Genomic DNA, 57,671 nt, shown 5'->3' with positions numbered 1-57,671 from the left:
CCAGTGCCTGGCATGAGACGCAATACAGCCGACTATTCCGGTCGTAAGCGTTGCATTTCGCGATATCGCTCGAGATTTTCCTCTGCCGAACTTGCATCAGCCGGAGGGACGGGCACCAATGCCTTGAAAGCATACTGACCGATCAGCATGACCCAAGTGACGAGGACGAATGTCGAAGTCAGCACCGGCATTCCAATCGGTTTCAGGAAGATGGCTACCGAAGCCCAAAGCCATGTGGCCACGACAGCGCCGAAGATCGCGTAAAGAAAACTGCTCCAGCTGAAAACAAGGAAGAAGCCGCCAAGCGCAATTGCCGTTAACGCGGCATTGTAACCGAAAAGCCCATCGCGAATGGCCCCTTCCGGTCCGCCGAATGCGGCGGCGACCAAAGCTCCGGTTATCGCTCCCAAAAGGCCCATCAGCGCGCTTATCCGGGAATGGATCGCGATACCAGCAAGGATAATGTAGCCTGTGATCCAGTTATCCTGAAAGAATATCTGTCCGATGGCGGTGCCGATCCCCATATACCAGGTTGGGAGTACATAAGGGACAGCGTAGGAAAACTGTTCCGGTGACACCGGTTTCGCCATTGGCCCCGCATCGATGGCATCAAATTTGAGAATTGCGAACAGAAACAGCCAACCGACAAGCACGAATGGCATTGTCAGAGGCGCAACCTTGTGCGGGCCCAGAAGCGCTCCGATACTCGCGAAAGCCATTGTGGAAAAAGCTGCGCCAAAGATGAGATAGATCGTCATGGCCGGTGACGGCAGCGCGCCGCTGCGAAAATCGGCACTGGTAAATGCGATCAGCGCAAGCGCGACCAAAGCTCCATTGAATCCGAACAGGCCATCACGAATAAGCCCCTTGTCGGCCTTCAGTATGATTGCCGTCAGTGTGCTGGCGACCACACCCACCACACAAATAAGGGCATAAATCCAGGAATTGACCAGAATGGCGAACAAAATGACCAGCCCGGAAAGCGGGTTGTTCTGGAACACCACTTGTCCAATACCGCGCAGCGTACAATCGATAAACCCCAGAGAAGGATGATCCCGCATCGCATTGAACTGCATGAATTTTGTTCCTTCATGTACCGGTAAACATCCCCGTTTCTAAAGAATGAGGAAATTCTCTATCGCTTTGGTTCCGCTAACGCCCCGTCCGTCGCTTAAAACAGGAAATAGCGTTGCGCCATCGGCAGAACATCGGCTGGTTCACAGGTGATCAATTCGCCATCCACCCGCACCTGATAGGTTTGCGGATCGACCTCCAATTTGGGCGTAAGACCATTGTGGATCATGTCCTTCTTGCGGATCGTTCTAATCCCTTTGACCGCAACCAATTGCTTGCTGAGTTTCAGCTTTTCGCCGATACCATCATCAAGCGCTGATTTGGAAACAAAGGTGACGCCTGTGGAGCCAAGCGCCCGCCCTAACACACCATACATTGGACGGTAATGGACTGGCTGGGGCGTCGAGATCGATGCGTTGGGATCGCCCATCGGCGCAATCGCAATCATACCGCCGATCATCACAAGGCTTGGCTTCACGCCGAAGAATTCCGGCTTCCACAATACAAGATCAGCCCGCTTTCCAACTTCGATTGATCCAATCTCATGAGCGAATCCATGCGTAATCGCCGGGTTAATCGTATACTTGGCGACGTACCGCTTGGCACGAAAATTATCGTTCCGGCCGCTATCCTGACTCAGGGGGCCGCGCTGCACCTTCATTTTATGGGCGGTTTGCCAACAGCGAAGCGTTGTCTCTCCAATGCGACCCATGGCTTGAGAATCCGATGACATCATCGAAAACACACCCAGATCATGGAGTATGTCTTCTGCTGCAATCGTTTCGCGCCGAATGCGGGATTCCGCAAATGCCACATCCTCCGGAATTTTCGGGCTGAGATGGTGGCAGACCATCAGCATATCGAGGTGCTCATCGACCGTATTGATGGTGTAGGGACGGGTCGGATTGGTGGAGGACGGCAGGATATTTTCTTCGCCCGCCGCCGTAATGATGTCGGGAGCATGCCCGCCGCCGGCACCTTCCGTATGGAAACTGTGAATGGTCCTGCCCTTCATGGCAGCAAAAGTATCCTTGACGAACCCGCTCTCGTTCAGCGTGTCTGTATGAATGGCCACCTGAATATCTTCTTCGTCGGCGACGTTAAGACAATTATCGATGGCGGCCGGGGTGGTTCCCCAATCCTCGTGCAGCTTCAGGCCAACAGCACCGGCCCTGATCTGTTCACGCAGAGGTTCAGGCTTGCTTGCATTGCCTTTGCCCAATAAACCCACATTGATCGGAAGCGCTTCCACAGCCTCCAGCATACGATGGATAGCCCATGGACCAGGCGTAACCGTGGTTGCAAGCGTGCCAACCGTTGGTCCCGTTCCACCGCCAACCAAAGTGGTGGTGCCGCTGGCCAGCGCTTCTTCCGCCTGCTGTGGCGCAATGAAGTGAATATGTGTATCGATGCCGCCTGCGGTGAGAATCTTGCCCTCGCCCGCAATTACGTCGGTTGCAGGTCCAACGATGATGTTGACACCGGGTTGGATATCGGGATTACCTGCCTTACCGATCCCCGAGATATGACCATTCTTGATACCTACATCGGCTTTGATGATGCCCCAATAGTCGAGAATAATGACAGTGGTGATCACCAAATCGGCGGTTTCGGCTGAAGGCCGCTGGCCCTGCCCCATGCCATCGCGAATGACCTTGCCGCCGCCGAAGGTTACTTCCTCGCCATAGATACAACGGTCTTCCTCAACCTCGATGATGAGTTCGGTATCTGCCAGACGCACACGGTCGCCCTTTGTCGGGCCATAGAGTTCGGCATAGGCCTGCCTTGATATCCTCCCCATCTGTCCCTCCTAAAGTTTCCCGTTGATTTTTGCGTTGAAGCCATAGACTTCACGGTCGCCATCAAGCGCAACCAGTTCGACTTCACGATCCTGTCCCGGCTCAAACCGCACGGCAGTCCCGGCGGGAATATTGAGCCTGAAACCTCTCGTTCGCTCCCTATCAAAGACGAGCGCCTCATTGGTCTCATAGAAATGATAATGCGAGCCAACCTGTATCGGCCTGTCGCCGGTGTTCTCGACAGCAATGGTGCAGGTTTCGCGACCGTCGTTGAGGTCGATCGACCCGTCTTCGATGAAATATTCACCCGGTATCATGATCGTCTCCTGAAGCGCGTACCGAAAAGCGCCAAGCGTTTTCGGTACAAGATGCGGGCAGAACCAAAAGCAAGAGCAATTTCGGTCATTCAGAAACGCACTAAGGAATCGGGTTGTGAACGGTCACAAGTTTGGTGCCGTCTGGAAAAGTGGCTTCCACCTGAATGTCGTGGATCATTTCAGGCACGCCCTCCATCACCTCATCCCGGCTGAGAAGCGTGGCCCCGTAGGACATGAGTTCCGCGACCGTTTTACCGTCGCGGGCACCCTCCAGAATTTCAGCGGAGATGTAAGCCACAACCTCTGGATAGTTCAGTTTCAACCCTCTGGCTCGGCGTCGCTCCGCAACCAATGCTGCAGTGAAAATCAGAAGTTTGTCCTTTTCACGTGGCAATAGTTCCATCGGTAGACCCTCTCCAAAGTCAGTTATGTTGCCCAGATGCGCGGTGCAGTGGCCGGTTTTCCTAATCCCATTTCGCGTAGAACCTCCCACGCCTTGCGAAATAGCGCCTTGGCTTCCGACATCCGCCCGCCGAGATAGCGGCAGACAATCACCCTTTCGAGCCGCGACGCCGAAAACAGATTTCTGGCTGTTTCACCCACCGCTTCGCGAATGGCCTGAAGTGCGTTTTCCGCAGCCGGACCGGCATAAACCATCGTGGCAACAATTGGTTTGGCGCAAAATGCATAGGCCGCATTCACCGCTGGTGCGGCACCACGAAGGCGAAATTGTTCGAACCAGATTGGCTTTCCGTCCCTGAATATTTCGACCCGTTGCCGGACTTCGCCCCTGTCGAAGCTTTCCTGACAGGCAGGACGCCCCAGACTGAAAATGTCCCACCCCAGATAGACTGCATCACCGCTCAGGGAGACATGCGTGCTTATGGATGCTCTGGCGCCGTCAAAAACGATTGTTTCCTGCGGGAGATACTCGCATATGCCACCTTCACTCACATCGATCCTTGTCCTCTGTGCGCTCTGGCCTCGCTCACTGCGATAGAATTTCGTGGCGCCCGGTGTTGTCAGAACAGCTCTGGCCTTGCGACCCAAAAAGCACGTAATATCGAGAACATCATCCCCTGCAACGCCACCCGGCGGATGAAGGAGATAGACATGCGCGCTGCCGTCTTTCTCAGGATAAAAAGGCTGTTGAACCGCAAGGGGACCCACATGGCGCCGCCGCATCAGCCGCGTCACTTCACGATTATGCTCAAACCGAAGTTCAAGCTCTGCATGCCAACCCTTGTTCATCTACAAAAGCCACCTCTGTGCTATTGGAGAACTTAATTGCGCTGTTGACGCTTGAGGTAAAAACTGGGCAAGGCAGTAAAGTATGTCGATAATAACAAGGCGCCATGACTGCTACAAGTTTAAAGTTATCGACACTCATGGCGACCGCCAATTTAAATATCAGTGTGTGAAAATTGAGTTCGCAGCTGCAATTCATTTTAATTTCAAGAGCGTATAAAAGCTCTGGCGGCGTCCCTCGAAATTCTTCTATCGATTGGCGAGGCGCTTGATCATCCTGGCTGGCAGATAAAGCACCAGCGAAGCTTGTTCCAGTGTGCCCTGCCCCGCCACGGCAAATGCATCGTCCATACTTGCATATTCATCAGTCAAGAACTGACGCAAGAAGTTACCCGATCCCAGAAGCTTGATCAGTGTGTCAGAACTGGCGAACAGGGTGTGCCCGCCACGATCCACCTGCGAGACATCAAGAACCTGAATGTCCTTGTTTTGCAGGAACGCTATATCAGCGCCGCTCCCAACACGAGGCTCGCCTCCAGTCAATCGGCGCGAAATATCGAGGGCGCGGTCCCGACGCGAAACAACGATAGTGAAAGGTCGCGGCAAATGACTAATATCATTCACCTGGCTCCTGAAGAGATCAGGGTCGAGGTCTGGCGCAGCAAGAAGCACCCCCTTGATCCGCTGAAGCACCTTTCTCTGATCCCGGATGGAAAGGGTTCTCAGCGCTTCCATCACGACAACCGCCCCCATTGAATGACCGACGACAATGATCCCGGTCGCCTTTGAGCGCGCCACAAGTTGAAGCGTCTCAGCCAGTCCATCTCTGGCAATGAGCGCGCTGTCACGATCATACAGATAACGTGTCAGTGCACCGGCTGAAGCCCATGAAAAATGAACGGGCAAAGACCCAACGTCATAGTCATGCACGATCTGGGCGTTGCGAAAAAGCCCCTCTGCGAAATTGTTATTATAGCCGTGAACGAAGATAAACACTTCGCGCTGCGATGCAGGCCGCTCGGATAATCGCCGGTTGATTTCACGAACCATGGCCTCTCCATTTGAAAGGCTCAAATAGTTGGTTGCGCTGAACTGCCGTCGGGGATCTGGCCTGGACGCAGACGTTTCCACCGATCCGGGCCGGTGATTGTGTGGAATGCGAACATCTATGGTGGAGAACTTCAGCGCATCCGAACGCGCGCGTGTATAGGCGATTTCTGGGTCGTCTGAACGATCCCGAACCGTAGCAACCATGAGAGGAACCACATCGCCTGACCGCGAATAAGACTGCTCAGCCGTACCCAATCCAGTGACAGCGCGAGGCCCGGCACATCCCACAACCACCGAAAATACCAGTACAACTGCGCGAAACGGCCTCATAAAACTCCCCCGCAACGCTGCATTCAATGATGAAGTAAAAGCTTTTCAATAGTTTAGTCCGCTGGCACATTTGATAAATGCTTTTCAGCGTTTGGCTTAGGCGTTCCTACTCATCTAACAAAGAAGTTTTTCAGAACGCGGCTGGCTCACTCGATAGTAACTTACGAAAGGGATTTAACAAAGCCAGCTTATTCCACGATACCATCATCGTCCGCCAGCGGATTAAATTGTCATCAATTCCGCAACAGCCAAATGAACAGAGCGATGTTTCGGGCCGCATCATCGCGCCAAAACCTTCTTTCAATCAGTGTATGTTCTGATTGCGGCTACGCTCCTGCGTCAGTTCAGCGGTGGTCTGGCCTAGCCGCTTCGCCAATTCCCGCATGATCGTGATGGCCATTTCCGGATAGTCACCGAGGATTTTCGTAAAATGCTCCTTGCTGATGCGCAAGGTCTCCAAAGGCGTCGCTGCTCTCACCGTCGCGGTGCGCCCCATATCGCACAAAATGCCAATTTCTCCGACGATGGAATTGGGCTGTGCATCGGCAACCTTAATGGGGCCGCCCGGTGAATCGACCAGAATATCCGCACCACCCAGAAGGATCACATAGGCGGCATCGGATATGTCGCCCTGATGGAACAGCGTCTCACCGGGCTTGAAAGTCACGCGCTCAGAGGTGAAGGCGAGAAGCTTTAGCTTCGCCGGTTCTATACCAGCAAAGAACGGCATGCGCCGCAGCATTTCGACTTCATCCTTCAACAACATCGATCTTCCCTTTCATCCCGCCTTACGACAGCAAATCCTTAAGCGGTCCATCCTCCTGCATCAGCGCCTCATAGGTGCCATCCTGAACCACCCGTCCATGATCAAACACGATAACGCGGTCGAAATCTCTGGCGAGAGAAAAATTACTCAACGCCCATATTATCGCGGGTTTATGACCTTCTTTATGCAGCGTATGCATAATATTTCCCGCGATCTGAAACTGTATACGCTGATCCAATGATGGCAGCGGCCGGTTGAACACGACATAATCAGCATGTTTAAGCAGCGCTCGCGCCATATTGATTTTCTGGCGCTGCACACTGGTCAGTCGCTTGCCGCCCGAGCCGACATCAAAATCAAGCCCGATGATCAGGATTGTGCGCTGCTGGCCCGTTTCCTCGAAGAGATCGATGAGGATCGACCGGATTTTGTCCGACGCATTCATCTGTCCATAGCTGATCTTGCCAAACAGCAGATTGTCGAGCAGCGTGGCGTGCTTGATGAAGCGGTCCGGTTCGTAAGGCTCGATCATGGCGCGCAGGTCGTCCGGCGTATCGCGCAGAAAGCGTGTTCTTGCCTTGAGAATCTTGGCCTTCAACGCGTCGGTCAGAAGGCCGAAACGATGCCGTGGCTCAATATAGGAGAAGCTGAGACGTACGATGTTGACGCGGTCTTCGTCCGAAACCGCATCAACACTGAGCCCCTTCACCCGCTGCAAAAGCGTCTCATATTCGGGAATGTCTTCCGGACGCATGAATGTCAGTTGCTGGAAGAACGGGTGGTCGGGCGGCAGATCGCGGAAAAGCTCGATAGCGTTTTCAGCGATTTCGAGGCTCATGGCGTAAAGATCGGCGAGAAGATCGTCCTCGCCGATTACCTCGCGGAAAAACGGATGCGCCGCCAGTTGCCGGATGGTCATGGAGGAGCGGTCGAGCACGCCGAACAGCAGATTTTCACCCACCGTCGCCTGCGCGTTATAGACATCCGGCTCAAAGGGAATGACCAACGCCGCCATATCACCGCCGTCAAGCCGCTTACGTAACGCCTGCCGGAGTTCCACGATGCGGGAGATGAATTCCGGATGCGCAACCGTATCGACCTTCGACAGAAGCGCTATATCGAAAATGTCATGGGTGACCATCACTGCGTCGAGGATGGGGCGCACGACGGCGTAGAGCCCGTCCCGTCCCGAAATGCCCATCGCCGCGTAATCCACCCAGTCGCTATTAAGATCAAAATCGGGATTTCGCGCCCGGCGCGACTCTGCGATTTGCCAGCGCCGTTTTGCCGCTTCGTCGCCTTCATAGGCGACCTCGGTCAGCGGCGCATGTTTCAGCCCGTAGAGCAGATTGTCACGTAAAGAACCGCTGAAGAAATAGCCGTCGCCCGATGCATAGGCAATGCGCCGTCCGGTGACCGATTCAGGCAGTTCGAGAAGATCATGACCGTCGATGGCGACCCGCCCGGTTGCAGGCCAGACAAGTCGGCCCAACAGTTCGGCAAATACATCGCTGCCACTGCCCGCAGGTCCGATCAGCGCGACGGTTTCGGTCGGCTTCAGCTCCAGACTGACATGCTCCAAAATCGGCGCGCCACTGTCGTCTTGCACTGTGACATTGCTGATGACGACCGGCTGGTCGAGCGCAGGAACAGTGTCATAGCGGACCGATTGCACCTTCGGGGCGATGAGATTATCGACGCTGAACTGCTCGACCACTTGTGCATATTTCACCTGGACATCCTGGCGGTTCTGGTCCCAGTCGATCAGTTCCTTGAGCGGACCCGGCAGGTCCTTATAGGCGTTGATGACGGCGACGAGCTGGCCGATATCGAGCCGACCCTGAAGCGCCAGAATACCGCCGATCATATAGAACAGGAATGGTGTGACCTGAGCCAGAAAATTGTTGATGAACTTGACCAGAAATTTCCACTGATAAAGATCATAGCGGATAGAGAAGATGTGTCCCAGCCGGTTGGCGATATCGGCCCGCTCGAAATTCGACGTATCGTTGCTGTGAATGGCGCTGATGCCGTCAACGATCTCGCCGACGCGGCCCGAAAGTTCCCGCGCCGACAATTGACGCTGGCGCCCCAGTTCCAGAAGCCGCTTTCGCATCCGGGGAATGATAATGCCCTGCGCGGCAACAATGATCGCCGCGATCATGCCGAGCCAGAAATTCTGCATCAGAATGAAGACGAGCGCCGTCAGGGCCTGCCCGCCGAGAAGCGCCGGCTGCACAAAGGCGTCGCCGGTAAAGCCTCCAAGCGGCTCCACTTCGTCCTTGATCATGGTGGCGATTTCCGCCGAGCGGACGCGTTTGAAATGGAATGGCGGGAAACGCAGCACCCGGTCCACCAGCTCGAAACGGATGCGGCGTAGCATCCGCTCGCCAAGCCTGCCCTTATAAGTATTGATATAGAGCTTGAAGAGCCCGTTGATCACGACCAGCAGCAGGAAAACCATGCTGAGGCCGATCAGCATCTGGATGCGGGTAAGCTGCAGCCCGTTGAAGAACACCACCTCGCCCAGGATCGGGAAATCGTAGGTGATGCGCATGAAAGTCTGTGTGGCGCCCGGCTTCTCGAACCCTATGCCCTGAATGGGGCCGTTGATGATCTGCTTGGGCAGATCGAACGAGAGAAAATAGGGGATCATCGAGACGGCGACGACAAAGAGAATCCAGGCTTGCTGGGCGCGTGTCGTGGACCAGATATAGCGAGCGAGGTTCTTTTCCATGAAGTCCCGTTTTGAGATCGATGGCCCGCCGGGCCGTGCTGCTATCGCGCCAACGCGGTCAATCGCTCTGTCTATATCTATGCATTCGCGAAACCTCCTCCGCTTTTGCCAGTATATTTGTAGTGCGTTTGCAGCAAAATGGAAGTATCTCGCCTCACTTAAAAGCGGGATAACAATGGTTGAGAGAACTTAGTGCCGCAAACTGCACAGCTTTAATGTGGCTAATGACGGCGATAAAGAAAATAGCGGTTCGCGGCGACGCTGTGCGGCAGAGGCATGGGCGTCAATTCAGGATGTTCGAGCGGCAATCCGCAGGCGGCTATGCCGCCACGTTTCAGGAGCGAGGCCACAGCGTCGGGGAGCCATGTTAGGGTCAGCGCATCCAGATTTTGATGACCAGTGCCGATATCGGCATGCACGAGCGCTGCCTCGATGCCGAGATAATCGCCAATCGTGTCCTTGATCTCACCGACGACCAGATTGTCGCCCTGAGGTGTCGAACTTTCGAAAGAACGGGCCACGCGATCGAAAGCGATTATCCGGCGATCCGGAAACAGCTCCCTGATATGATCATATGTGCGGCCGTTACCGAGACCAAGCTCCATGATCGTTCCGGGAATTGCGCGGACATCGTCTGCAATGCTGTTCAGGATATCACGCTGGGCGCAAAGACGGCGGATAAAACTGTCGAGACGACTCATGATCTGTTCTTCAATCTGCAAATGTCCGAGACGTCCGCTTATACAACGGCGGACATAAAGTCGACCGCGACCGATGATGCACGGCTGCGACCCGACCTGAGGGTGACTATGCCTTGACGATATTATCGCCGCTGATGGCGCGGCGTCCGAACGCATTTCTGGTATCAACGATCAACGGCGCCCATTTGGCCAGCGCCTGATAGTCGATCTGATCGTGATCGGTGGCGATCAGCACAGCGTCAAAATTTCTGACAACCTCTTCCGTCAGCTCGACCGAGGCGCGACCGTGAAGTTCGATATAGTCGCGCGTGGGCGGGATCGTTGAGACGAAGGGATCGTGATAATCGGTCGTTCCGCCACGGGCCTCAATCAGTTCGATCAGTTTAAGCGACGGGCTTTCGCGGATATCGGGAACATTTTTCTTGTAGGCGAGGCCGATTATCAACACGCTCGAGCGGCTGACGGCTTTTCCGTGGCGGCGATCAAGCGCTTCGGCAAGACGGTCGACGACATGACGCGGCATAGCCGAATTGATCTCACCGGCAAGTTCGATGAAACGCGTCGGCAATTCATATTCGCGCGATTTCCAGGTCAGGTAGAACGGATCGATGGGAATGCAATGACCGCCAAGTCCCGGCCCCGGATAAAACGGCATGTAGCCAAACGGCTTAGTCTTTGCGGCTTCGATCACTTCCCAAATATCGATGCCCATGGCCTCGTAGACGACCTTCAATTCGTTGACGAGAGCGATATTGACTGCCCGGAAGATATTTTCCGTCAGCTTTACCGCCTCGGCGGTGGCATTGGATGAGACCGGAACGACAGTCTTGACCGCAGCTCCGTAAAAGGCGGTCATAAGTTGCGAGGCCTCTGGGCCATCACCGGCGACAATCTTCGGGATACTTGAGGTCTCGAAATCGCGGTTGCCGGGATCCTCGCGTTCTGGCGAAAAGCCGAGGAAGAAATCCACGCCGGAACGCAGGCCCGTGTTTTCCAGAACAGGCCGTACCACCTCATTGGTGGTGCCGGGATAGGTGGTGGATTCCAGCACGATCAGCTGACCGGCTTTCAACGTTCTGGCAATCGCGTCACAGGTTTTGACGACGAATGACAGATCGGGGTCCCGCTGTTTGGTCAGCGGCGTCGGAACACAAATGATGATGACATTGCAATCGCCGAGACTTGAAAAGTCAGTCGTCGCACTGAAACGGCCTTCACCAACATGACGCCCCAGCACCGTATCGGACACGGCTTCGATATAGGATTTGCCATCGTCTATCATGACGATCTTGCCGGGGTCGATATCGAACCCTATGACGCTGAAACCGCTATTGGCGATGGTCATCGCCAGAGGCAAGCCGACATAGCCGAGGCCGATAACCCCCACGCGCGCCGAGCGATTGGCGATAGCTGAAAACAGGTTCCCATGAAGCGGGGCAGAGTCGGTCAAGATCATAGCTCTCCGGCAATTGATATCCTTCAGTGGCGGATTTACGGGCCAGCTGTCAAGGATGCCGCCGATGGGTAACTATATGTTCACCGGAAACCGAGCGATTTTACTTTAGTGAAACTGGCTTTGCCGCGATTACACGCTATATTGGTCGCAATGATTTGCTGACGACCGGCCATGACGTGGCTGACGGCTAGAAAGAATAACAAGCGATGGATGTCCCCCGGATTCCTATTTCCGAAACATTGCTCAGCCCGGTTTTACACTGGCTACAACAATCTGCGCTCAATGGCGCGAGCCTCGAAACTCTGGCCGAGGGATTTTGTGAAAGGCTGGCGGCGGCTGGCGTGCCGCTGATGCGCGTCCATTTAAGTTTTTCGATGTTGCATCCGCTTTACGACGCGCTCGGCTTCACCTGGATACGCGGCAAGGGCATGGAAATCGAGGGTTTTCGTGCTTCCACCAGCGAGAAGGATGCAGAGCGGTTTCTCACGAGCCCCTATTTCCATCTGCTTAGCAACAACCTGCAATATCTGCGTCGTCAGATCGACCCATCTGCGCCATCGGAGTTCCCGGTTTTCGATGAATTGAAGGAAATCGGAGCCACCGATTATCTCGCCTTCGTGCAATCCTTCGGCGATGGCAACAGTCAGGGTATGGTCGGCTCTTGGACCACAGATATCCCCGGCGGCTTCGGTGACGACGTGGTGGAGACATTGCTGAATATCCAGAACAGCCTGGCAATCGCCGCAAAGATGGCGGTGCTCGGCAAGCTCGCAGACAATATGGTCACCACCTATCTTGGCGGCAATGCTGGCAAGCGCGTGTTATCCGGCCAGATTCGTCGCGGGGATGGAGAGACCATTCGCGCTGTGCTCGTCATGGGCGACATGCGACAATCGACGGACCTTGCCGAAAAGGCGGGCAGGCAGGTCTATATCGACACGCTCAACGAGTTTTTCGATGCAATCGCCGCGCCGTTCAACAAGAATGGCGGCGAGATTACGAGTTTTGTCGGAGACGGGTTCCTCGCAGTCTATCCCTGTGGTCGTCACCGGGAGCCGTCGCAGATCGCGGCGCGCGCGGCAATGGCGGCGGTAAGGCAGGCAACGGCAGCCATGGCCGACATGAACAACGAGCGGAAGAAGAAGGGCCTCGACGAGGTCCGCTATGGAATGGGCCTACATGTCGGCAACGTGATGTTCGGCAATGTCGGCCTCAAGGACCGACTGACGTTCTCCACATTCGGCAGCGCCGTCAATGAAGTGTCGCGCTTGCAGGGGCTGACAAGGCTCTATCCCGACCATCCGATTATCGCCAGCGAGGCGTTCACCAACTATTGCGGTGGTGACTGGGTGACGCTGGGTGCGAAGAAACTGCGCGGCGTACAGGACAAGGTGACGATATTGGCGCCGGGTGGGGAAAACCTGAAGATGAGCAGTATTGAGGCAACCGGAAGGAACAAGCCGGATGCAGGCTCCGAAGCCGAGCAAGTGATGCTGCTTTTCCGCAACTCCCGCGACCGGAAGCCCCCGAAGCTTGAGGGGAACCTTCTTCAATGATCAAGACATGTGCTGTGGCACTGCTTCTATCCACCTTGTTTGTCCAAGTCTCAGCGATTGCCGATCCATTGAACACACCCCTTTTCGATACTTTCGATGGTGAAGATTTTTCACCCACCGGCGGGCTTTATTACCGCGATAATGATGAACAGAAAGCGGGAACGGTCGAGTTCCAGAGTGCGGTCACCCGCACCGGACCGCGCGCCTTGAAACTGAGCGTGCGATCCGGTTGCAAGGCAACAACGGAAAACTGCAGCGAAAGGGCGGAAATCTGGGAAAAAACCGAGCTTCGTGTTCCTTACGACCAAGCCGTCTGGTATGGTTTTGCAGTCAAGTTTGCCGAACCCATCCCACAAGACGACCATCGCTATGTGATTGCGCAGTGGAAGCGTGAGATCGGCCCCGGAACAAAAGGCGACTTCAGCCCGTTTCTGGCGGTGCGGCTCAACAAGGGCAAGCTCTTCATCACTGTGGAAACGAATTATCACCCGCCAGTCTCCGCCGGGACCAAGGGCACAGCCGTGACATGCGATAAAGGGTCAACCCCGGTTTGGTTGCGGCCAGAAACCAACCAGATGCGGGCGCTTGTCGCGACCGACGACAACTGGGTCGCGGAAGATGGCGGCCTCTTCTCGGCATGCACCGACAAAATCACTATCACGACCCGCGGCAACAGCCTCCCCTCTCCCGACTCCGGGTGGATCGACTTTGCGATCATGACGAAACCCGGCCCGGACGGAACCGGCCATATCGAGATTTTCGCCAACGGCCTCTGGATCTCGACAATCAAAGGCTATATCGGCCACAACGATCCCGGATTGGGCAAGAACCAGTACTTCAAATTCGGGCCATATCGTGCGGCTGGAACCGGCGAATGGTCGCTGTTTTATGATGATTTCCGCAGGTCAGCCAACTGCAAGGACGTTCTTCGCGACAGCAACGCATGTGACCTCATCAAGTAATCCTTCCGAGCTGAAAGCATTGTCCCGCGCGTATCTTCGCGCAGGGGCGTGACAACTGCTGGATGCGTGAAATCTAGTCATGGACTCATAGGCATTCGTGCGCTAGCGTTCAGGTCGGGGGTGCCCGCACCGGGGACACGCAACAGTGAAGGCCTGCAAGCATGATCTCAGGGACAGATCTCTTGAGGATCGAAAATCTGAGCATTTCCTTCACCTTGCTTGGTGGGAAGATCATGGCCGTGAAAAAAGCCGATCTCCGTGTCCTGCCAGGCAAAGTCACCGCCCTCGTCGGCGAATCTGGTTCTGGAAAGTCTGTTATAAGTCAATCGGTTATGGGAATTCTGCCGCGCACTGCATCCGCGAGTGGCAAAATCCTTTTCCAAGACCCCGACATGCCCGGCCAGCCGCCTATCGACATTGTCAGCCTGCCTACTGACGGTCCGGAGATACGGGCGCTCCGTGGCAATCGCATCGGCAAGATTTTTCAGGAGCCGCTCACATCGCTGTCGCCGCTCCACACGATCGGCAACCAGATTTCGGAAGTACTGTCGATCCATACCAGGGATACAAAAGCCGAGCGGCGTGAGCAGACAGAGGAGATGCTTGGCCTCGTCGGCTTCAAGAACCCGACCCAGGCCTATGACAAGTATCCGTTCGAACTGTCCGGTGGTATGCGCCAACGCGCCATGATCGCCATGGCGCTCATATGCAAGCCATCCCTGCTGATCGCCGACGAACCGACCACGGCGCTTGATGTAACCATTCAGGCGCAAATTCTCGAACTGCTCGGCGAGCTTCGAGCCAAGCTCAACATGGCAATGCTGCTCATCACGCACGATCTGGGCGTTGTCGCCAATGTCGCCGACGAGGTGGTCGTTATCTATCACGGCGAGATCATGGAATCGGGACCAGTTGAAACGATCTTCCGCAAACCAGCCCATCCCTATCTCAAGGGTTTGATGGCCGCCGTGCCGCATTTCGACATGAAGCCGGGCGAACGTCTGAAATCCTTACGCGACGTGCCAGTCGATGTCGCCAAGTTGATGGGCAAGAGCAAAGCCGTCCATACGGATCGCAACAATGTGCTGCTCTCCGTGCGCTATATCTCCAAGACCTTCGCAGCCCGCAAAACCCTTTTCGCAAAAGATGGCGGGCCGCCGACGCGGGCGGTCAATGACGTCAGTTTCGACGTATTGCGCGGCGAATGTTTCGGCCTAGTCGGCGAGAGCGGCTGCGGCAAGACCACACTGAGCAAAATCCTGATGCGCGCCGTCACGCCGGACGCAGGCTCCGTAATTTTCAACGGCGACACAGGCCCGATTGACATCCTAGACGCCAGCGGCAACGACCTGCAGGCGTTACGCACCAAAATCCAGATGGTGTTTCAGGACCCGGTATCGTCGCTGTCGCCGCGCATGACCATCCAGAATATTCTCAGCGAACCGCTGGAAATTCACGGGCGCGGAAACGCAAAATCCCGGCTGGACAAGGTTGCCGACCTGATGGACGTGGTCGGCCTGAACCGCCGCTATCTCAATCGCTACCCGCACGGTCTCTCGGGCGGTCAGCGCCAGCGCGTCGGCATCGCGCGGTCTCTGGCGCTCGGTCCAGAACTCATCTTGTGCGATGAACCCGTATCGGCGCTCGATGTATCCGTACAGGCGCAAATCCTCAACCTTCTCAAAGATTTGCAGAAGGAACTCGGGCTTACTTACATCTTCATTTCGCACAATCTGGCGGTGGTGGATTATATGGCCGACCGGATCGCCGTGATGTGTGGCGGGCGGATTGTCGAAATCGCTCCACGTCGCACCCTGATGCGGGCGCCCGTCCATCCCTATACGAAATCGCTGCTTGCCGCCGTTCCATTTCCCGATCTCGACCGTCCACTTGACTTCGGCAAGCTCAGTGCCAGCGGTGCATCCGACAAACGCAACTGGGGTATTCAGTTCCGCAACGACGGACCGGACGACATGCTGACGCCAATGGATCTGGGCGACGGGCACCTTGTGCTTGCGCGCAAGACCGCAGACATGCGGGAGTTGAAGCCTTGATCAATCGGCGAACGACACTGGGCATGCTTGCTTCCTGCTTTCTACCTGGTGTTTCGCGGGCGGATCCGCCTTTGCCGAACTATTCACTGCCGCAGCCGGGCGCGCTGCCCGATCTGGCCGACCGTCTTCCCAAAACACCAAGGATCGTCAACATGGCGGCGCTTGGTCGCAAACCCGGCGTCAACGGAGGTGTCATCCGCACCCTGATCGGCAACCAGAAAGACATCCGGTTGATGACGCTCTACGGCTATTCCCGTCTGGTTGGCTATGACGAAAAGCTCAACATGCATGCGGATATTCTCGAAAGCTTCGAGACAGTCGAGGACAGGGCTTTTACCTTCAAAATCCGCCCGGGGCACCGCTGGTCGGATGGTTCCTATCTGACATCGGAGGATTTCCGCTATTGCTGGGAAGACGTGATGCTCAACACGGAGCTGAAGCGAGGCGGTCCGCCGAGGGTCTTGCTGGTCAATGGAAGGCCGCCGCGTTTCGAAGTCATTGACGAGTTGACGGTCAGATATAGCTGGGACGCGCCTAATCCGGATTTCCTGCCACAACTGGCGGCGCCGCAGGCGCTAACGATTGTTCTGCCGTCACAGTATTTGAAACAATTTCACAAGACCTATCAGGACAATTTCCGGCTCTCGGCCCTGATGAAGCAATACCGCGTCAAGAAATGGACTGACCTTCATTTCAATATGGCGCGCAGCTATCGGCCCGAAAACCCGGAACTGCCGACCCTCGATCCATGGCGAAACACAACCGCGTCGCCTGCCGAGCAGTTTGTTTTCGAGCGCAACCCGTATTTCCACCGCGTCGATGAAAACGGGGTGCAATTGCCCTATGTCGACAAAGTGATCCTGAATATCAGCTCCCCGACAATCATTGCCGCCAAGACCGGCGCTGGTGAAAGCGATCTGCAGGCACACGGCATCGACTTTTCCGACTACGCCTTTCTGAAGGATTCCGAAAAGCGTTTTCCGGTCAGGGTCAGCTTGTGGAAGCGGACGGAAGGTGCGAGGGTGAGCCTGATGCCCAACCTCAATGCTGGGGACGCCATTTGGCGGGCGCTCTTCTGGGATGTGCGCGTGCGCCGCGCCCTATCGCTCGCAATCGACCGGACCGAAATCAACAAGGCGGTGTTCTACGGTCTTGCCGTTGACAGCGCCAACTCCATCCTGCCCGAAAGCCCGCTCTACAAACCAGGATATAAAACGGCGTGGAGCGCCCATGATCCTGAACAAGCGAACGTCCTGCTGGACGCGGCTGGCCTGCAACGGCGGGACGAGAACGGGATTCGCCTGCTGCCAGACGGTCGCTCCGCAAAGATCGTGGTGGAAACCGCGGGCGAAAGCACGTTGGAGACAGATATCCTCGAGCTTGTCACAGATCACTGGGCAAAGGTCGGCATCTCGCTGTTCATCCGGACATCCCAGCGTGACGTTTTCCGTAGCCGGGCCATGGGTGGCGAAATCATGATGTCCATGTGGTCGGGGCTCGATAACGGCATACCGACCGCCGATATGAACCCGGGCGAGCTCGCCCCAACCTCGGACGACCAATTGCAATGGCCGGTCTGGGGCATGTATTACATGTCGAACGGAATGAAGGGCCATCCTCCGGAAATTCCCGAAGTAAAGCAGCTGATCGAGCTTCTCAGCCAATGGCGGGACTCCAGCGACATAGCCGAGCGGGCCACTATCTGGACGCAGATGCTGGATATCTATTCGCAGCAGGTGTTTTCCATCGGTATCGTCAACAGCACCCCCCAGCCCGTCTTGCGCGCGGCCAGCCTCCAGAATGTACCGGAGAAAGGGCTCTACGGCTTCGACCCGACCAGCTTTCTCGGCGTTTTTATGCCGGATGCGTTCTGGTATGGAAAGGACGCCTGACCATGCTGCGATATATTCTCTGGCGCATCGCAGCAATGATCCCCACGCTCATCATCATTTCCGCTCTGGTTTTCACCATCATCGAACTACCGCCGGGCGACTATTTCGAAAGCTATGTGTCGGAGCTTCGCGCACAGGGCGAAGCGGTGGACATGCAGGAAATCGAGGAGCTACGCGTCCAGTACGGCTTCGATAAGCCGCCGGTTCTGCGCTATTTTCACTGGGTTGCTGGGATGTTGCAGGGGGATTTCGGCTATTCGTTCGAGTATCAGCTGCCCGTCAGTGACGTTGTGGGCGACCGGCTTTGGCTGACAGTGATGGTATCGTTCTTCACGATCATCTTCACATGGCTGATTGCTTTCCCGATCGGCATCTATTCGGCGACGCATCAATATAGCTGGGCGGATTATGGGCTGACGCTGATCGGCCTGCTTGGCATTGCGATCCCGAACTTCATGTTCGCGCTGATCCTGATGTATGTTGCCAATATCTGGTTCGGCACCTCGATTGGACATCTCATGGACCAGAAATATCTGGCCGAACCAATGAGCTGGGCCAAGGCGTCCTCTATCCTGTCCCATCTTTGGATACCCGTGCTGATCGTCGGCACCGCAGGCACTGCCGGGATGATCCGGCGTTTGCGCGCCAATCTTCTCGACGAGTTGCAAAAGCAGTATGTGGTAACGGCGCGCGCCAAGGGTCTGCATCCTTTTCGCACGCTGGTAAAATATCCCCTGCGCATGGCGCTTAATTTTTTCATCTCGGATATCGGTTCGATCCTGCCCGCGATCATTTCCGGTGCTGAAATCACCGCAATCGTTCTTTCGCTGGAAACGACAGGGCCAATGCTCATAAAGGCCTTGCAGAGTCAGGATATGTATCTTGCAGGGTCGTTCCTGATGTTTCTCGCAACGCTGACGGTCATAGGCGTGTTGATCTCCGATATTGCGCTCGCCTTTCTTGATCCGCGTATCAGATTGCAGGGTGGGAGCACAAAGTGACATCATCACCCCTCCCCGAACCGGGCGCACGCCTGCCTCACTTTGTTTCGACGGAGCCTTTTGATCCGCATTCGGTCGATGTCATGACCGAAGAGCAGAGCCGCTTTTATCGGGCGTCTCAGCTCCAGTTGATGTGGTGGAAATTCAAAAAGCATAAGCTGGCGCTTGCCTCCGCCATCTTCCTCGGCGCGCTTTATGTAATGATCGCCTTCGTTGAATTCCTCGCGCCTTATAATCTTCATACACGCAATGTCGATTTCATCTATGCACCGCCGCAGGCGGTCCGCCTTTTTGACAACGGCAATTTCATCGGGCCGTTCGTCTATGGCCGCAAGATGACGCTCGATATGGACACGCTGCGACGGGTCTATGTGGATCAGACAGACCAGATCGAACCGCTGCGTTTTTTCTGCTCGGGCGATCCCTATAAATTCTGGGGCATATTCTCGACTGATTTACATCTGGTCTGCCCTGCAAAGGGCGGCGAGCTGTTTCTTCTCGGGACAGACCGACTCGGACGAGACGTGCTATCCCGCATCCTCTATGGCGCTCGAATCTCGCTGACAATCGGGCTTATCGGCATTGTCATCAGCTTTACTCTCGGAATTGTTATCGGTGGCCTTGCCGGTTACCATGGTGGCGTTTTCGACCTCATCGTCCAGCGAATCATAGAGGTGCTGCAGTCTATTCCAAGCATTCCACTGTGGATGGCCCTTGCGGCCATCATGCCGATTACATGGAGCCCGATGCTGATTTACCTCGGTATTACCGCCATCCTTGGACTGCTTGACTGGACTGGGCTGGCGCGCGCCGTGCGTTCCAAGTTGCTTTCACTTCGCGAGGAAGACTACGTGCTAGCGGCCCAGCTGATGGGCGCAAAGAGCCCCCGCATTATCGGACGGCATCTCATTCCCGGCTTCATGTCGCACTTGATCGCAACTGCAACCATGTCTATTCCCGGTATGATCCTGGGTGAAACTGCGCTGAGCTTTCTCGGCCTGGGGTTACGGGCACCAGTAACCAGTTGGGGCATCCTTTTGACGGAAGCCCGAAGTGTAAGTGTCATTGTCTTCTACCCCTGGCTGCTGTTTCCGATCATTCCGGTCATTCTGGTGGTTCTGGCCTTCAATTTTCTAGGTGACGGTCTTCGCGATGTCGCTGATCCGTATAGTTGAGATGGATGTTCGCATGCTGAAAAATTTCCCATATCGCGGGTTACGTCACCTAGAGCGGTTCCCGTTAAAACGGAAACGTGGAACCGCTCTATCTATTTGTTTTTGCGCATTATCCTACGCATCGAAGCGGGATAAGAAATCAGTCCAGCGAATTGATTTCCCCGCGGAGGCGCTACGCACTTTTGCTGGAAATGCTGTAGTTGCGGCGGGGTTCGCATCATGACGCGCCGCCTGGAGCATGTCCGCATCCTGATGTACAGCCACGACACGTTTGGGCTCGGCCATCTGCGCCGCTGCCGAACGATCGCCCATTCGCTTGTCGAGGACTATCGCGGTCTCAATATTATGATCATATCGGGCGCCACGATCGCTGGCGCCTTTGACTACCGCGCGCGCGTCGATTTCGTCAAAATTCCAAGCGTAATCAAGCTGCGCAATGGCGAATACCAGTCGATGGAACGGCACACCGATCTCCATGACACGCTGAAGATGCGCCAATCGATTATCCGCCATACCGCCGAAACGTTCCAACCCGATATTTTTATCGTCGATAAGGAACCGATGGGCATGAAGGGCGAAGTCGAGGAGACGCTCACCTATCTCAAGACCCGTGGAGCAACACTGATTCTGGGCCTGCGTGAAGTCATGGATGCGCCGCATTTGCTCGATGCTGAGTGGAAGCGCAAAAACGTGATGGATAAGATCGACAGGTTCTATGACTCGATCTGGGTCTATGGGCCGCCGGATTTCTACGATCCGCTCGTGGGTCTCGACGTCCCGAAGGGTGTCCGCGACAAGATGAATTTCGTCGGCTTCCTGCAGCGCAGCGTTTCCAATCAGGAAGTCCCGGACCATCGCCCCAAGGGCGACTATATTCTTGTCACCACCGGCGGAGGCGGCGATGGCGCCGATCTCGTCAACGATGTCGTGCGGGCCTACCAGCACGATCACACGCTCCAGCACAAGGCGCTGGTCGTGCTCGGACCTTACATGCCCGCGAAGAAGCGCCGCAAGATGATAAGCAAGAGCCAGGCGATCCCCCATATCGAGGTCATCGAGTTCGATAACAGGATGGAAGAACTGGTGGCGGGCGCGAAGGCTGTCGTTGCCATGGGCGGCTACAATACTTATTGCGAGATTCTTTCCTTCGACAAACCGGCATTAATCGTTCCCCGCATCCTTCCACGTGAGGAACAGCTGATCCGCGCCCGGCGCGCTGCGGAACTCGGGCTGATTGACATGCTGCTTCCCAGCGAATCCGAAGATCCTGTCCGCATGGCCAGTGCACTCAAGGCCTTGCCCAGCAGGCCAGCGCCCTCGAAGAGCGCGCCCAAAGGTTTCAGGCTCGAAGGCTTACCGCATATCTCGCAAATTGTCGGGGATCTGATGGATCGACGTCAGCCGAACCACCTGTCGCTCGTCAAGGGATAATCAATTGTCATATCGCCGGAAAATTGTGGTGGTGCTGAAGGGATATCCGCGCCTGTCCGAAACATTCATTGCTCAGGAATTGCTTGGGCTGGAACAATCGGGTTTTGATCTGGTTCTCGTGGCATTGCGGCGACCGACGGACAAGAAAACGCATCCGGTGCACGACGAAATTCGTGCGCCAGTCCATTACCTGCCTGAATATCTGCGCGAAGAACCGCGCCGTGTTCTATTGGCCTTGATCGCCTGTATGCCGCGCCCCGGTTTCTGGCGAGGCTTGGTAACTGTGCTCAAGGACTTTCGGAAAGACCCGACGCGCAATCGTATCAGGCGTTTCGGACAGGCCGCAGTTCTGGCAGCGGAATGGCCCGATGACGCGGGATGGATTCACGCGCATTTTATCCACACGCCCGCATCCGTTGCCGCTTATGCCAGCCAGATCACCGGCATTGGATGGACGTGCTCCGCTCACGCCAAGGATATCTGGACTTCGCCAGACTGGGAACTGCAGGGCAAGCTCACCAGCACGCGATGGACGGTGACCTGCACACATTCGGGCTTCGATCATCTCCGTCAGCTTGGAGGGCCCTCGTCCAGCGTACATCTAAGCTATCACGGCCTCGATCTTGACCGGTTCGGGCCTTTTGAGGGCAACCGTTCACTGCGCAACGGCAGCGACGCGGACGATCCGGTCAGAATCCTGAGCGTCGGTCGTGCCGTTGAGAAAAAGGGCTATGACATCGTGCTGAGAGCACTCAGCCTGCTGCCTAAAGACCTCCACTGGCGGTTTGAGCACATCGGTGATGGCGACAGGATCGCTGGCCTGAAAGCGCTTGCAGACAAGCTCGGCATTGCCGACAAAATCGTATGGAAGGGCGCGCTCGACCAAAAGGAAGTCCTTGCTGGCTATCAAGCCGCCGATATTTTCGTACTCGCCTGCCGGATCACTACGGATGGCGACAGGGATGGCTTGCCCAACGTATTGGTGGAAGCATCAAGCCAGGGCCTGATATCGGTCTCCACCAACATCTCTGGCGTACCCGAACTCTTGGTGGATGGAGAAAATGGCCTGCTCGTTGCACCTGAGGACCCGGAGGCGCTAGCGATTGCTATGGAAACTGCGATCCGCGATGCGGATTTCCGCCATCGTCTGGGACACGCTGCCGAAAAGCGGGTGCGAACAGAGTTCAATTTCCACAACAGTATCCGTCAATTGAAGTCCTTGTTCGAAACGGAATGGCAGCGAAGCAAATGAGGCATTCGACGACAAGTCCGCGGGTGTTGTTCTATGTCCAGCATCTGCTCGGCATCGGTCATCTTGCGCGTGCCAGCCGCATTGCCCGTGCGCTGACCCAAGATGGCTTCGACGTCACCGTGGTCACCGGCGGCATGCCTGTTTCCGGATTTCCGGGACCGGAAGTCAACCATGTGGCGCTACCGGCGATTGCTTCCGGCGACGCCGGTTTTTCGGGCCTTGCCGACGCCTTCGGCAATCCGGTGACCGAAGAATTCAAAGCGGAACGCCGGGACAAACTGCTTGCCACCTTTCGCGATGTCAGACCCGATATCGTCATCATCGAGGCGTTTCCCTTCGGGCGTCGGCAAGTTCGTTTCGAACTGATCCCCCTGCTCGATGAAATCAGCAGGATGACACAAAGGCCATTGGTGCTGACCTCATTGCGCGACATCCTGCAGGAGCGCGCCAAGCCCGGTCGCAACGAGGAAAGCGTCGCTCTCGTACAGCGCTATTTCGATCACGTGCTGGTTCATGGCGACCCGCAGTTTGCGCGTCTGGAGGACAGTTTTCCGCTGCATGCGGATATTGCCGACAAGGTGATCTATACCGGTCTTGTCGCCGCGCCAGCGCCCGCGCCGCCCTCGGAAACCTTCGATATCGTGGTATCGGCTGGAGGTGGAGCTGTAGGTGCCTTGCTCATCCGTGCAGCGCTTGGGGCTGCAAAGCGCCTGTCGCCCGACCTTTCCTGGTGCATTGTGACCGGTCCCAATCTGCAGCAATCAGATTTCGACGAAATCACTGCCGAAGCACCGGATAATGCCCACATCTTCCGCTTCCTGCAGAATTTTCCGAGCCTCTTGCTTGATGCTCGTCTGTCCGTCTCGCAGGCCGGATATAATACGGTTTGCGACATTCTTCGTGCGGACTGCAAAGCGCTGCTCATTCCCTTTACGGCGGGTGGCGAAACCGAGCAGACGGCTCGCGCACACCATCTGCAAAAGCTGGGCCTCGCATCGGTTCTCACAGAAGACGAGCTATCCGTCGATAGCATGACCGACGCCATCGCCAAGGCGCTTGCCGCACCTCGTTTGCCCGCTCACAATCTTGATCTCGATGGCGCGCATCGCACGGCAGAGATTCTGCATGGACTTCTGGCGGCGCGCTAGCTTTTTGTTTTCACGCACATCTTGTCCGAAAACCGTTTCACACTTTTCGGGATGTGCGTTAGACAGTACCGATCAGCATGAATCTGGTATATTTCTTCATCGGCAGCGCGCCAGCAAACGCTGTTGTTTCCAGCGCTGCCTGAGCGACGAATTCATCGAGCGAAGCCACGCAATTCACATGGGTGGGCTCGCTGAAATAGTCGTTCGACTGCAGGAGAACGCGGGTCCCCTTGGGCAATAGCGACAGCCAGGCGGGCAAATCCGCAATATGTTCGCAACTGGTGTTGATAACCAAATCGGCCCCGAGTTCAGGATAGGCAAGCTGATACATATCAGCGGTCAATGCCCGAAACCGATCCTTCCATGCATTGTTCAAAGTTTCAGCGACAGCGCCGACATCAGGATCAATATCAAAACTGTCTATCGCTTCGATATCAAAGCGCTGGTCTTCGAAAAACATCGCGGCCAGAACACCGTACCAGCCGCCAAGTATAGCGATGCGATTGAATCTCCCGCCAAAGGTCTCGAACAGCGACTGCCGCGCCCATATCTTGCAACCCACCTGCTTGTGGTTGAAGGCATTGCCGAGGTCCGCCTCCGGGTGGTCGGCAAGGACCTTCGACAAACCCTTGATCAACGGGCTTGAAGTGTATGCGGCAACGCCACGCAGAATATCAAATGCGCTTTCATGCCAGTCGGTGGTAGTCGCGTTAGCGCCGAGTGTATCCATCATCAATATGTTGTAGGCCAGACATTTATTGCTGGTCAATTCCTATGGCTGGTTTGCATACAGAAATGCGCTGGTCATCACGGCTGTATCTCGCCTGTTGTGAGATCAATGGCAAAGTTTCGTGACGGCAAACCGGAGATGAAACAATCAAACATCCGAAAAAGCCTGCCGAGGGATTCCTGTATCGATCCAACTGCCATTGTATCGATACGGCGGGCATAAATGCCCGACACCCATTTATAAGCGGCAAGACGTGGCGCTGTTATGGCGTGAAGCCCAAGCTCACTCCCCATCCGGACGCGATACCAGTCGCCCAGAAAAGTCATGACGTCAATCCGCGACAACGAGACAGGATCAAGTCCATGTCCCGTGGCGGAAATCGCCAGCTGTTGCTGGATATTACAATCAGCAATGGCTGCCTTAATATCGGCAAGCGCACAGGCGGAGATGGGGCGTTCGACCAGCGCCAGAGCTGCCAGATCCAATAGTCCAAGGGTCTTCACGGCTTCCGCGAGCGCCTCCGGCCATTCCCGGCGCAAAAATCGCCTGCCGACTAGATGCGCCAAATGCTTCGACAGGAAATCCCCGTAATTGACGGCACTAAGCAACGCGCCGGGATTAATCTTCTCCCTTTCTACTTCGGCTGCATATTGACTGATGATGCTAGCGTCCAGCGCCATATCGTCAATGCTAATCGTCTCTATGTGCAGCCGATTGGGCTCAATGTGGACGATCTTGTAGGCGCCGGGGAAAGCGACCAGCGAGGGAACGGACACATTGAACAGAAAGCCATCGGCATTTCGAAGGCGAGCAGTATCGTTGACGTGCAGATGCCCGCTGAAATGCAGGCGGACACCGGCATTAATCAGGGCATCGCCGACCTCCGGTTCCGGGATGCGTCCCATAAGGCTCGTCTGCCCCAGCACGGCCAGTTCGTCGTCACCCGTGCCGTCCAGTGGATCAAGTACCGGATAATGGGAAAATGCGATGACCGTCTTTCCCAGTTTCCGGCCCCGATCCGTGACCGATCGTATCCAGTCCAGAATAAAGCGTTTGTGTACCAGCATGGCATTCCACCCGGCATCGGTGCTGTCCGCGAACGCTCCCTCATCATCGCCGCTTTCTCCATCCACCGGCACAAACACATTGGCGTCGATCATCAGCATCCACACACCGTCGAATGGCTCGACAAGATAGGAAGCGTCCATCAGCCTGCGAACCGTCATGCCATCAGGCGAGCGGATTTCGAACTCTCTCGCCGATGGATGATCGTTAATGCCAAAAGGGGTCTCCCAATGCAGATAGTCGGGCCTTCGAAAGAACCCGACATCACCCAACGAACGCAGACCGACTGGATAGCCAGCGCAATACATGCTCTCGCTGATAATCACCGCATCGTCATCAGGAGCGGCCCTGCGCGCCGGATTGCTGCTCACCAGATCGTGGCCGCCGCGTGCATTCAGAAAGCGTTTTGACCGGTGCCTCCCGCCGGGACCAAAAATATCGTGATTGCCGGGCACGGCGTAGAACTGCATCCCGAAGCGCCTTGCGTAATCGTCAAGAAGTTTCCGCAAAGCTGCGAGCGTCACCAACTGGCCGTCATCCGAATAGTCGCCCAAAAGGACAACGTGGCGGATTCCCCGGGCAGCTATATCGTCCAACGCGTAGGGCAATGCTGCGGAACTCTCGTTGAACACTCGTGTCGAACGCACCGTGTTGGCGAATGGGCGCAACGCCATAGCCCGGTCGTTCACCGTGACTCCAGCATTGCCATAGTCGCCAAAAATATCGTGAAAATGCGCGTCGGCAATCACGGCGATAGACGGTAGTTCGGATGCCATCCTCTAGAAATTTCCTTTCCATCGTCTCACGCTTCATATCACTGACAAGAGTGCTAGATATTTCGTAGTAACGTAGATTCGGTACTCGCATATGCTTCGCCGCATGGCTAACATGCCATGAATTGCACGACGGCGGAAAGAAAGGGATACAGTGTTTCGGGTGCGTTTTTGGGGAGTGCGGGGCAGCCTTCCGGTTTCGGGACCGGATTTCCAGCGATATGGCGGAAATACTGTCTGCATAGAGATGCAATGCGGTGAACACAGATTGTTGTTCGATGCCGGATCTGGCCTGCTACCCGCAGGAAAATCATTGCTCGCGGACGGTGTTTCCAATTTCAACCTGTTCTTTTCACATTGTCATTATGACCACATTATCGGTCTGCCCTATTTCGCTCCACTCTTTGACGCCGGCTCGGCGGTGGAACTCTGGTCCGGGCATATGTATGGCAAGATGAACACAAGCGAGATTGTCTCGGAATTTATTCGCCCCCCCTGGTTTCCCGTTGAAATAGATGTCTGTCCCGCGAAAATGATCTGTCGGGATTTTAAACCCGGCGCCATTCTGCAGCCCCATCCGGGTGTTGAGATCAAGACCGGAAGGCTCAATCATCCCGGCGGTGCCATCGGTTATCGGGTGAAATGGGGAGGTCGTTCGGTAGCGCTGATCACCGATACAGAGCATGAACCCGGCATTCTTGATCCCGCCGTTTTGGAGCTGATCCAGGGCGCAGACCTTTTCCTCTACGACACCACCTATACCGACGCGGAAATGTCGCGGCATATTGGCTATGGGCACTCTTCCTGGCAGCATGCCATCCGGCTTGCCAAAGCAGCGGGCGCTAAGAATGTCGCTTTCATCCACCATTCGCCGCTGCGCACAGACGAGGAGCTCGAGGCGATTGATCGACAGGCCGCGAGTGAGTTTGCTGGCGCCTTCTCGGCTCGGGAAGGCCAGATCTTCGACGTCTAAGCCTGAAGCTGAATGAGCATATCCCGTAGTTCAATCCAGCGACTGGCGGGATGAGATGCTGTTTGACCGATTAACGCCTCGATAAACTGCCAAGCGGACTCATCGTGGACTAGATGATGGGTTAGAAAGCCCATGCTCCCGCCACCGTCGAACATCACCTGCAGACGACGAACGATATCGTCAATCAGCGCCGCGTGATCACGGGCGCCCCGTGTTCCATGCCAGTCCATCAGATCGACATGGGTGTTGATCATCGGCAGTGAACCTTCTTTCTCCGCTCCGAAAACCGACAGGGCGCAATATCCAAGACCGGAAAGTATGTCCACCAAGGACGGCGCAATGCGGTTCCATGGCGGCACCAGAACGGGGACAAAGCGTCCAGCATGGAGTGCCTCAAGACGGGTTAAACCAGCCGTCAATTCCGCTGTGACCACTTCAATTGGCCTGTGTGGGCCAAGTTCCTGCTTCTTCTCACCGTCGCCCGCAAAATTGCTGTGCGACCAGCCGTGAACAACCACCGTCACCAGCGGCCGGTTGCCAAGATACTCTGCAAGCGGCTGCCCCGTCGTTTCAGGGATCACGGCCAGCGCGACCGGAACAGAATGGCGTGCGCTCAGATCAAGCAGTTGCGTCAAGGCCGGTGTGGGAGCGACGGCATCGTCATCACGCAGCCAAAAGTCTGCGAGTTTGCCAGCTTCATACCATCGATCCAACTCGCGGTTCAGCGGCTCCCATATGTCAGTCACCATTATAAAATGCCCACATGCTGTTTGAGAATATCGTCAAGACGTCGGGACGCCACCTCCAGCGACCGCTCGTCCCGCACGAACTGTAGCGCTGCAAAAGCCATATCATTGCGCATCGCGGCATTCGCCAGCACTAAGCGTATCGCGTCAGCATAGGCGTCAATGTCGCCCGGTGGCGTGAGAATGCCGGTGCGCCCATCGCGCACGACTTCGGGCACCCCGGCAATAGCCTGAGCGATAACGGGCAAGCCAGCCGCCTGTGCTTCCAGATAAGCAAGCCCATAAGCTTCGCCGCATCCCGGCCACACGTACAGAGCGCTTTGCGCGAACAATGTTGCAATGTCAGACGGTTCCAGTTTCCCGTGCCACTGGATTCTTTCCGGCGCGAAATGAGCAAACAACGTCTCGACCTCTGCCCGACAGGCGCCATCGCCGACAATGGAGAGTGACCACGGAATATCATCAAGCAGTGACAGCGACCTTGCCAGCATCCGATAGCTGTCCATTTTGTCGCCGCTGCGCATCATCGCCACCGTTACCAGCCTCTCCGGCTTTGGACAGGGCACCGTTTCTGTAAACATCGCGCAATCGATGAATGGCGCCAGCATCGCGAAGCGGGCTCCGGGTAACACCTCTTGCAATCCCCTCCGGTCGCGGTTGGTCAGGCAGACATTGACTGCGGCCTGTTCAAAAGTTTTCAGCAGCCCTTGCTGTATCTCCGTCCAGAGCCCCGTGTTACGTCTTGCAGAATACGATGCTTCTGCTGTCACATAAGGTATACCGAAGGACGCTGAAAGTGTCGGTCCGAGCAAATCGGGAGCCTTGTAGTAAGGATGATATGTGAGCCATAGATCAGGCAAAGAACCACGTCTCCAAAGTGCTGAAATCCTTGCGATCTCCCGCTCGGCCTGTTTTTCCAGCTCCGCAAGGACTTCGAGTGACGGGGTCGTCATGAAGCTGCGGAGTTCCGATATAACTTCAACCTCATGTCCTGCACGCTCCAGAGCCGCGATTAATAGCCTGGCCATCAGCCGGTCTCCGGAAGGAACAGGATGGTACGGCGATTTCAACGGCGAATGGAAAGCGATCTTCATTGCGTGATCTATCTGGTCGGAGGAACTCTCTCAATAGACGTTCGACGTGCTGAAATCCACTGTCTCACGAGATAATGTTTTTTCGCTCGTGACACACCCAACTGTACAGTCTTAGCAACTTGGCAATGGCTTTTCAGTAATGATAAGGTTAGCTGATTTAGTCGTCTCGGATGGAAAAGCGCTGTTTGCCCACCAACAGTTTCGACGACTGGGTCGGATAGCCAGATCCTGTACTGGTATTTCACTTGATTCCCGGCTACGCGGAGGGAAGTCCATGCTTCATACTGAATTGTCAGAGGTAACGGGCTCCTACAGGATACACGTAAAGGCTGATCTTGCGCGTAGTGCAACTCTGGACTGGCCTTACCTTTGCGGCATGAGCCTGCTCAAATATCCCGTCAACGACGCCATATCTGAGCAACTCGCCCTGATGGGCAATGCATCGAACGCCGACCGCGCCTGGATGATCGAATATCGGCCCGACCTGCTCCGTTTCTGCAACACCCATGAATGGTGCCGGGGCCAGACAAAAGCCTATATTTCTGAGCTTCAGGAAACACCGACCACCCTCATTGCCTGGCTGCACAAATATCTGATGATGGGACATGCAGTTGCCGTCCACGATGTTACCGACCTGCCCCGGACCGCCCGGGCGATTCAGGTTGAATTCCTGCGCCAGAGCAACAAAAGTGTGCTCAGCGTGCCGGTTTTTTACGATGATAAACTGCGGGGCATCATCGGCTTCGATACGACCGTCGCAAACAAGATTTGGTCGGCAAGCGAAGTCAACGCCCTCTTTCAGTGCGCCAATCTGATTGGGCAAGCCAAATATTCGACCAATCGAGCGCCCGAAAAATCAATCGCTGCGGAAAGCACAGCACCCCTCGTCTATCTCAGCAATCGCGGCGTCGTGCGCGGGGTCCAGCCGGAAATCATCGTCGGGGTACGCTCGGCGGGCAATTACAGCGAAATATGGCTCGAAGACGGGACGATGCTGCTTGATTCACGCTCGCTCGGCATGTGGTCCAGCCTGCTGCCGTCGAAAATCTTTCTTCGCATACACAGAACCGCCTTCGTCAACACGCTGCATGTTGTCGATGTGGATCGCAGAAAAATCGACAAATGGCAGATCAGAATGCGCGCTGTCGATCAGGCATGGCCCGTCTCGCGCTCCCACCGAAGACAACTGCGTGAACGCATGGGAATATAGCGCCTAGCGCTTTGTGTCCGTTACGCTTTTGACGACATGTCATTCGTCAAACCGGCACGTTGTTTCGTCCTTGGAATATTGTCATTCCCGCAATTTCTTGGATGGTGCATGCATCAGAACGTCCTCCCCAACGGTTCTATGAGGGTTCCCGCATGTCGTCACGGATGCTAGCCTATTTCACAACTGTCTCGCTGGTCGCCACCAGTCTTATCTTCACCGACAGCAGCAAGGCGAAGGCAGAAGACCTCGCCCTGAAAGATGCCGTCTCCATGGCGGGCATGCAGCTTTTTCTGAACTCTGGTGCACCCGGCCTGATCATTGCGGTCGTACAGGGCGACGACAGCGTCATTCAGGCCTATGGTGAAACTGCGCCGGGCAACGATACTGAACCGGACGCGCGTTCGATCTTCCGCATTGCATCCGTCTCCAAGGTTTTCGCGGGCGATCTGCTGGCCGCGCTTGCCGCCAAGGGCAAACTTAAGCTGACCGACCCGCTGCAAAAATATGCACCCGAGGGCGCCAAGGTCGAGGTCAATGGTCGTCCGATCACGCTGCTGGACCTTGCCACGCATTCGGCAGGTTTGCCGCGCGAACTGCCGAACCCGGACACCAAAATCACAAACAACCCGTTCGAAGCTTTTGATCGCGATTATTACTGGAAGTGGATGAGCAGCAATCAGCCTGCCTATGCGCCGGGAACCACGACGATTTATTCGAATCTCGGTTACGGCCTTCTGGGTGACGCACTCGCCAAGGCTGGCGGTGCGGATTATTCCACGGTTCTCGCCAACGAAGTGCTGAAACCGGCTGGTCTTACCGACACAACCAATGTGTTGAGCGACGAGCAGAAGAAACGCCTGATGACGGGGCTTGATCCGCTCGACAAGCCGGACGCGAACAGCCCTGTTCCCGACATCATGTATGCAAGCGCCGGTATCTACACGTCTGCCGAAGACATGGTGCGCTGGATGCGCTGGCATCTCGATGGCGCCAGTCAGTTGCGAGAAGACGCCCTGCTCGATCATACACTGTGGCTTCCCTATGACGGGTTGAAGCATGTGGTGGGCACCGAAGTCACCGCTGGCGATGGCATGGGGCTTGGCTGGGTCGCCACCCTGCCTAGCAACCAAACTCCGTTCCTGCTTGGCAAAAGTGGCGGTCTCGGCGGCTTCATGAGCTATGTAGTTCTGTCGCCGAACCGCAAGCTCGGCATATTTGTTGTAGCCAGCCGCGTGAACTTCGCCATGTTCGAGAATATCCATTCGCAAGTACGCGAACTGGCAGCCGAACTGGCGCGATGATGAACGCGCGCTGCGCGCTGCTCGGCGCTGCATTTGCTCTCGGCATTGGAGCGCCGGGGGCTTTTGCTCAGGAGAAACGGGATATCTTCAAGACAGAGATATTTCTTACGCCCTATAGCAAATTGGGCGATGCGGATGCTGCGGGTGATTATCCCAAGCTTAACGGTCAGTTATTGTTCATGACTGGCTATACCGGCTATTTTGGCATCAAGGACGAGAACGGCCAGATTTCGCATTCGCACTGGAACAGTGTTCAGCCGACAGCGGAAGCCGCACTCGTTTGGCAATTGTCGCAGCGGTTCTCCGTTCTGTCGAAAATCACCTTCGACTCCTCCGTCGAGGCGACGGAGGACAACGCTTTCTCCGATCTTGGCTTCACGCTGAAAAACCTGTTTGCGTCCTATACGTCCGACAATTTTGCGCTCTATGGCGGCAAGATGGATATGGGTTTTGGAGACGGCTGGCATGCGATTGACGGACTCTATAACGGTTATACCGATGACTTTCAGTATAACGGCTCGATCGGGCTTGGCGCGCGTTACACGTTCAACACAGAGAATATGGGCGCGCATTCCTTCGCCGGTCTGGTGTTCAAACGGGACGATTCGGCTCTCAGCCGCCGCCTCACCTTCGATGACGGTTTCGTCTCGCCCACGCGCGGACAACCGCCAGCGTTCAGTAACGATCTGAACTCGTTCATCCTGTCCTATGACTTCCGCAATCTCCCCGGCCTGAAGAAAACGTCCGGCGGTGTCGATATCGGACGCCTGGAGGCTGAACCGGGCTATGGCGAAAGCGCCAATACGATTTCAGCCCGGCTGCGCTATGACACGGCGCTCACCGATAAGTGGAACCTGAGCTGGTTTAACGAGGCGACCTTTTCAAGCGCCTTTCGTGGCGCGCCGGTTTCCAACGGCAATGGCGTGACATCTCTCTCGCTGTCTTATGACCGCTGGCAGTTCACGGCGACAACCGCGCTGCGCAAATTATCCGGCGAAGATGAAAAACTGGCGCAATACGGGCTCCAATCCGATTGGGACTGGGGCGCAGCCGGCACCGTCACTTATGTCACGCCCATCGGCATCATTCTGCAATCAGGACTGATTCATCAGCGCGACCAGTCGCTGAATATCAATCAGGGCGTTTTCCGCATCGCTTATCAAACGGGGTTTTAAGGCAGTCATGAGAACCAGAACATCGTCTATCATCCTCGCCTTCCTGCTTGCACTTGGCTGCTCGACAGCAGCCCTCTCGCAGTCGGTTTCCCTACAGAACCAGCCAAATCCGGCTGCCGACGCGATACAGATTCCAAAGGGCAGCACAGAGAAAGCCCTAAAGGCTCTGCCACAGATTGTTGCCGACATCATGAAACGCAGCCACGTTCCCGGCATGGCGGTTGCTGTCGTGAGCGGCGGCAAGACCGTTTTCGCCAAGGGTTATGGCAAACGCGAGGTCGGCAAAGAGGCCGCGGTCGATGCCGAGACTGTTTTCCAGATTGCCTCTATTTCCAAGTCGCTTTCTGCGACGGTCGCCGCCATTGAAGTGTCAAAGGGCACGGTTGCATGGGACGACCCGGTGGCAAAACACCTGTCCGGCTTCAAGCTCGCCAATGACTATGTTTCTGAAAACGGAACAATCGGGGATTTCTTTGCACACCGCAGCGGCCTGCCGGGTACGGCGGGTGACGATCTGGAAGATTTAGGCTTCAAGCGCAACGATGTCATTGCCCGCTTGCAGCAATTGCCGCTCGATCCGTTCCGCACCTCTTATCACTATGCGAATTTCAGTACGACCATCGGCGCGGAAGCCGTTGCCGCAGCGGCGCGTGAACCGTGGGAAAAACTCGCCTATGAGCAGCTGCTGAAGCCGCTTGGCATGAAATCGACCAGCTATCGCTATGCCGATTATACGGCCCATGACAACCGCGCCGCATTGCATGTTTATCAAAATGACGCTTTTCTGCCGCTCGGGCAACGCAATGCGGATGAACAGGCGCCAGCTGGCGGTGTCTCATCCAATGTCATTGATCTGGCGGAGTGGCTGAAACTGCTGCTCGCCAATGGCGAATACAAGGGCAAGCGAATGATCACCGAAGACGCGCTCTTGCCAGCACTTTCGCCGCAGTCGTTCAGCGCGCGGGCACATGACACCAGCGCGCGTTCCGGCTTTTACGGCTATGGCTTCAACGTCAATACGGAACTGGGCGGACGGCCATCCATGGGACACTCCGGCGCTTTCCTGCTCGGCGCAGGCACCGCCTTCAAGATCGTGCCATCAGCCGATATCGGCATTATCGTCCTGACGAATGGCGCACCGGTGGGCGCTGCGGAATCTGTCGTGGCGCAGTTCACCGACACTGCACTTTACGGCAAATCTTCCCGCGACTGGTTTGTCGCCTATAATGGCGCCATGAAAGGCTTTTTCCAACCGCAAGGCGACCTGTCCTTCAAGGAAAAGCCGGCCCAACCAGTCCCCGCCAAAACCTTACAGGATTATACCGGCAGCTTCGACAACGCCTATTTCGGCAAGACGGAAATCAGGGAGATCAACGGAACGCTGACACTGGTCCTGGGTCCGAAGGAAATGCAGTTCCCACTGCAACATTGGGACGGCGACACTTTCGCCTTTGTCCCGGTCGGTGAGGCCGAACTGGTTGGTTCGCTGGCATCCATCGTCTTTAAACTCGATCAGGGTCAGGTGCAGGGCTTCGACATTGATTTCTACGATGGCGGTGGCGCGGGCCACTGGACCAGGGTTCCGCGTTCATAAACCTTCCTGACCGTCGGCGCTACCAATGGTAGCGCAGCATACCTTTTCCGGCATAGTTACTGCTATTGCCGGAAAATTCGGCATCGAATGCAGCGCCCAATGACAGCCCGTTGTTCCAGAGCATTTCCGCTGAAACACTGGCGAGCCCGGTGTCGCGGGGCATGGTTGCGCCATTCACGACAAAACCGGCTCCCGGCAATCCTGCAAATACAGCCATCATGGCACGGTCGTTATTGAAGTTTCTCAGCCACGCAGCCCTACCTGCAAGGGTGAGAACCCCGTCAGGGAGCACAAAGGATTTATCCGCTCTTAAACCCAGTTCGCTGCGACCGGCTGTTTCGTGTTTCGATGCATAATCCAGCGCATAGCTATCCCGACCGCCGTCGAGCTTTTCGGCATAGGACGGCAGGTTGAAGTTGACGAATTGCCCAGCGGCATAGGGGGTAATCCCGATCCATGGCGTATCGAAACGATAACCAGTTTCCAGACGGCCCGACCATGCATTGGCGTTATAGTCGGCCCGCAACGTATCCACGCCATTCAATGCGACGGCGCGTTCCGTCTCTATATCCTGCCAGCCATAGGCAAGCGCCGCGCTGAAATAAGCGTTTCCGACAGTCTGACGGCCATAAAGGCCAAGCTGGAACAGATCGGAATCACCGCTGCCCAGACCATCGGAGAGACTGAAACTGCCATGTCCGCCAGCCACGGCAAAGCCGAGCAAGGTGTCGGGTGACAGCCGGTAGTCCGCACCCACGGCCACACCGTTGATCTTGCTGCGCAGATCATGCGAACCGATGATGCTGTCGCCATCCAGCGAACGCGAAGCGCCATAACCCGCGCCCCACAGATTCCATCGTCCCATAAACGGGTCGGACGTATCGCGCGTAGCTGAAGTCGCTCGACCCGCCACCAACGGATCGGTCAGCGTCGTCATGAACTGGCTCATCGCATCCACGGTTGTCTGTTGTACGGCGGTCGCCAGTTCGCCCGATGTGACTGTCAGGCCTTCCGCATCCAACCCACCATAAGCCAGCGGAATTTGACCTTCCCGATTGAAATAGTCGACCAGCGCCGCAGAGACATTGCGCTGGTTCACATTGAGGCCAGTCAGGTTCAAGGTCAGATCAAGATAGGCGTTGTCGGCGTCGTAGCTCAGGTTAGAGGTAAAGCTTCGAGGCAGATCCGTCGTCAGTTCCGTGCTGAACCGGCTGTCGCCAATTCCGCCTTCCGCGTTCAGAATCGTATAGCGACGCATGACATATTTATCGGGCGCGAAAGTCGCTGCCACTGTCGCCCCACCCAGATCGGCTTGACCGGTGACATTGACCCGGTCGGCGTCCGATGCAGAAACCTCCACGGCATAGGTCGATGCGCCGGTGAAGCTCAAGTCGCCGTTGACCGTCAGCGTGCCGATGGAATTGCCGGGCGCAAGCGTGCCACCGTCAATATGCGTGGTGGAAACCATGCCGTTTCCGCCAAGTTCACCGCCTTCATGGACGGTGACCAGCGATGAAGACGCAATCGAGCCGTTGACCGCAAGACGACCGGCATAAACCTCCGTCGCGCCTGAATAGCTGTTGTTACCGCTCAGAACACTTGTGCCTTCACCGATTTGCCAGAACGCGCCAGACCCGGAAATGGCTCCCGAAAAGGCATAATTGTCGGAGCGATTGAAGGCGAGCGTGCCATTGTTGACGATATTACCGGCAATGCTTCCCGTTTCGCCAAGTCCGACCACCAGCGTACCGGCCACTACCGTCGTGCCGCCGCCATAGCTGTTATTGCCGGCTAGCACCGTCACGCCGCTGCCGATTTGCTCAAACGAACCCGAGCCGGAAATATCGCCTTTCAGCACAACCGTTCCCGAACGATTAACGACGAACTGCCCGTTATTCTCGACATTTGCCGCAAGAGTGCCGTTTTCACCGCCATCGCCCAGTTGCAGCGTGCCGGAGGATACGGTGACGCCGCCGCCATACTGGTTGCGGCCAGTTAAAACGAGAGCGCCGCTACCCGCCTGCTCCAGTTTGCCGTCACCCCACACCATTCCGTCGAAGGTCACGGTGTCGGACCGATCAAACGCCAGTGTTCCGTTATTGATGACGTGACCTGTGATCGAGCCGGACGTACCCCCATCACCGATCTGCAAACGACCGGCGGTAATCGTCGTCGCACCGGTATAGGTGTTGCTGCCAGTCAGAATGGTTGTGCCTGTGCCGATCTGCTGCACGCTACCCGTACCGCTGATGGCACCTGCAAAGGTCATTGTGTCGGAGCGGTTGAAGCCCAGAATGCCGTTATTGCTGATATTGCCCATAAGGGAGCCGGTTGTGCCGCCATTGCCGATAACCAGCGCACCCAAGGTGATAGAGGTGCCGCCCGTATAGCTGTTGTCACCTGACAGGATTGTGGCGCCTGACCCGATCTGGTTTACCCCACCACTACCGCTGATATCGCCGGAGAAAAGCACCGCATCCGAACGGTTAAAGACAAGTGCGCCATCATTCACGACATTGCCTTCGATCCAGCCGGAATTGCCACCTGTGCCGAGTTGCAGCACACCATTGGCGATCGTCGTTCCGCCATAATAGGCGTTGTCGGCTGCAAGGATGGTCGTACCGGACCCGGCCTGCACGAACGAACCAGTTCCGACGATAAGGCCTTCGATACTGTAACTGTCCGAGCGGTCGACTGCCAGAACACCTTCGTTCAAAATCCCACCGATGATGGAGCCTGTCGTTCCGCCGTCACCGATCTGCAATGTGCCATCAGAAATGAACGTATTGCCGGTATAGCTGTTGTCGCCGGTCAGAACCGTCGTGCCCACGCCTGCCTGAATCAGCGCGCCTGCACCCGAAACCATCCCCGAATAGGCGTAGCTGTTCTGCCGGTTGAATACGAGACCGCCATTATTGACGATATTTCCCGCAATCGAACCCGTTGCGCCACCATTGCCAATCTGGAGGAAACCATTGGCAATGGTCGTGCCTCCACCATGGGTGGCCTCGCCACTGAGAATGAGCGAACCCGCCCCGTCCTTGTACAAGGCTCCGCTGCCCGAGACATCGGACGACAGGTCGAGCGCTGTTCCCAGCAATGTGTCGATCGTGGCCGTGCCGGACAGTTCCACATCCCGCGTGAGAGTGATATTGCCGAGCGTCGCCAGCGCCGCGTCACTGATCTGGATGTTCGCCGAACCGGTGCCGATATTCTGCGCTTCATAAATCGCAAGCGTGCCGCCGAGAATATTGGTCTCGCCCTGAAAACCGTTACTGCCTGTCAGGACCAGAATGCCGTCTCCATCCTTGGTCAGGCTGCTATTGACGCCCGCGCCGGTGATGTCGCCCGCAAAAACCGTATCCTCATCCTGATTGACGGTGAGGCTCGCATTATCGATGGAGATTGTGCCGCCGCTTCCCCACAAGGAACGCATGGTGAGCGCATTGCCGTTGAGGTCGAGCGTGCCGCCTGTCATCAGATAATCGGTCATGTTCGGCAGCGCGCCGGGTGTATTGGCCGCCATACGGAGCGTGCCAGCCTCGATCAGCGTACCGCCGGACCAGCTATTCGCCGCATTTCCGACCAACAATGTTCCCTCGCCCTGTTTGGTCAGCGAACCCGCGCCTGAAATACTTCCGGTCAGTTGCAGCTGGGTCCCTGACGCCACGTCGAATGCTGCTTCACCACCCAATGACACGAAGCTGGCGAGCGAGAGTGCGCCAGTCGTCTGCAGCGTGCTATTGTTGATCGTCAGTCCATTGGTGGCCTGTCCCAGATTATTCGCGGCAGAAACTTGTAATATTCCCGCACTGACGATCGTATCACCGGAATAGCTGTTGGAACCCGACAGAACAAGCAGGCCGTCGCCGGTTTTCTCCAGCCCGTCGCTGCCTGTAATCGTCGATGCGATAGTTGCGGTTTCACCGGCCAGCACACGCAATTCCGGCACGGCTATGGTTATGACATTGTCCGAATAGCCGGTGAGATTGAGGGCCGCGCCACCCGTGATCGTATAGTCACCGCCTGCGAACTGGAGCCCGACGGCTGTTTGCGTTCCATCCAGCGTGACCGTGCCCCCAGTACCGCGGAAAACCGCGTAGCCGCTTCCCCATTGGGAAAGAAGCGAAGGATTACCGCCGACAGGATCGTACCAGTTCTGTTCTGTTGCGGACCATGTGCCGGTATCGCCCCAGGTCTGAAGAATATTGAGGCCGTTGGCTGAGACCAGAAGGTCCACGGCGTTTGGCGCGTTTTGAATGCGATAATTATAAGCGATGGGACCGGTTGCCGGCGTCTGGCCGACTATCAAACCGCCATTGGATTCCGTCAGGCTGCCGCTATAGGAAATCATGCGATGATAGCCGAGCAGCGAACTGGTCGAACTTCCATCGACCTTCAGCGTCGCGCCGTTCAACGCCAGATCGCCGTTAACCTGAATGGACGCCGCCTTCTCCGCATTGGAGGCGCCGAGCCCATAGACAAATGTGCCACCGCTTTGAAGCGTCAAGTCGCCATTAACCGTCAACGGTGATTGCAAGCTCGGTGCGATCTTGCCACCATGGTTGATCGTGGTGTTGCCCAATGTGCCGGAACCGCTGATCGCACCGCCCGCATTGACTGTGATCGTGCCTCCGACAACAGCCGAACTTGTCAGCACGACACTGCTGTTGGAAACGGTCGACTGACCGGTGAACTGGGCCAATCGCGGACCAATGATTGTGGTTTCACCGCCCAAAAAATTGATCGTGCCAGTGCCCTGCACTGTCGTATCGAAGCGGTAGCCAGCGGTATCATGATTGAGGTTGAGCGTTCCCTGACCATCGAGCACTACAGTGCTGTGGATCGTTCCGGCTGCGACCGCTGTCTCGCCCGCAGCCGCGCCAATATTCACTGTGCCCTGCGCTCCGTTCTGTCCAACATGCACGACGCTGCCACCTGCCGCCAGGCCAATGCGTGCACCATTGGAAACGGTCAGTGTTCCACTACCGACATAGCCCACATTGACTTCGGCGATATTCAGAAGCGAACCGGCCCCGTCCACCAGGACCCGCGCTGTGTTGCTGCCGGGATCGCCTGCCCCAAGCATCAATTGACCGCCATGCACCACGCCGCCCTCAGTGATGGAAAGCAGATCACCGATATTGACGGCGCCACCGACATGAAGGCTTGATCCTGCTCCGCTGACAGTCAATGAGTTTTCTGGGCCGGCAACAACGGATGGTGTGTCGCCCACAACGACGTCTCCGCCAACATTCACCCTGCCGCCATTCGCTATGCCAAGTGAGTCGTTGCCATAGCCCGTCACCGACAAAGTTCCGCTGACATTAAGACTAGTGCCGATGCCGCTTACTTGCCCGGATGCCGTTTCGCCCTGAGCCGACCCTACAACAACATTCTCGGCATTCAGTTGCGCGCCCGAAGTCAGGGCCAGCGTGCCGCCATGAATGCCGAGGTTACCGTTGAATGTTTCGGGTGATCCCGTCAAAGTCCACGTACTGGTATCACGCTTTTCGAGCGCATCGAATCCTTGAAACCTCTTTTCAAAACCGGTCAGGTCGAACTGGGCCGCACCAGCCCCACCAAAAACCAAAGTGTTCTGGCCGTTCTGATCCGCGACGACCTTGCCGTTGAAGGCGTAACCGGCCCCCAGAACCAGCGTATTGTTGCTGCCGGTGAATTGCACGGCGGCGGCACGCGAACCGTCCTGATTGACGCCGCCGGAAATCGTTCCGGCATTAAAAAGGGTTGCGTCGCCCGAAGAGAAATAGACCCCAACACCGGCAGCGCCAGATTGTCCGTTGGAGCCATTATACCACCAGGAAGGTGGCGACGACGGCGTCGAAGGCGCTTTTCCGCCCGCCCCTGCATTGCCGCCCGTAATATTTGCACCGGCACTGTTGGTCAGTGTGCCCCCCGCGGCCATGGAAACGCCAATGCCACCATCACCTCCACGGCCGCCATTGCCACCAGTGTCTGCACCGCCGCCACCGCGACCGCCATCACCACCGTTTCCACCTGTAATCGTGCCCGCATTCGAAACCGCAGCAGCCGTTGCCGTCGTGGTAACACCATTTCCACCGCGACCGCCATCGCCACCATCAGAGGCTGTATTGCCACCTGGAAGGCTCGCTCCGCCCTGTCCGCCATCGCCACCTTTTACGGTAACACCCGTTTCGATCGCGATCGTAGACTGGCCGAAGGAGCTGATAGCGTCACCGCCTCCGCCGCCATTACCGCTGCGCCCACCGCCTGTTGTCAGCGTATCGTAGGGAGCGGATGGGAGCGATATGGGGCTTGAACATTCAATTTCGCCCTCATCGTCCTCGCAGACCATCACGCTACCACTAGTGTTTTCGTCGGCGTGCATGCCAGAAATCCCGCCTGCACCACCTGCCCCACCATTGCCGCCCATAATGGTGCTGCCGTTGCTGACCGTAAGGTCGGACGATGTGGAAATGCCGACACCCCCACCACCACCGCCGCCACCGCCACCCCCACTGCCACCCTCGCCGGGCGTAACTGTGAAAACGTTCCAAACCGTCACGCCATCACCACCCTGACCGCCGCCGCCACCAGCCCCGCCCGCGCCACCGATAAAGGTCTGGCCGGAAAGCGTCGTCACGGAATCGGTGAAGATCGCGCCGTTCCCACCACCCCCACCGCCACCACCGCCGCCGCCCGAAGCGCCATTACCGGTGGCGAAAGCGCCTTGCCCCTTTTTCCCACCCTCGCCGGGCTTGCCGCTATCGCCATCGAAGCCGTGCACCACGAGAACATCGGGCGCTGAAATTCCTGAATATCCGAAAATACCGTTGCTGCCCGCAGCGCCGCCGTAAGCTTTTCTTGCACCCTCGCCACCGGCGCCGCCACTTGTCGAGGAAGCATGATTGCCATTATGAACACCGCCCGCGGCGCCACCGGCCCCTCCTCCTCCACCGCCACCGCCCGATGTAGCGGAAGCGCCCAATCCCTGCCCACCCGGGTTGCCTTTCGCATCGTAATGCGACGGCGGCGTACCTTCAGCTCCACCTGCCCCACCAGTCCCGGATTGCTGTTGTGCATCAGCATTTCTGACCATCAAGGGCGAACCGATAACTGTCGCAGAAACCATGAGCGCGCAGAAAATCCGACCGAGCGCGGTTGTACTCGCCAACCGACGTTTGCCACAGTCGATTTTGGTTGACGCCGTCTCTGCACCGAAAACGCATTGTCTGAGAAAACCGAACTTCAGCTGTCTCAAATCGCCCATTCGACATTGCCCCGACAAATTGACTTATCTGCCTGAAAGGATTTGCCATAGGCTTCGGATTTATCAAGAGATTCCGGACGAACAGCCATTCTGGTTTGCTGAATTAACACAGATGGACAATCGGAGTTATCGCTCAGCCGGATAATCGACGACAAATTGTGGGATACGTTATAGATAGCGGGTCAGCAGATCAGCCTGCTCTCGCAAAATAGCGGCAGCTTCATGGGGCGTTTCAGTGTCCAACAGAGCCGCAATCGCTGCTTCCAGAATGAGAAGATTGCGAGCTTTTAGATAGCGAACACGCGCTTTCTCAGCAATTATATCCAGTTCTTCGTGGCTCAATCCTATATGCCTCAATCTCGCATGTACCGCAGACGTCACGTCAGAGCGGCTCAAAGCCGCTCTTCCCAACCGCAAGCGATTGCCTTTGTTCCTGCATGTTCATGGCATCACAAGCGATCCGGCATTGGAACAAATTTGCCCGCCAATTGTTCGACCCAGCGAAAATCATAGGATTCCTATGGTGTCCATGGATTAGGATATGGTCGTGCCCAAAGACGCAAGTGATGATTCATCTTCGGACATCAATCAAACACTCCCACGCTGGCGTCGCGCAGCGCTTTTCAAGCAGCTGGGTCCTGGCCTCATTACCGGCGCAGCGGATGACGACCCGAGCGGCATAGCAACCTATTCGCAAGCAGGTGCCCAGTTCGGATACAACATGCTGTGGAGCATGTTGTTTACGTTTCCACTTATGACGGCGATCCAACTGGTCAGCGGCCGGATTGGTAGAGTTACCGGTAAGGGGCTCGCTGCAAATTTGTGCGAAATCATTCCCCGTTGGGCGCTGCTTTCGCTTGTTGCGCTGCTACTGATCGCCAACACCATCAATATGGGTGCCAATCTATCTGCCATGGGCGCAGCCGCCAGTCTGGTGACAAACGGCTCTCCCGTCGTGTTCACGTTGGCTTTTGGGGTTTTATCGCTCGGATTGCAGCTCTTCATAACCTACGAAACATATGCTCGCTATCTCAAGTGGCTTACACTCGTTCTACTTGCATATGTCGCAGTATTGTTCGTGGCGAATGTCGACTGGTGGGCAGCTTTAAAAGGCTTTTTCTGGCCAAACCTTCCGCTCCAAGGCGAAAGCCTCACGATGATCGTTGCCATTCTCGGAACGACCATAAGCCCATATCTCCTGTTTTGGCAAAGCTCTCAGGAAGTAGCAGAAATCGACAATTCAAAAGATGAGCAGCCGCTTCGTAGAGATCCCACAGAAGCAACGAAGGAACTGAAACGTATTCGTATCGATACTTTCGCTGGCATGGCTGTTTCTAATATTGTGGCAATCGCAATCATCATGAGCACAGCGGCAACCCTGCATGCGTCCGGAAAGACCGAAGTTAGTTCCGCAGCCGAGGTCGCCGAAGCCCTCAAGCCATTGGCAGGAGATTTTGCTTTCCTCATATTCAGTTTGGGGATTATTGGAACTGGGCTTTTGTCATTACCCGTGCTTGCAGGCTCCGTTGCCTACGCCTTTGGCGAATCCCAAGGTTGGAAATGCGGTCTGGCGAACAAGCCTTGGGAAGCGATTGGATTCTACGGCGTAATCGCACTGGCTTTCCTGGTGGGAGTTGCGATTGCGATTTCGTCCATCGACCCTATTGCCGCATTATTTTGGAGCGCGGTTGTCAACGGTATCGTCGCGGTTCCAATAATGGCGGCCATGATGATCGTAGCGAGCAGGCGCGATGAAATGGGCAAATTCACGATAGGTTTTGCAACAAGATTGTTCGGATGGATTGCGACCGTCGCGATGGCGGCAGCTGCCGTCGCAATGTTTGTATTCTGGTAGTCCTCCAAATCAAATGATTGCGGTTAGTCTAGGACACGATGTGCCTCTCTTCGATGTAGCTTTCCCCCCATTCCTTCATTGCAAGCATATGCCTGACCCCACTGGGGCGTTCACTACAGGCACCCTTCGCGAGCCTCTATCTCTGGACGGTTGAGTATATGGATACAATCCGGCATCTCCAGGCAAAGTTCGACAGCCGTCAGGCGTGATATTGCGTTATCCTTCCGCCGGGCTTTCAGCTGCGAGGCGTTATGATAGCGTCTCGAGCGATTTCGCGAGTTCGCTGATGAGCGGTGAAGGGGCATCGACTGTGTATATGCCAAATTCGGCGACCGGCGCTATGGGCAGGTTGTATCTTCCATTGATCGTCTGGCAATCTGATGGGACTGCTTCGGAAAACAGCACCCCAACGCCCAATCCTCCCCGCAAAGCCGTTAACATAGCGGGTAAACTTTTCACGCGACAGCCAACGGTCCATGCAATGCCTGCTTCTGCAAGGGACGCGATCATCCGGTCCTGCCACGAACAGGATGTTTCAAAAAGAACCACGGGAAGCGGGTTCTTTTCGTCCACGTCGAGCAATCGGCTTGCGCACCAGACCAGTTGATAGGATATGAAACTGAGCGGCGGTAGAGCGAACCGAGCGGGATCGGCGACAACAATGTCGGTTTGCCCTTCATGAAAGGATCGCGCAAGCTGTGCCGAATTGGATGAACTGAGCTCAATGTCAACCGACGGATGCTTTTGCCGGAACTGGGCAATCGCGCCTGGAAGACGCGTGACAGCGAGATCTTCGAAGAGACCCAGCCGAATACGACCCACCAGTTTCTTATCGACCAATCCACGCTGCATATCCTCCGTGAGTGCAATTACCCTCCGCGCATAAGCCAGAAAGGCCTCTCCAGCCTCAGTCAGAGAAACCCCGCGCGAGGATCGCGTGAACAGTTCCCTGTCCAGCTCTTTTTCTATCCGATGCAATTGCATGCTGACGGCAGCCTGTGTGCGCGCAAGACGATCCGCTGCCTTACTCAAGGCGCCCGTTTCGGCAACGGCGATGAACATCCTGAGAAGTCTGAGATCGTAACTCGCGTCCATAATGAATCCTTATACCTCACTAATAATTATAAGGGTACACGGGGGGCGAGGCCTTTGGCAATATCACACCAGAAACCAGGAAATGGAGCATCACATGTCCCACTATAAAGATAAATTGGCTGCTTGCGGTATCGACTGGCCCAATCTAGCCCGGCCTGATTTGCCCTTCTCGCCAACAACGAAAGTCGATAATTTTCTCTATGTTTCAGGCCAGATACCCGAAAAGGGCAGCGACATTGCTTATGTCGGTCAGGTCGGTCGCGATATTGATATAGAAACCGCACTCGAGAGCGCGAAACTTTGCGCCGCGAATGTCATATTCTGGGCGAATGCAGCACTCGATGGCGATCTTGATCGCGTCGTCCGGCTGGCCAAGCTTACGGTCTTCGTCAATGCCGTACCTGGGTTCACCGCCTATTCGCAGATCGGCAATGGCGCCTCGCAGGTCATGAACGCGGTTTTCGGCGAACGCGGAGAACATGCGCGTTCTGCCATTGGCGTGGCGGGGCTGCCAGCCAACGTGCCAGTCGAAGTTGAAGCCGTTTTTCACATTCGTTGATCAAGGGACCTGCAAATGTCCGTCGTGCATTTCAATCATAGCGGCGCGGGGCTGCCATCCGCCGAAACGGTTCAAGCGGTCGTTGATCATCTGCGCGTCGAAGCGGAACGCGGTCCGATGGAGGCTGGTGCGTTTGCATCCGATGCCATCCAGAACACCTATCAGGCGGCAGCACAACTGCTGGGCTGCTCGCCACAGGATGTCGCCTTCGGAACCAGCCACGGCCAGCTTTATGGCAACCTGATTGCTTCGATACCGCTATCTGCCGGCGACAAGATTGTTGTCAGCCGTCAGGAATGGATTGGCAATGTTTTATGCCTGCAACGCTCCGCAGATTTGAGCGGCGCTTCGCTCTCCTTGATGGCTTCGGATGATACGAGCGCCGTGGACCCCGTTGTGCTCCTTGAAAACCTCTCATCGGAGGTGCGCATTGTCGCTCTTACCTGGATTGGAGCAGGAAGTGCATTGATCAATCCTGCGGCCGCGATTGGCGCCGCCATTCGTGAGGCCGGTTCATCAGCGTTTTTTATCATCGATGCCAGTCAGGCAATTGGACAGGTGCCGATCAATGTTGCCGAATTAGGCTGTGATGCTCTGATCGCGTGCGGGCGGAAATTTCTACGCGGGCCGCGCGGAACGGCATTGGCCTATATTTCTCCCCGCCTTGCCGCAGAAATCGTGCCGCGTAGCATCGACAACCTGTCCTCAACCTTAAGCACCGGAAACGTTGTGGTGGCAAACAGCGCTCGGGCTTTTGAGTTTGGTGAGGAATCGGTGGCCCTCAAACTCGGCCTCGGGAAAGCAATAGAACAAAGCCTCGCTTTGGGTGTGGACCGTATCCGACTGGATCTGGATCACAAAGCGAGCGTTCTTCGTCGGGCACTTGGTGAAATACCGGGCGTCCATTTACTTGATCTTGGAGACAGTAAAGGCGCTGCCGTCACCTTTGTAATTGATAGCTTTCCTTGCGCGCCTGTAAAACAACATCTCGCTGATATGGGCATCAACATCGGCATGAACGGAACGGGCTACACGCCTTACGACATGTCGATACGCGGGATTTCGGAACTACTTCGAGCCTCCGTACATTTGAGCACTACCGATGAACATATCGCCGTGATCGTCAATGCAGTCAGATCAATCACCAGTTCCAGAGTTCGAGTATCAAAATGAATCACAAAAAGCAGACTGCACTTCTTCTGGGTGGAAACAAAGGACTTGGCTTGGGCGTTGCAGAGGCTCTTTCAAGGCGCGGCGTAAATGTTGCACTCGTCGGTAGGGACAAGGTCGCCATGCGCGCAGCGGAGGAGCGCCTTGACACACATGCTGGTTCGGTAACGTCTTTCACCTGCGATCTGACCGATGCTGCCAGTGTCACCAGAATGATGGAAAATGTGGACAATGCCATTGGCAGCATCGATATCCTGCTTCTGAATGGCGGCGGCCCCGCCCCAATCGCAGCGTCACGATATGACGAAGCCTACTGGAACACGCAGATCAGAAGCATGTTCCTCAGCCAAATCGAGATCGCCGCTCACTATCTGCCAGCCATGCGGAAACGTCATTTCGGTCGGATCATCGCTGTATCCTCGACAAGCATCCGGGAACCCATTCCCAATCTGGCTGCATCCAATGCCTTAAGATCTGCCCTCGCGGGATGGGCCAAGACGCTTGCCACTGAAGTGGCTGGAGATGGCGTAACTGTCAATGTCGTCATGCCGGGCCGTTTTGCGACCGAGCGTACAACCCGTCTGGACGAGTTGGATGCCGCCGAGCGAGGTGTAGATCCAGCGGTCATTGCTGCCGAGAGCCAGCGAGAAATTCCCGTCGGACGCTATGGCACACCGGAGGAATTCGGCGAGGTTGTGGCGTTCCTTGCCAGCGAGGCGGCAAGCTATGTCAACGGTGTGGCATTGCCAATCGACGGGGGCCTCAGTCGTTCGATGATCTGACACGCGCTTTGTCAGACAAAAATCAGCACTTCCCCATCTCGATGGCTGCGACAACGCATGAAACGGGATGGGCAAGCCGCCAAACTGAAAGGCCTTGCACTTTTCCAAAACCAAAATAATCAACCTCAATATTTTTCTATTAGAAAATTTCTGTTGACTCCGCACGTCATTTTGAAATATCTATGCCTCAACAAAATAAGAGGGGCGTTAAGTAAATGCGTGCATTGCTGGACAAAATCGATCGGAAGCTCGTCAAGCTTCTGTCAGACGACGCACGCGATGGCGCCAACCAGATCGCCGAGCGGCTTGAGCTCAGCCCACCCACAATTCGGGCACGACTGAAAAACCTTATCGAGAATAAGCTTTTCAAGATTTCCGGCGTTGTGAACGTTTCGGAGCGTCCCGAGCTTGTCGTCGCGATGATGGGCATTCACGCTAACGGACAGGGCCGTCTCGACGAAATCGCGCGAAAGATGTCCGAGCTGTCTTTCGTCACTTCCGTCAGTATCGTCACCGGCAGATACGACATTCTTTGCGAAGTGATGTTCGAGGGAGATATGGAAGAATTATACCGGGTGACGAGTGAGTTGCTGCCCGGACTGGCAGAGCCAGGAACAATTCAAGGCAGCGAGACCTTCGTTGTCATGAAATCCCATAATAAGTGGCTGAGCCTGCCGCGCGGTGTATGGGAAGACGAAGAGAGCGACAAGCAGGCTCAATAATCCGCCACCAAAATGACCGTTCTATTTGGCCGCCTTGCGCGGAGACGGCCGACTATTGCCTAACGAGGGAGAACTGAAACAAAATGTTGAAGAAAATCAATGCACTCATGGCGTCTGCAATGTTTGTTGCGCTCATGGGAGCGGCTGCGCAGACCACGACAGCGCATGCTGGAACACTTGACGATATCCTCGCCCGCGGCGAACTGCGCGTTGCGGTTCAAACCCAGGGCCCACCCTATTCATTCATGGACAGGAACGGTAAGCGGACAGGAAGCGCCATTGAATTGACCGAACTGATGGCCAAGGAAATGGGCGTTAAGGTAACATATCTCGATTTCGATTGGGATGGACTCATCCCGGCGCTTCTTTCCGGTAAGGCTGACATATTGGCAGCAGACATGACCGCCACGATGAGCCGTGCGACCAAGGTTGCGTTCACCAAGCCATGGATTCACGTCGGCACTGTCGCTTTCACCGCTGCAGGCGGCGACTTCAAGAGTGTGGAAGACTGCAAAAAGCCCGGAACGACGGTCGCTGTCATTCTCGGATCGACTGCGGAAAAGAACATGCCGAAATACTTCCCAGAAGCGACCGTGAAGGCGTTCAAAGGCGGCGGTACGGTGGTTCTTGACGCGGTTGCATCCGGCCAAGCCCAATGCGGTGTAAACGACAACACGGCGGTCGCGGCCCAGGTGCAGAACTATCCTGAAGGCACATTTGAAGTCTTTCCGGAAATGCTTAGCGCAGAACCGCTTGCCTATGCAGTGCGCTACGACTCTCAGGACCTGATGATCTGGACGAACCTGTTTCTTGACAACGTGACGCTCGATGGCCGTTTGAAAGAAAACATGGATTATTGGGTCAATTCAAACAAGTGGCAAGCTGACCACTGATACCGACAAAGGTGCGGAACCATTCCGTTCCGCACCTTTGATCAAAAATTGAATCCAACCGGTGAGACATGTTTGGCAATCTGAACATACGGGTCATTTCGGAATATCTCCCAGATCTCTGGCAGGGTTTTCTGAATACATTGATGTTGTCGGCAGCCGGGTTCACCGGCGCAATGATCATAGGCATTGTTGCTTGTGCGCTCAGCATCCAGCCCACCCGCTGGCTGCGTATGATCGGCATTGCCTATATCGATCTTATCCGGGCGACTCCGCTGCTCGCACAACTCTATTTTCTCTATTTCGGGCTGCCGCGTCTCGGCATCATCCTGCCGGAAATGGTCATCGGCATCATAGCCCTGTCAATCAATTCCGGTGCCTATGTTGCTGAGATTATTCGCTCGGGCATCCTTTCCATTCCGCGCGGCCAGTTCGAAGCGGCTTTAAGTTCTGGCTTCACCTATATGCAGCGTATGCGCCTTATCGTTCTGCCGCAGGCGGTGCGACCGACAATTTCGCCGATGATCGGACAGGCAATCGTACTTGTGAAGGATTCGTCCCTTCTTTCTCTGATTTCCGTCGTTGAGCTTACCCGCGTCGGGCAACAGATCGCGCTTGATCGCTTCATGCCCGTTGAAGGGCTTGCAGCGACAGCTGCGGGCTTCCTGCTGATCTATTATCTGCTCAAGGCAATGGCTGGCACCTGGTCGCGTTTCAATCGCATGCCGGAACGCTAACAGGAGGCGCATATGTTTTGGTTTCAAGTCGAACGCTTGTTGAACTTCTGGCCCGTTCTGCTGAAGGGCCTTGGGATGACCGTTGCGCTGTCACTCCTGTCCCTCGTCATCGGGATGGTGTTTGGACTGATCCTTGGAGTACTCCGCGCCGGCGGAAATCGATGGCTATCAGCGATAACCGGGTTCTATATCGATCTGTTTCGCGGCACGCCCTTTCTGGTTCAGGTTTTCATCTGCTTCTTCATTCTGCCAACGATTGGGGTTGAACTCTCTGCATTCAATGCGGGCGTGATAGCACTTTCGAATCTGTCAGCGTGCTTTATCGGTGAAATCGTTGCTTCCGGCATCAAGGCGGTTCCGCGCGGGCAGACCGAGGCGGCAATTGCGTCGGGCTTCACCTATGCTCAACAGCTTCGGTTGATCGTCATGCCGCAGGCTTTGCGTATTGTTCGTCCTTCTCTGGTTGGACAATTCATCCTGCTCGTCAAGGATTCCTCTGTTGTTTCCGCGATCGGTATCATGGACCTCACCCGCTCCGGCTGGATGATCGTACAGAATATTCCTAACGGTCTGCTGGTCTTTGGCGTCGTCGGTATCGGTTACTTTATCGTCTGCTATCCGATGATCTATCTTTCACGTCGCATCGAACGCGGCACGCAATCTCCTATTTTGTAATTGGACAGGTCTAATGATTGAATTTCAGGGTCTGAACAAATGGTTCGGCAGCGCGCTTCATGTGCTCAACAATATCGATCTGAAAGTCAGCAAGGGCGAAGTCGTCGTGGTTTGCGGACCTTCCGGCTCCGGCAAGAGCACTCTGATCCGATGTGTCAATGGACTGGAAGCCTTTCAGTCTGGAAAGCTTGTCGTAGACAGCATTGATCTGAGTTCTAAGGCAGCTGCCTTGCGTGAGTTGCGCATGGAAGTCGGGTTTGTCTTCCAGCAGTTCAATCTGTATCCGCACAAGACAGCACTTGAGAATGTAACCCTCGCTCCCATTCATGTGCGTGGATTATCAAAAGCCGAAGCCGAGAAACGCGGCAGGGAACTGCTTGCCAAAGTAGGCCTCGCTGACCGCATGAATAATTATCCGAACCAGCTGTCGGGTGGTCAACAGCAGCGTGTCGCCATTGCGCGCTCACTTTGCATGCAGCCCCGGATAATGCTGTTCGATGAACCTACGTCAGCGCTTGATCCTGAAATGATCAACGAGGTGCTGGATGTCATGGTCAGCCTTGCCAAAGAAGGCATGACAATGATGGTTGTCACCCACGAAATGGGTTTCGCCCGAAGCGTTGCTGATCGTGTCGTATTCATGGATCGTGGTTCGATTATTGAAAGCGGCGAACCGGAAAACTTCTTCAAGAACCCGCAAAATGAGCGCACGCGCGATTTCCTGAGCAAAGTCCTCCACCACTGACGCGACCTTCGTCGCATAATTGAGATAGATCGATCCTTATGCAGCATCGTCAGCAAAACGGTGAACGACTTTCTGTTGCCATCATCGGCGCGGGAATTGTCGGATGTAGCGCCGCACTCACTCTTGCCAAAGAAGGTCACAGCGTCACGGTTTTTGGTGATGAGGAGCCGGGGGCCGGGACTTCCTATGGAAACGCGGGCGCTATTGTCACGGGTTCGATTACGCCTACCGCAACACCCGCGGTGGTCCGCTCTCTGCCAACCTATATGTTTAACTGCAACTCTCCGGCAGTCTTGCGCCTTCATCATACCGCGAAAGCGCTGCCTTGGATAAAGCGCTTCATCGCGGCGGGCACCACAACAGCGGTTGATCGCATTGCTGCAGCAATGCATCCTCTCGTTTCCCAAGCTCTGGTCGCGCATCAGGAACTGACGGCAATTGCTGCAGTCAAGGATCTGATCACGCAAGAAGGTTGGCTGAAAGTCTATGACAGCGCCAAGGATTTCCAAAGCTCTGCACTTGAACGCCAACTTATGGAACGTCACGACGTCTGCCACAAAATCCTTAGCCAATCCTCGCTTCTGGATCTTGAACCGGCGCTCAATCCCGCTTCGTGTTTTAAGGGCCTCTATCAGCCGAAAGCAGGAAATGTCCGCTTTCCGAAGAAACTCGCAAGCGTCTATCTGGAAACAGCACATACTTTTGGTGCGGCCTTCGTTCGCGAGCACGTCAGCTCAGTTCGACCTTCAGAACGGGGCGGCGTCGCGCTCCGGGTTTTCTCCGGAGAGCAGCACTTTGATCGTGTGGTCATTGCAGCGGGTGCATGGTCCTCCATTTTAACAAGGCAACTTGGAGACAAGGTTTCGCTTGAGAGCGAACGCGGATACCACATCAGCTTCGGTGAAGGGTCCCAGTCATTGTTACGTGGTCCGGTCGTCATTCCCGGCAAAGGCTTTGTTTTGTCTCCAATGCATGACGGGTTGCGCCTGATAAGCGGCGATGAACTGGCGGGACTGAAAGCACCACCAAACTACAAGCGCATTCGCGCGCTACTGCCGGAGGCTTTGATGGCCGTACCAGCCCTCAAGGACTGGCGCCCGACATCTGAATGGATGGGCCATAGACCCTCAACGCCCGACACATTACCGGTGATCGGTCGAGCCCTTAAATGCCGCGACGTGATCTATGCGTTCGGACACGGGCATCTGGGAGTGACTCTCTCCGCTATAACCGCCCAGCTTGTTGCTGATCTGGTCGGCGAGCGTACGCCTGCTATCGATATTACACCATACAGCCCCACGAGATTCTGAAATCCGATGTCTGCATTTCCTATTAATCTTGATAACACTCCGCAATTCGATGGCCTCCTTCCTGATGTTGTTGACGTAACGATTATCGGCGGCGGCATCATTGGAGTTATGGCGGCCTGGGAACTGCGGAAACGTGGATTGAAGGTCCTTCTCTGCGAGAAAGGTCGCATCGCTGGCGAACAATCCAGCCGAAACTGGGGCTGGATCCGTCAACAGGGTCGTGATTACGCAGAACTGCCCATCATGATGGACACGATCCCTCTCTGGAAAAGCCTAAACGAGAAGATCCTCGAGCAGATCGGCTTTCGCCAGAAAGGCATTACTTATCTCGCACGCAGCAAAGCCAAGCTCGAAAAATTCGAGCAATGGCTTGACGGTGCGCGCCAATACGGCGTCGATACGCGCATGTTATCCCAACGCGAAGTTGGCGCGATGATATCCGAAGGTAGGGGCTGGATTGGCGGCATGACCACACCGTCCGATGCTATGGCTGAACCGTTCGTTGCGGTCCCGACATTGGCTCAGGCAGCCGCTGAAGACGGTGTCATCATTCGCGAAAACTGCGCCATTCGCACATTGGACATTACAGGCAATCACATTCAAGGTGTCGCCACTGAGAGCGGCTATGTAAAATGTGAGAGAGTGGTAGTTGCGGCTGGCGCGTGGAGCGCCCTGTTTTTGAAACGGCACGGCATTCATCTCCCCCAACTGTCCGTCCTATCTTCTGCCTTGCAGATAGAACTGGCGACAGCGCCGCACGATGCCGCTGCCGCCGATGACCGCATCGCGTTCCGGCGTCGCACTGACGGGAGCTACACATTAACACCTTGGTCCACACATGATTTCTTCATCGGTCCGGATGCCTTCAGAAACTTTTCAGCTTACATTCCACAGTTGCGCGAGGACTTTACAAGCACGCGGTTCCGGCTTTCCGCTCCGCAGAATTATCCAGATGCATGGCGAACGCCCCGACGCTGGTCGAAAATAGACGAAACGCCGTTTGAGCGGTGCCGTGTACTGGATCCGAAGCCCAACCAGAAAGAGCTCAGCCGGGTTCTCAAGCAATTCGCTGCGGCATTTCCGAAGATCGGGACACCGCGCATTATACGAAGTTGGGCTGGTATGATCGACACCATGCCAGACGTGTTGCCCGTCGTGGATCAAGCCAGTATAAGCGGGCTTACGATTGCCACAGGAATGAGCGGCCACGGTTTCGGCATAGGTCCGGGCATGGCTCGTATTATCGCGGATCTGGTAGAATTGCGCCAACCGTCCTGGTCAATAGAACAGTTCGCGTTGGCGCGATATTCAACATAGTCGGATTGGGAGTCAGAACCTGACCCCGCCACCCATCAGTTTCCGGCAAGCATCTTTGCAAGCATGAAGCCAGAGCCGGCGCCGGTGCCAGCACCGGGCCAGGTGGAGGCGCCGCACATATAAAGTGAGCGGACGGGCGTTTTGTAGCGCGAGTATCCTGCAATGGGGCGGAACAGGAAATTCTGATCGAGATGGTGTGAGCCGCTCAAATTGTCACCGCCGATAAGATTGGCGTTCTCACGTTCAAGGTCTGCGGGTGAAAAGACCGAGCGCCCCCGGATCATGCCGCTGATCCCGGGCGCATAGCGCTCAAGGATTCCGATGACCCGATCGGCATAGGCGTCCTTCGCACTGTTCCAATCCGCAACAGCGATCTCTCCCATCGCATCGCCCTTGATCTCCGCCGGGAGGACACGGACCTGCACCCAGAGAAGATGCTTGCCTTCCGGTGCACGCGATGGATCAATGGCCGTGGGCTGGCCAACCACAAGGGCCGGTTCTCCAGGCAGCAATCCATCCATAGCTTCCGCGTAAACCCGCGCCATCATGGCAAGGTCCGGGGCAATATGAACATAAGCGAAGCGCTTGAGTTCAGCGCCCGCAGTCCAGTTTGGCAACTCGTCCATGGCGAGGTGGATCATCATCGTGCCGGGTCCGGCCCGAAAAGCATTCGTCGCCTTGTGGACTTTTTGCGGGACCGCCGACTGGGGCAACATGTCACTGCCAAACAGCACCTTGGGATTGAGGTTGGCGATCACCGCTCGCTTCGCACTCAACGCCCGTCCGTCGGACAACATCACGCCCGTCGCTCGTCCGGCCTTATCGAGACTGATCTTTTCGACACGCTGGCCCAGAATGAGTTGTCCCCCCTTCTCGTGCAGGAGACCCGCCATCGCGCGAATGATCGTATCTGCGCCTCCCTTGCCAATAACCATGCCGAACGCCTGATTTGCCATTGACTCGAGATAGGGAAATAGTGCTCCGCCTGCAACGTCGGGCGCGAAATCAAGATGCAGGCCCCAAGCGGCCATCATGGCCTTAAGTTTGGGACTTTCGAAATTCGCGTCAAGAAAATCACGTGGCGTCGCCAGCAGAAGCTGCGCGATACGCCAGAGATTATCCATGCCGAGCGACCTGTAGGCCTTCCAGACTGTCCTTACCGCTGACAGGGAAGGCATCGGCGAGCCGAGCAGGCCGAAAATATGCGGCGCATTGCGCTCGAAATCAGAAAGCATAGTCGCCCACGCCTCGGCGTCGACGGGCGACAGTTCCGCAATCCTTGCATTCGTTACCGTCACATCGCTGGAAACGCCAAGATGAGTACCGTCGCGAAAGACACTGGCAAAGCAATTTTGCGCCGGTACGAATTCGAGACCCTGTGCAGCAAGATCCGCGGCATAGGTTGCGTGAAAAGCTGAGCCAGCGAACATCGAAAGGTTCATGGCAGCCCAGTCGTGACGGAAGCCCGGCTCTGTCAACTCCAGAGTCTTCACCGCCCCGCCAGGAGAAGCTGCCGCTTCGACAACAGCAACACTCCAACCCTTTGCCGCCAGATGCACCGCCGCAGCGAGGCCATTATGCCCCGCGCCTACGACCACTGCATCGAACTCAACGTCATGTCCACTCATTCAGGCCCCCATTATTTTCAAATGCATATAATAGTGTAGATCGATTTTGGCAGGCTTCTGACCTCGCAGATTTAAATCATCAGGTCATCGCGGATCTTGAAGGCCCGATATGTTGTAAAGTTCACCTTTGAGAGCAGGCATTTCGTTGCATTCACATATGATATCTTTTAAGCTTCAAGAAAATTCATATCAAGCTTTTTTAAAAAGCGAATGAGGGGCACCATGTCGCAAAATTCTCAGTTGGACTCGAGTGAACAGGCTCGCCGATACGCGCGCTAACACGGGTAATAAAGTAATCGGAATCGAGCCAGCGCGAGGCTATTTTTCGGGGAGCGACGACACTATGACGGCACATGACTATATCGTGGTCGGCAGCGGCATAAACGCACTGGTAGCGGCCGCCATGCTTGGCAAAAAGGGCAAAAAGGTTCTGCTGCTCGAGCGCAATGACCGTCTCGGCGGCTGCCTGCGCACGGAAGAGATCACTGCACCGGGCTTCCGTCACGACGTCATGGCAACGACCATGGTGCTGTTCCTGACCTCGCCCGCCTATGCTGCGCTTGGCAAGGATCTGGAGGCGCGAGGCCTCGAATTCGCCCACGCAGACCTGCCCACCGGCGTCGTACTGGCGGACGGGCGGCATGCAATCCTGTCCAAAGACCGTAAAGCCAACATCGCTGCCTTCGACGCGCTCGCCGAGGGCGACGGCAAGTCCTTTGCCTGTGAGATGGACCGGATGGGTGCCGACGCACCCTTCATGTTCTCGCTGCTAGGCGGCTCGCTCTGGTCCGGCGGCATATTCAAGATCGTGCTGAAGGAAGCCTGGAAACGCGGGCCCCGCAATCTCGCCGCGTGGTTCGCCGAGGCGCTCGTCAATGGCCGCCATCATCTTGAAACCACCTATCAGTCGGATGTGATGCGCGGGCTCTTTGCCCCTTGGGTCCTTCATTGCGGGCTCAATCCCGAAAGCACTTATTCTGCGGCAATGCTCCGGGTCATCGGTTTTGCCATCGAACTGGCGGGTTGTCCGATTGTCAAAGGCGGCGCCGAAAATCTCGTCAAGGCGTTCACGCAGCTCATTACGGATCAGGGCGGCACCATTCGCACCGGCGCGGATGTGGATGCAATACTGGAGGACCACAAAGGACAGGCCACGGGTGTTAAGCTTGCCGATGGCGAGGTGCTGGAGGCAGGCAAGGGTGTCATTGCATCGGTCACGCCCAACCAGCTTTATGGACACCTGCTGAAGGGCTCCAGCAGGCCGCTGCCCTCAGATATTGCGGATGGGCTGCGAGCTTATCGCTATGGCAAGGGCGACATGCAGATACACTACGCGCTCAAGTCGCCGCCGCGCTGGAAGGGCGGCGAGGACTTGTCGAAAGTTGCGCTCTTGCATCTTACACCGGGCCTCAACGGTGTGTCTCGTGCGGCGAATGAATGTGACCGTGGCATGCTGCCAGCGGTGCCGACCATCTGCGTCGGCCAGCCGACCGCGCTCGACCCATCCCGCGCGCCGGAAGGCCAGGCGATCCTCTGGCTACAATTGCCTGAAGCCCCGCGACACATCGAAGGCGATGCTGCCGGAGAACTCGCCACGCCTGCCGATGGCCGCTGGACCGACGAACTGCGCGAACACTATGCCGACCGTGTCGAGCGCATCCTTGCCCAGCACATCGAAGGCTTCGCCGAGACGATCATCGCCCGCAAGGCGTATTCACCAGCCGATCTTGAATCCATGAATATGAACCTCGTGGGCGGCGACCCCTATGGGGGCTTCTGCGGCGTCGATCAGTTTTTCATCTGGCGTCCGTTCAAGTCATCGGTCAACCACCGCACCCACGTTCCCGGTCTTTATCATATCGGCGCATCGACCCATCCCGGCCCCGGCTTGGGAGGCGGCTCCGGCATGCTGCTCGCGGCCTCGCTGAAATAGGATTGTCGTTAAACGGGTGCGGTAGCATCTGCGACTGCATCTTTGAACCCATGCAGAATCATATTTCTTGCTCTTCAAGTTCGTAAAACTGCAAATAAGGACTGCTTGAGCTTGTACTTACTTAGGGCAAAGGGCGAAAATGAAAACGAAGTAATATGCATAGGCATATAGCTCGACCTAAAATTGTTTCCTGACCGTACAATTCGCTTGCCAGTCAAACGCCGCTATTTTAAGATTAAAATATTCCGACCAATAAATAACCTTGGCGAGCGCGGGAACGCTCAAAAAGCCGGGATCAGGGGAACGCGGAGCAAAACATGACTGAATTCACCCGTCGCCAGACGTTGGGTATGGGCGTTGCTGCTTTTTTGACGAGCATTCTGGCAGGGCG

General features: G+C 55.9%; 46 protein-coding genes (2 of these 46 cut by a window edge). 28 read left to right on the top strand and 18 right to left on the bottom strand.

Annotated elements, in window-relative coordinates:
• Nucleotides 1-47, top strand: the 3' portion of a protein-coding gene (locus tag WIX40_RS18080) for an urease accessory protein UreF (protein WP_109366124.1). Its footprint begins 712 nt before the window's first position; the window shows 47 of its 759 coding nt (coding positions 713-759); the start codon falls outside the window, past its left edge; the stop codon is at nt 45-47.
• Here WIX40_RS18080 and WIX40_RS18075 read toward each other — a convergent pair.
• The 10 genes from WIX40_RS18075 to WIX40_RS18030 form a co-directional block, all read right to left on the bottom strand.
• Nucleotides 33-1,076: an urea transporter gene (locus WIX40_RS18075; RefSeq protein WP_339441214.1), complete on the bottom strand. Its 1,044-nt coding sequence runs from the start codon at nt 1,074-1,076 to the stop codon at nt 33-35. The genes WIX40_RS18080 and WIX40_RS18075 overlap by 15 nt on opposite strands.
• Nucleotides 1,077-1,171: 95 nt before the next feature.
• Nucleotides 1,172-2,875, bottom strand: coding sequence for an urease subunit alpha (gene ureC, locus WIX40_RS18070; RefSeq protein ID WP_339441212.1), 1,704 nt, complete (start codon nt 2,873-2,875; stop codon nt 1,172-1,174).
• A gap of 9 nt (nt 2,876-2,884) precedes the next feature.
• Nucleotides 2,885-3,190, bottom strand: a complete 306-nt coding sequence (locus WIX40_RS18065; protein ID WP_109366127.1) for an urease subunit beta — start codon at nt 3,188-3,190, stop codon at nt 2,885-2,887.
• Between the two features lie 100 nt (nt 3,191-3,290).
• Nucleotides 3,291-3,593 carry an urease subunit gamma gene (gene ureA, locus WIX40_RS18060; protein ID WP_109366128.1) on the bottom strand — a complete coding sequence of 101 codons (303 nt, stop codon included), beginning with the start codon at nt 3,591-3,593 and terminating at the stop codon, nt 3,291-3,293.
• A gap of 23 nt (nt 3,594-3,616) precedes the next feature.
• Nucleotides 3,617-4,441: an urease accessory protein UreD gene (locus WIX40_RS18055; protein ID WP_339441209.1), complete on the bottom strand. Its 825-nt coding sequence runs from the start codon at nt 4,439-4,441 to the stop codon at nt 3,617-3,619.
• 246 nt (nt 4,442-4,687) lie between these two features.
• On the bottom strand, nt 4,688-5,488 hold the full coding sequence (locus tag WIX40_RS18050) for an alpha/beta hydrolase (RefSeq protein ID WP_339441207.1): 801 nt from the start codon (nt 5,486-5,488) through the stop codon (nt 4,688-4,690).
• Nucleotides 5,489-6,122: 634 nt separating this feature from the next.
• Nucleotides 6,123-6,584 carry a cyclic nucleotide-binding domain-containing protein gene (locus WIX40_RS18045; protein WP_339441205.1) on the bottom strand — a complete coding sequence of 154 codons (462 nt, stop codon included), beginning with the start codon at nt 6,582-6,584 and terminating at the stop codon, nt 6,123-6,125.
• 22 nt (nt 6,585-6,606) lie between these two features.
• Complete coding sequence (locus WIX40_RS18040) at nt 6,607-9,321, bottom strand: ABC transporter transmembrane domain-containing protein (protein WP_339441203.1); 2,715 nt, start codon at nt 9,319-9,321, stop codon at nt 6,607-6,609.
• A 221-nt stretch (nt 9,322-9,542) separates the two neighbouring features.
• Nucleotides 9,543-10,022, bottom strand: a complete 480-nt coding sequence (locus WIX40_RS18035) for a class I SAM-dependent methyltransferase (RefSeq protein WP_339441202.1) — start codon at nt 10,020-10,022, stop codon at nt 9,543-9,545.
• Nucleotides 10,023-10,128: 106 nt separating this feature from the next.
• Nucleotides 10,129-11,472, bottom strand: a complete 1,344-nt coding sequence (locus WIX40_RS18030; protein WP_371834155.1) for a nucleotide sugar dehydrogenase — start codon at nt 11,470-11,472, stop codon at nt 10,129-10,131.
• Between the two features lie 212 nt (nt 11,473-11,684).
• Between WIX40_RS18030 and WIX40_RS18025 the strand changes: the two genes are divergently transcribed.
• The 9 genes from WIX40_RS18025 to WIX40_RS17985 all read left to right on the top strand — a co-directional run bounded on the left by WIX40_RS18025 (nt 11,685) and on the right by WIX40_RS17985 (nt 23,949).
• Complete coding sequence (locus tag WIX40_RS18025; protein WP_109366135.1) at nt 11,685-13,034, top strand: adenylate/guanylate cyclase domain-containing protein; 1,350 nt, start codon at nt 11,685-11,687, stop codon at nt 13,032-13,034.
• A complete protein-coding gene (locus tag WIX40_RS18020; RefSeq protein WP_339441199.1) occupies nt 13,031-13,996 on the top strand; it encodes a polysaccharide lyase family 20 protein in 966 nt (321 codons plus the stop codon). Before WIX40_RS18025 ends, WIX40_RS18020 begins: the two co-directional genes overlap by 4 nt.
• 161 nt (nt 13,997-14,157) lie before the next feature.
• The gene (locus WIX40_RS18015; RefSeq protein ID WP_339441198.1) at nt 14,158-16,050 is read left to right on the top strand and encodes an ABC transporter ATP-binding protein; all 1,893 of its coding nucleotides are present in this window, start codon (nt 14,158-14,160) and stop codon (nt 16,048-16,050) included.
• Entirely contained in the window at nt 16,047-17,942 is a 1,896-nt protein-coding gene (locus tag WIX40_RS18010; RefSeq protein WP_371834154.1) for an ABC transporter substrate-binding protein, read from the top strand. The genes WIX40_RS18015 and WIX40_RS18010 overlap by 4 nt, the downstream gene beginning before the upstream one ends.
• 2 nt (nt 17,943-17,944) lie before the next feature.
• On the top strand, nt 17,945-18,943 hold the full coding sequence (locus tag WIX40_RS18005; protein ID WP_339441197.1) for an ABC transporter permease: 999 nt from the start codon (nt 17,945-17,947) through the stop codon (nt 18,941-18,943).
• Complete coding sequence (locus WIX40_RS18000; RefSeq protein WP_339441196.1) at nt 18,940-20,118, top strand: ABC transporter permease; 1,179 nt, start codon at nt 18,940-18,942, stop codon at nt 20,116-20,118. Before WIX40_RS18005 ends, WIX40_RS18000 begins: the two co-directional genes overlap by 4 nt.
• A 219-nt stretch (nt 20,119-20,337) precedes the next feature.
• Nucleotides 20,338-21,549 carry a glycosyltransferase family protein gene (locus WIX40_RS17995; protein WP_109366141.1) on the top strand — a complete coding sequence of 404 codons (1,212 nt, stop codon included), beginning with the start codon at nt 20,338-20,340 and terminating at the stop codon, nt 21,547-21,549.
• Between the two features lie 4 nt (nt 21,550-21,553).
• On the top strand, nt 21,554-22,801 hold the full coding sequence (locus WIX40_RS17990; RefSeq protein WP_339441194.1) for a glycosyltransferase family 4 protein: 1,248 nt from the start codon (nt 21,554-21,556) through the stop codon (nt 22,799-22,801).
• Nucleotides 22,783-23,949 (top strand): glycosyltransferase family protein, encoded by a 1,167-nt coding sequence (locus WIX40_RS17985; RefSeq protein WP_339441192.1) that lies wholly within the window; start codon nt 22,783-22,785, stop codon nt 23,947-23,949. Before WIX40_RS17990 ends, WIX40_RS17985 begins: the two co-directional genes overlap by 19 nt.
• A gap of 58 nt (nt 23,950-24,007) precedes the next feature.
• On the opposite strand, the gene WIX40_RS17980 is transcribed toward WIX40_RS17985, so the two are convergent.
• On the bottom strand, nt 24,008-24,682 hold the full coding sequence (locus WIX40_RS17980; protein ID WP_235892034.1) for a class I SAM-dependent methyltransferase: 675 nt from the start codon (nt 24,680-24,682) through the stop codon (nt 24,008-24,010).
• Nucleotides 24,683-24,756: 74 nt separating this feature from the next.
• Nucleotides 24,757-26,520, bottom strand: a complete 1,764-nt coding sequence (locus tag WIX40_RS17975; RefSeq protein WP_339441190.1) for a metallophosphoesterase family protein — start codon at nt 26,518-26,520, stop codon at nt 24,757-24,759.
• 265 nt (nt 26,521-26,785) lie between these two features.
• Here WIX40_RS17975 and WIX40_RS17970 point away from each other — a divergent pair, with 265 nt between their 5' ends.
• A complete protein-coding gene (locus WIX40_RS17970; RefSeq protein ID WP_339441189.1) occupies nt 26,786-27,490 on the top strand; it encodes an MBL fold metallo-hydrolase in 705 nt (234 codons plus the stop codon).
• Here WIX40_RS17970 and WIX40_RS17965 read toward each other — a convergent pair.
• Together WIX40_RS17965 and WIX40_RS17960 are read right to left on the bottom strand one after the other, a co-directional pair.
• Nucleotides 27,487-28,239 (bottom strand): polysaccharide deacetylase family protein, encoded by a 753-nt coding sequence (locus WIX40_RS17965; RefSeq protein ID WP_371834153.1) that lies wholly within the window; start codon nt 28,237-28,239, stop codon nt 27,487-27,489. The two genes, WIX40_RS17970 and WIX40_RS17965, sit on opposite strands and share 4 nt — an antisense overlap.
• On the bottom strand, nt 28,239-29,330 hold the full coding sequence (locus tag WIX40_RS17960; RefSeq protein ID WP_339441188.1) for a glycosyltransferase family 4 protein: 1,092 nt from the start codon (nt 29,328-29,330) through the stop codon (nt 28,239-28,241). Before WIX40_RS17960 ends, WIX40_RS17965 begins: the two co-directional genes overlap by 1 nt.
• A 274-nt stretch (nt 29,331-29,604) precedes the next feature.
• Between WIX40_RS17960 and WIX40_RS17955 the strand changes: the two genes are divergently transcribed.
• The 4 genes from WIX40_RS17955 to WIX40_RS17940 all read left to right on the top strand — a co-directional run bounded on the left by WIX40_RS17955 (nt 29,605) and on the right by WIX40_RS17940 (nt 34,610).
• A complete protein-coding gene (locus tag WIX40_RS17955) occupies nt 29,605-30,540 on the top strand; it encodes a LytTR family transcriptional regulator DNA-binding domain-containing protein (protein ID WP_283735211.1) in 936 nt (311 codons plus the stop codon).
• A 152-nt stretch (nt 30,541-30,692) separates the two neighbouring features.
• Nucleotides 30,693-31,841, top strand: coding sequence for a D-alanyl-D-alanine-carboxypeptidase/endopeptidase AmpH (gene ampH / locus WIX40_RS17950; protein ID WP_283735210.1), 1,149 nt, complete (start codon nt 30,693-30,695; stop codon nt 31,839-31,841).
• Nucleotides 31,838-33,016 (top strand): hypothetical protein, encoded by a 1,179-nt coding sequence (locus WIX40_RS17945; protein WP_339441183.1) that lies wholly within the window; start codon nt 31,838-31,840, stop codon nt 33,014-33,016. The genes ampH and WIX40_RS17945 overlap by 4 nt, the downstream gene beginning before the upstream one ends.
• Before the next feature lie 7 nt (nt 33,017-33,023).
• On the top strand, nt 33,024-34,610 hold the full coding sequence (locus WIX40_RS17940; protein ID WP_339441181.1) for a serine hydrolase: 1,587 nt from the start codon (nt 33,024-33,026) through the stop codon (nt 34,608-34,610).
• Nucleotides 34,611-34,629: 19 nt separating this feature from the next.
• On the opposite strand, the gene WIX40_RS17935 is transcribed toward WIX40_RS17940, so the two are convergent.
• Both WIX40_RS17935 and WIX40_RS17930 read right to left on the bottom strand, forming a co-directional pair.
• Nucleotides 34,630-41,766, bottom strand: coding sequence for an autotransporter-associated beta strand repeat-containing protein (locus WIX40_RS17935; protein WP_339441179.1), 7,137 nt, complete (start codon nt 41,764-41,766; stop codon nt 34,630-34,632).
• 264 nt (nt 41,767-42,030) lie between these two features.
• Nucleotides 42,031-42,204, bottom strand: a complete 174-nt coding sequence (locus WIX40_RS17930; RefSeq protein WP_167836062.1) for a hypothetical protein — start codon at nt 42,202-42,204, stop codon at nt 42,031-42,033.
• A 199-nt stretch (nt 42,205-42,403) separates the two neighbouring features.
• Here WIX40_RS17930 and WIX40_RS17925 point away from each other — a divergent pair, with 199 nt between their 5' ends.
• The gene (locus WIX40_RS17925) at nt 42,404-43,717 is read left to right on the top strand and encodes an Nramp family divalent metal transporter (protein WP_339441178.1); all 1,314 of its coding nucleotides are present in this window, start codon (nt 42,404-42,406) and stop codon (nt 43,715-43,717) included.
• 249 nt (nt 43,718-43,966) lie between these two features.
• On the opposite strand, the gene WIX40_RS17920 is transcribed toward WIX40_RS17925, so the two are convergent.
• The gene (locus tag WIX40_RS17920) at nt 43,967-44,812 is read right to left on the bottom strand and encodes a LysR family transcriptional regulator (RefSeq protein ID WP_339441176.1); all 846 of its coding nucleotides are present in this window, start codon (nt 44,810-44,812) and stop codon (nt 43,967-43,969) included.
• A 94-nt stretch (nt 44,813-44,906) separates the two neighbouring features.
• Between WIX40_RS17920 and WIX40_RS17915 the strand changes: the two genes are divergently transcribed.
• The 10 genes from WIX40_RS17915 to WIX40_RS17870 all read left to right on the top strand — a co-directional run bounded on the left by WIX40_RS17915 (nt 44,907) and on the right by WIX40_RS17870 (nt 53,719).
• Entirely contained in the window at nt 44,907-45,371 is a 465-nt protein-coding gene (locus WIX40_RS17915; protein ID WP_171317715.1) for a RidA family protein, read from the top strand.
• A 15-nt stretch (nt 45,372-45,386) separates the two neighbouring features.
• On the top strand, nt 45,387-46,544 hold the full coding sequence (locus WIX40_RS17910; protein WP_339441174.1) for an aminotransferase class V-fold PLP-dependent enzyme: 1,158 nt from the start codon (nt 45,387-45,389) through the stop codon (nt 46,542-46,544).
• On the top strand, nt 46,541-47,323 hold the full coding sequence (locus WIX40_RS17905; RefSeq protein ID WP_339441172.1) for an SDR family oxidoreductase: 783 nt from the start codon (nt 46,541-46,543) through the stop codon (nt 47,321-47,323). Before WIX40_RS17910 ends, WIX40_RS17905 begins: the two co-directional genes overlap by 4 nt.
• 215 nt (nt 47,324-47,538) lie before the next feature.
• Nucleotides 47,539-48,045, top strand: coding sequence for an Lrp/AsnC family transcriptional regulator (locus WIX40_RS17900; RefSeq protein ID WP_339441171.1), 507 nt, complete (start codon nt 47,539-47,541; stop codon nt 48,043-48,045).
• Between the two features lie 83 nt (nt 48,046-48,128).
• Complete coding sequence (locus WIX40_RS17895) at nt 48,129-48,938, top strand: ABC transporter substrate-binding protein (protein WP_171317717.1); 810 nt, start codon at nt 48,129-48,131, stop codon at nt 48,936-48,938.
• Nucleotides 48,939-49,006: 68 nt separating this feature from the next.
• The gene (locus WIX40_RS17890) at nt 49,007-49,672 is read left to right on the top strand and encodes an amino acid ABC transporter permease (RefSeq protein WP_339441170.1); all 666 of its coding nucleotides are present in this window, start codon (nt 49,007-49,009) and stop codon (nt 49,670-49,672) included.
• Between the two features lie 12 nt (nt 49,673-49,684).
• The gene (locus tag WIX40_RS17885) at nt 49,685-50,347 is read left to right on the top strand and encodes an amino acid ABC transporter permease (RefSeq protein WP_339441168.1); all 663 of its coding nucleotides are present in this window, start codon (nt 49,685-49,687) and stop codon (nt 50,345-50,347) included.
• Nucleotides 50,348-50,360: 13 nt separating this feature from the next.
• Nucleotides 50,361-51,092 (top strand): amino acid ABC transporter ATP-binding protein, encoded by a 732-nt coding sequence (locus WIX40_RS17880; RefSeq protein ID WP_109366159.1) that lies wholly within the window; start codon nt 50,361-50,363, stop codon nt 51,090-51,092.
• Between the two features lie 38 nt (nt 51,093-51,130).
• Nucleotides 51,131-52,402 (top strand): NAD(P)/FAD-dependent oxidoreductase, encoded by a 1,272-nt coding sequence (locus WIX40_RS17875; RefSeq protein ID WP_339441166.1) that lies wholly within the window; start codon nt 51,131-51,133, stop codon nt 52,400-52,402.
• A 6-nt stretch (nt 52,403-52,408) separates the two neighbouring features.
• Nucleotides 52,409-53,719: an NAD(P)/FAD-dependent oxidoreductase gene (locus tag WIX40_RS17870; RefSeq protein ID WP_339441165.1), complete on the top strand. Its 1,311-nt coding sequence runs from the start codon at nt 52,409-52,411 to the stop codon at nt 53,717-53,719.
• Between the two features lie 35 nt (nt 53,720-53,754).
• Here WIX40_RS17870 and WIX40_RS17865 read toward each other — a convergent pair whose 3' ends face one another.
• Entirely contained in the window at nt 53,755-55,347 is a 1,593-nt protein-coding gene (locus WIX40_RS17865) for a phytoene desaturase family protein (RefSeq protein ID WP_339441164.1), read from the bottom strand.
• A 343-nt stretch (nt 55,348-55,690) separates the two neighbouring features.
• Between WIX40_RS17865 and WIX40_RS17860 the strand changes: the two genes are divergently transcribed.
• Both WIX40_RS17860 and WIX40_RS17855 read left to right on the top strand, forming a co-directional pair.
• A complete protein-coding gene (locus WIX40_RS17860; RefSeq protein WP_339441162.1) occupies nt 55,691-57,280 on the top strand; it encodes a phytoene desaturase family protein in 1,590 nt (529 codons plus the stop codon).
• 317 nt (nt 57,281-57,597) lie between these two features.
• Nucleotides 57,598-57,671, top strand: partial view of an ABC transporter substrate-binding protein gene (locus WIX40_RS17855; RefSeq protein ID WP_339441160.1) — the beginning only. 1,462 nt of this gene lie beyond the right edge of the window; the window shows 74 of its 1,536 coding nt (coding positions 1-74); the start codon lies at nt 57,598-57,600; its stop codon lies off the right edge, out of view.

The organism is Ochrobactrum teleogrylli (genome assembly GCF_037482325.1).
Lineage (GTDB): Bacteria > Pseudomonadota > Alphaproteobacteria > Rhizobiales > Rhizobiaceae > Brucella > Brucella teleogrylli.
This window is presented reverse-complemented; position numbering and strand designations above follow the sequence as displayed.

Coding starts and splice junctions, on each gene's coding strand:
- WIX40_RS17975 (WP_339441190.1), bottom strand. CDS start 26,520: ATGGCATCCGAACTACCGTCTATCGCCGTGATTGCCGACGCGCATTTT.
- WIX40_RS18055 (WP_339441209.1), bottom strand. CDS start 4,441: ATGAACAAGGGTTGGCATGCAGAGCTTGAACTTCGGTTTGAGCATAAT.
- WIX40_RS17985 (WP_339441192.1), top strand. CDS start 22,783: ATGGCAGCGAAGCAAATGAGGCATTCGACGACAAGTCCGCGGGTGTTG.
- WIX40_RS17955 (WP_283735211.1), top strand. CDS start 29,605: ATGCTTCATACTGAATTGTCAGAGGTAACGGGCTCCTACAGGATACAC.
- WIX40_RS17980 (WP_235892034.1), bottom strand. CDS start 24,682: ATGATGGATACACTCGGCGCTAACGCGACTACCACCGACTGGCATGAA.
- WIX40_RS17965 (WP_371834153.1), bottom strand. CDS start 28,239: ATGGTGACTGACATATGGGAGCCGCTGAACCGCGAGTTGGATCGATGG.
- WIX40_RS18020 (WP_339441199.1), top strand. CDS start 13,031: ATGATCAAGACATGTGCTGTGGCACTGCTTCTATCCACCTTGTTTGTC.
- WIX40_RS17885 (WP_339441168.1), top strand. CDS start 49,685: ATGTTTTGGTTTCAAGTCGAACGCTTGTTGAACTTCTGGCCCGTTCTG.
- WIX40_RS18025 (WP_109366135.1), top strand. CDS start 11,685: ATGGATGTCCCCCGGATTCCTATTTCCGAAACATTGCTCAGCCCGGTT.
- WIX40_RS17895 (WP_171317717.1), top strand. CDS start 48,129: ATGTTGAAGAAAATCAATGCACTCATGGCGTCTGCAATGTTTGTTGCG.
- WIX40_RS17915 (WP_171317715.1), top strand. CDS start 44,907: ATGTCCCACTATAAAGATAAATTGGCTGCTTGCGGTATCGACTGGCCC.
- WIX40_RS17860 (WP_339441162.1), top strand. CDS start 55,691: ATGACGGCACATGACTATATCGTGGTCGGCAGCGGCATAAACGCACTG.
- WIX40_RS17890 (WP_339441170.1), top strand. CDS start 49,007: ATGTTTGGCAATCTGAACATACGGGTCATTTCGGAATATCTCCCAGAT.
- WIX40_RS17960 (WP_339441188.1), bottom strand. CDS start 29,330: ATGAAGATCGCTTTCCATTCGCCGTTGAAATCGCCGTACCATCCTGTT.
- WIX40_RS17875 (WP_339441166.1), top strand. CDS start 51,131: ATGCAGCATCGTCAGCAAAACGGTGAACGACTTTCTGTTGCCATCATC.
- WIX40_RS18035 (WP_339441202.1), bottom strand. CDS start 10,022: ATGAGTCGTCTCGACAGTTTTATCCGCCGTCTTTGCGCCCAGCGTGAT.
- WIX40_RS17945 (WP_339441183.1), top strand. CDS start 31,838: ATGATGAACGCGCGCTGCGCGCTGCTCGGCGCTGCATTTGCTCTCGGC.
- WIX40_RS18045 (WP_339441205.1), bottom strand. CDS start 6,584: ATGTTGTTGAAGGATGAAGTCGAAATGCTGCGGCGCATGCCGTTCTTT.
- WIX40_RS17940 (WP_339441181.1), top strand. CDS start 33,024: ATGAGAACCAGAACATCGTCTATCATCCTCGCCTTCCTGCTTGCACTT.
- WIX40_RS17995 (WP_109366141.1), top strand. CDS start 20,338: ATGACGCGCCGCCTGGAGCATGTCCGCATCCTGATGTACAGCCACGAC.
- ureA (WP_109366128.1), bottom strand. CDS start 3,593: ATGGAACTATTGCCACGTGAAAAGGACAAACTTCTGATTTTCACTGCA.
- WIX40_RS17910 (WP_339441174.1), top strand. CDS start 45,387: ATGTCCGTCGTGCATTTCAATCATAGCGGCGCGGGGCTGCCATCCGCC.
- WIX40_RS18005 (WP_339441197.1), top strand. CDS start 17,945: ATGCTGCGATATATTCTCTGGCGCATCGCAGCAATGATCCCCACGCTC.
- WIX40_RS18075 (WP_339441214.1), bottom strand. CDS start 1,076: ATGCAGTTCAATGCGATGCGGGATCATCCTTCTCTGGGGTTTATCGAT.
- WIX40_RS17920 (WP_339441176.1), bottom strand. CDS start 44,812: ATGGACGCGAGTTACGATCTCAGACTTCTCAGGATGTTCATCGCCGTT.
- WIX40_RS17880 (WP_109366159.1), top strand. CDS start 50,361: ATGATTGAATTTCAGGGTCTGAACAAATGGTTCGGCAGCGCGCTTCAT.
- WIX40_RS17925 (WP_339441178.1), top strand. CDS start 42,404: ATGGTCGTGCCCAAAGACGCAAGTGATGATTCATCTTCGGACATCAAT.
- WIX40_RS17865 (WP_339441164.1), bottom strand. CDS start 55,347: ATGAGTGGACATGACGTTGAGTTCGATGCAGTGGTCGTAGGCGCGGGG.
- WIX40_RS18040 (WP_339441203.1), bottom strand. CDS start 9,321: ATGGAAAAGAACCTCGCTCGCTATATCTGGTCCACGACACGCGCCCAG.
- WIX40_RS17905 (WP_339441172.1), top strand. CDS start 46,541: ATGAATCACAAAAAGCAGACTGCACTTCTTCTGGGTGGAAACAAAGGA.
- ampH (WP_283735210.1), top strand. CDS start 30,693: ATGTCGTCACGGATGCTAGCCTATTTCACAACTGTCTCGCTGGTCGCC.
- WIX40_RS18050 (WP_339441207.1), bottom strand. CDS start 5,488: ATGGTTCGTGAAATCAACCGGCGATTATCCGAGCGGCCTGCATCGCAG.
- WIX40_RS17900 (WP_339441171.1), top strand. CDS start 47,539: ATGCGTGCATTGCTGGACAAAATCGATCGGAAGCTCGTCAAGCTTCTG.
- WIX40_RS18015 (WP_339441198.1), top strand. CDS start 14,158: ATGATCTCAGGGACAGATCTCTTGAGGATCGAAAATCTGAGCATTTCC.
- WIX40_RS17870 (WP_339441165.1), top strand. CDS start 52,409: ATGTCTGCATTTCCTATTAATCTTGATAACACTCCGCAATTCGATGGC.
- ureC (WP_339441212.1), bottom strand. CDS start 2,875: ATGGGGAGGATATCAAGGCAGGCCTATGCCGAACTCTATGGCCCGACA.
- WIX40_RS18065 (WP_109366127.1), bottom strand. CDS start 3,190: ATGATACCGGGTGAATATTTCATCGAAGACGGGTCGATCGACCTCAAC.